This is a genomic window from Neorhizobium sp. SOG26 (assembly GCF_003491345.1).
GTDB lineage: Bacteria > Pseudomonadota > Alphaproteobacteria > Rhizobiales > Rhizobiaceae > Neorhizobium > Neorhizobium turbinariae.
On record NZ_CP025513.1, the window covers coordinates 343,882 to 401,051 of the forward strand.

Genomic DNA, 57,170 nt, shown 5'->3' on the forward strand with positions numbered 1-57,170 from the left:
CTACTAGCCTACAAAGAGCTGGCTCATTCCCCAACTTGATACTTCCGGGCGTCGGATGCTCGATTGGTCTAACGACCGTAGCGATGGCCGCTCCGAAAATGATGCCGATGAGGAACTGGGAAGTCTGACCTGGCCCAGCTGCGATCCCCGCGGCTGCAGCCAAATGTTGAATAGGATGTTAAATTGTGCACACTGCGCAGCCTCTCCACAAGCACTCAAACGTCGTGCAGCTGATCAGGTGTGAGTGATCTTCGTAAAGGCGCATGGAGTTGTCCCATCGGTCGGATGTCAGGCCGGAGCGGGAGGCTGCTCCCCTTCATCATGAGGCACATCCTCCGTGAACAGTTCAGGCGGCACTTCGTTGGTGTACCTCTTGTTATGGTCTCGGAAATCAGTCCCTAGCAGACGGGCATACTCCCGTTCAGCAAGACCATAGCTACTCCCGGCAATGTCCTGGAGCTTCTCAAGATCGCGAATGACAACGACGTTGCGCAGGGAGCGGATAGCACCTTTCTCTTCGAGAAGATGGAAGGCATCTGTCACGCTCGGACGCCTGCTGGCCACCATGTAAGCAAGCGCGTCATGCGTACAGCGGAAGCAGTCTCCGTCAATCCTGTCGAAGCCCATCAACAGCCATCGTGCAAGCCGTTCATACGTCCTGCCTCGCACATTGGAGGCTGCCGTTGAGGCCACCTGAAGCTGTTGCGCTCGGACATAGCGTAGAAGAAGGCTACGCAGTTGAGAGTTCTCTTCGACGGCTGCCTTCAGCAACGGTGCATCAAGTCTCCATGCCAAACCCGCCATCTGCGCCCGTATGGCAAAAGGGGAGCGATCATCTCCCAAGACGATAGCTTCCCCGGTCATGCCCTCTCGACCGATCAGACCCAGTTCCACATCCCTCTTCTCATCGATATGAGAGGCGACGGAAGCGAGACTTTCCTCAGGAAAATAGACATGTGCCAACGGCTCGCCCGGATGCGCCAGCATCTGCAGCTTCTTTAGTTCCACCCGTTCCAGATGCGGCTCGATACACGAGATGCAGTCCCGACCAGTCTTCAGCAGAACGTTCCGATATTCCCGCTCCACCACAGCCCTCTCAAGTTGGCGACGCTCCGTTCCCACATGAAAATACGGCTTAGCTTCAAGTTCAAGCATGTGCAAAGGACTGCCAGCTTTCAGAGCCTTGGTGATCGCCGCGTATGAAAATGAATGAGCTGGATTTCACCATGCTGAGCGATCCGACGTCTTACTAGACGGCACACGGGCGGAGACCGCTGCAAGGTCCATCGGTCCGATCTTCCTAAGGTCGGAAGTCTTACGCCCTATGACAAAAGTCCCTGGTAAGGAACGGGGAAGTTCCAGCCCTGTTGTGTCTGCATCTTCGTATCCGACAAAGCGAAGACGCAACAAGGAGGAAAAGAATGAATATGATCAAGCACGTGGCGGTCGCTGCCGCCCTTCTTGCGGGCACGACTCTTTCCGCATATGCGCAGACAAGCAGCACCGTTGGTACGGGAGGCACCTCGGCAGGCGGTGGCACATCCACCAGCACGGTCGGCACCGGCGGAAGTTCGACCGGCACCTGTCCCACCGACACCGATTGCGGCTCCGGCTCGGCTTCGACGCTCGGCACGGGTGGCACGTCGGCAGGAGGTGGTGAGTCCAGCAGTTCGGTGGGTACGGGCGGTTCAGCGGCCGGCTCGGGTAGCGGCTCTGGTTCTGCATCGACGTTGGGAACCGGTGGCACCTCCGCGGGTGGTGGCGAGTCGAGCAGTTCAGTCGGAACCGGTGGCTCGGCCGCGGATTCCGGTAGCGGTTCTGGTTCTGCCTCCACGGTCGGCACCGGGGGCACCTCTGCCGGTGGCGGCCAGTCAGCAAGCTCGGTGGGCACCGGCGGAAGCGCGGCCGGGAGCGCGGGTGACGAGAATGGCCAGGGCAAGAAGGCATGTCCTCCGGGTCAGGCGAAGAAGAATGGCGGCTCCTGCTGATCCATTGTTGAAGACGGGCGGCGGTCGAAAGGTCGGCTCCCGTCCCCTTCCCGGGAGGAACTCATTATGAAATCCCAGTCACTTGTCTCGAAAAGCGCCTTGGCGCTGCCCGTCATTCTTATCACCATGGTCGCCGTTGCAGCGCTCGCCGAACAGGTGAAGCTCGATGACGGTACGACCTGCACTATCATCGAAAGCACATCGACGCCCGGAAACGGGACATCCACCTCCGTGACCGCCGGCAGAGGAGGCGTGTCGTCGTCGACTACTGTTGGCGGGCAAACCGCCACCTCAAGCTCAGGTGGGGCCGCAGCGTCATCCTCTGCTTCGTCCGGCAGCGCGGGCGGTCAGGCATTTTCGACGGCCAGCGCCACCCGCCCGGACGGTTCAGTCATCACCCGCCGGTCTGACGGTACCTGCGATATCACCAAGCCTGCCAAGTAAGGAGAAGAAGCATGTTGAAGACAATCACCCTGGTTGGCGCCGTTGCCTTTGCCGCATATTCCTTCAGCCCTGCGGCCGCTCAGGACTGCGACGCAGCCGGCACGGTCGGTTCAGGTGGCAGTGCGGCTGCCGGCGGAACTTCTGCAAGTACGCTCGGAACCGCCGGAACATGCCGCACCGCCAATGGCACGACCTCCTCGATCGCCTCTGGTGGCAGTGCCGCTGCGGGCGATGGTAAGACCATGAGCAAGACCAATGTGGTCGAGAACCCGAACAAGCTGCAGACGCAATCGAAAGCACAGGCGATGGACAAGGGCACCTTCAGCAAGTCGAGGACCAAAACGACGGCGAAGGGCGACAGCCTGAAAAGCACCACGCGCACCATGTCGCATGTGCCTGGCCAGAAGCCGGTAAAGAGCACGACGGACAGCAGCGTCGTCCTACCGCAGCAATAGGAGACGAAGCTCGACCTTTAGGCATACCGAGGCAACCTCGGCGCATGCCCTATCGCCAGAATATAGTGACTCCGAAAGAAGGCGCGACCAAGCAGGTGTCAATCCCGCCATCCGCCGTTGTAGGAGCATGACTGACTTGGCTATCAACGGTTTGCTCCAGGCCGGGAATCCACCAGTGATGACGAAGCTATTTCGAAGTCGCAGGTGAAGCCGGCAGGTGCATAGTCTGCTTGAACGCGTCCCCTCGGTTCTACGTCGCTATCCCCAGATCAGACGCGAACCAAAGCCTTTGCCCGATGGCATGGTGACCGGAGGCCCGCCTCGCTCTTCCCACCGCAGTTCAGCGCAGGTTGCTCAGTCTGAGCGTTGTGCCCTAACTTCCACTGTATCAGCACGCGGCCACCGTCGACTGACCATGCTGCCGCAGCATGGTGGTCTTGCCATTGCTTGTTCCAGGGGGCTGGCTGCGCTTCCGGTGCCGGATGTTAACGCGATGATGGTGTTGTTCTGCCGCGACCTGGCACCCACTCAGCGGTGGCGGGATTCATCGCAGCCGAGGGTCGGCTCTCGGGCGGATCCCGGCGGAACAGTTTGGGTCCTGGATCATTCCCAAGGCAGCGATACTAGCAAGTCCATAGCATGTAGCCTTGCCCTCAGTAACTCGACATCGCCGGTCGGGGTCTGAACGGGACGAAGCTTTAACCTTGCGGACGAATAGCAATGGCGCTCCACCTCGACGATCAGGATATCCGGCAAGCAGAGCGCTTCAACCAGTTGCTGCGGTACATACCGCGCTACCGCACTGATCGCCGGTACAACGCATGGCTGGTTCAAACTCTCCTGCGCGTTTGGGAGCGACTTCCGGGGCGAGTTGCTCTCGATCATAGTTTGCGGATTGAAGAGCGTCACATCGCCGGCACCGAGCGCTCTCTCCGACTGCGGCTGATCGTACCGCGGGAGCAGCCGCGCGGTATCTACCTCACCTTCCATGGAGGAGCCTGGGTTATGGGCACTCCACGACTGGATGACTCCATCAACACCCGGATTGCCCGGGAGTGTCGGCTTGTTGTGGCAAGCGTCGACCATCACCTTGCACAAGATGACCGCGTGGACTGGGCTATTGCAGATGCTCGCCACGCCGCAGAGTGGGCAGCAGAAGCCAGTCGAGAATTTGGAGTGGAACACGTCATCGTCGGCGGCCAATCGTCAGGGGCACATCTGGCGGCTTGTGCGCTCCTGCATCTGCGTTCATTGCCAGGAATAACACTTTCAGGCGCGGTCCTGTTTTATGGTGCCTATGACATGGCGGGGTCACCTGGTCTCCGGCAGTCATCGTCGAAGACGCTCCTGATCGATGGGAAGGCCGCCTATCGCAACCTGCTGCGATCGACGTCTGGGTTAGACGATGAGGAGCGACGCGCGCCTTGGCTTTCACCCCTTTATGCCGAACTTCACGGACTCCCTCCTGCCCTTCTCATCGCGGGCGAGCTAGACCCCCTCTTCGACGACAGCGTCCGCATGGCCGAGCGGTGGAACGAAGCAAACTCCAACGCCGAACTGATCCGCGTTCCGCATGGAGTCCACGGGTTCGACCGCTTGCCGCTTTCGATGGGTGCAAAGGTTCATTCTCATGTGCGCGAGAAGCTGCGGGAATGGTTGGAGGACCGAAAGCCGCTGTGCGGCATTGTCGGCCGCCGCGCCTAAGGTCGCATCGTCGCTAGGGAGCCCGCGCGTTCATCGCTCGAGTCGCCCGACGGAGTGCTTGCCTCGAAGGGAGCAAAGCGATCGCTCCGACACGGCTCTGCTCGTCCCCGCTGCTCTTTCTGCAGACACATGAGAAGCAAGCGCGGATTTCTCTGCGTACGGCAACCGAAGCCGCGATAGATCGTTCCACGGATAACATTCTGGACGATGGTTCGTAGAGCCATGTCAGACACAGCGAAGCTATGCAAACTTTACCGGCAAGTCTAACGGGAGCTAGTCATGTTAATAACAATCGAAACTTACCGTTTTGCCGTACGGCTTCGGAAGCCGGCGTCATCATTAGAGGCTTCCAAAATTGTGAAGGCGGCGGACAGCAGCCTGAGTTCTATCAACTGGAAGTGCCATCCAAGTTCTATGCTGTGGTCAAAGACATGTTCGAATGCGGCGAATGGGAAGAGGTCGTGAGAACACTTGCCCGCGCTTTTTGTAAGGACGATGAACGCTGCGCTGCGTCACTGATCAACAACTGAAGTCGTTGGCCAAGCAGTGTGCGGATCGACAGATGGTTGCGCCATTGCGCTGTTTGCGCAGTGATCAGGAAGAGACCGCAGAAGCTTGAGCGAGCATCAATGCCGAATACCTCGGATTCTCGAAAACTAACCGATCGTATTGCTCAGGCTGTGCAGGACCTGCCGGACCTAGACGATCCGAGGTTCGCCCTCTCGTTCGACCGGTTTGCCGACCGGCGCGTCGTGATGCTGGGCGAAGCGAGCCACGGCACGGAAGAGTTCTATCGCGCGCGAGCAGCCATTACGCGGCATCTGGTGGAACATCATAGTTACACGATTGTCGCGGTGGAAGCGGATTGGCCTGATGCCGCGAAGGTTGATCGATATGTCCGGCACGCTAAGTACCCCGGCGATCGGGAGCCGCCTTTTCAGCGCTTCCCGACCTGGATGTGGCGCAATACGGAGATCCGGGCTCTGATTGAGTGGCTGCGCGCCCACAACGCTGGCATTTACACCAAGGATACGCGCGCGGGTTTCTACGGCCTCGACATATACAACATGTCTGCTTCCATTGGTGCTGTGCTTGAATATCTCGATCGCATTGATCCGGAAGCCTCTCAAGTCGCTCGTGAGCGCTACGGCTGTCTCACACCTTGGCGGGCTAGACCGGAATCCTACGGCAGAACAGCGCTCGCCCGCGGATATGCTCAATGCGAGGAGGCAGTTGTCCAGCAGTGTCAAGAGCTCCTTCGCAAACGGCTGGAGTACGAGCAAAATGATGATGACGCATTCCTGGATGCCGCACAAAACGCGCGGCTGATCGCATCGGCAGAAGGCTACTACCGCATCATGTACTACGGGGGCGCGGAGAGCTGGAACCTGCGGGATAGGCACATGTTTCAGACGCTGCAGAACCTAATGGACGCAAAGGGTCCACAGGCCAAGGCAATCGTTTGGGCACACAACAGCCATGTCGGCGATGCGCGATACACCGAGATGGGCAAGAGCCGCGACGAGGTCAATATCGGGCAATTGGCGCGACAGCAGTTCGGCGAAGACGTGGCTCTGATAGGCTTCGGCACCCACACCGGGACCGTAGCGGCCTCACATGATTGGGACGCCGATGTGGAAGTGACGGAGGTCAATCCGTCGCTTCCTGGCAGCTATGAGCGCCTGTGTCACGACACTGACAAAGAACGCTTTCTTCTTGACCTGTCGACCCTTGGTGAAGACTTCCGCAATCGTCTTAACGAGCCGAAATTGCAACGCTTCATTGGCGTTATCTATCGTCCCGATACGGAGCGATGGAGCCATTATGCGCAGGTGCAGCTTGCCAAACAGTTCGACGCATACGTGTGGCTAGACAAGACCCGAGCCGTGACGCCTCTAGGTCCCGAACATCATGAGGGCATGCCGGAGACCTACCCTTCGGTGAGTGATGATCAGCCGCGAGCGTCGGTGGTGCCGGTCCTGTCGGAAACACATTCCGGACGTCGGAGGCTCATAGAGGATTTAAAGGCTACTCCTTGCTCGGCAAAATGCTGCTCAAGACCTGACGTGCCGTTCCCTTCACCACGCCGGCCTCGTGTGGATCACCCTTCCACAGTGCCTGTGTCATCGACTTCATCTGCTTGAAGTTGACGTGAGGCGGCAACGGAGGAACCTCCGGATCCGTCTTCACTTCCAGCACTACGGGACGACCAGCCGAAATTGCAGCTTGCCATGCTTCCCCGACCTGCTTGGGATCATCGACAAAGATCCCGCCAAGGCCAATCAATTCCGCGAACCTGTGATAGGGGACATCCGGAATACGCTGGGAGGCATCAAATTTTGGATCCCCCTGCATGACACGCTGCTCCCACGTCACCTGGTTAAGATCTTCATTGTTGAAGACACAGATAACAAAGCGCGGATCGGCCCAACTCTTCCAATATTTTGCGACTGTGATCAGTTCAGCCATGTTGTTCATCTGCATGGCGCCATCGCCAACGAGGCCGATGACCGGTCGTTCCGGATGCGCGAATTTGGCTGCGATAGCATAAGGGACCGCAGCGCCCATGGACGCGAGGCCGCCGGAGAGCGATGCCATCATGCCTCGGCGCATCTTCACATCGCGTGCAAACCAGTTGGCGCAGGAGCCGGAGTCGCTGGTGATCACCACATCGTCGGGAAGACGGGACGATAGTTCCCACGCCACAAGCTGGGGGTTGACCGGGTTCGCCTCCGCCTGTGCCCGCTTCTCCAACACCTCCCACCAGTCACGCACGTTTTCTTCAATCTCGGCACGCCAGTCCGACTCCTTCTGCTGTAGCCGGGGCAGAAGCAATCTGAGGGTCTCGGCTGCATCTCCCACCAGGTTGACGTCCATCGGGTAGCGCAGCGACAGCATCTCCGGCTTGATGTCGATCTGCACCGCTCTCGCCTGCCCTTCTTCCGGAAGGAACTCCGCATAGGGGAAGCCAGAACCAACCATCAGCAATGTGTCGCATTCCTTCATCAGGTCCGACGAAGGCTGAGTGCCGAGCAGACCAATAGAGCCTGTCACCCAAGGCAGGTCATCCGGAAGAACGGCCTTCCCAAGAAGCGCCTTTGCCACCCCCGCCTGAAGCCGGTCCGCGACCGCCACCACCTCATCAGTGGCTCCAAGCGCTCCCGCTCCAACCAGAAGTGCAACCTTCTTGCCCTGATTCAGGATGTCCGCCGCGGCGTCGAGGTCGGCATCATGAGGCACCGATTTCGGCGCACGATATCCTATTCCTGAATGCAGGGTACCGTGCTCGCGAGCTGGCTCTTCATAAGGCAGTTCCTGAAGATCGTTTGGCAGGATAAGGGCCGTAACCGTCTTATTCCCCAGCGCGATACGAACCGCCCGGTCGACCAGATGCCGCACTTGGGCAGCGGTTGATGCCTGATGGACGAAATCGCCAGCAACGTCCTTGAACAGCGAGGCAAGATCGAGCTCCTGTTGATAATGTCCCCCGAGTGCTGCACGCGCCTGCTGCCCAACGATAGCAAGGACCGGCTGATGGTCGAGCCTTGCATCGTAGAGGCCGGTGACGAGATGCGCTGCACCTGGACCCGATGTCGCGATGCAGACCCCGAGCTCACCGGAAAACTTCGCATAGGCACCGGCCATGAAGGCTGCCATCTCCTCATGTCTTGCCTGGATGAACTCAATCGCGCCGTCCGCCCGGTTGAGCGCGCCGAACATCCCATTGATGCCATCACCCGGATAGCCAAACATTCGGCGAACACCCCATTGGTGGAGCCGAGACACGATGAAGTCGCTGACGGTTTGAGACATTGTGAGCACCTCTCGGAGATTGGAGGTGAACCAACCGAGCGCCCGGATGTTCCTCCGCATCCAACGATGCTTGGGATGCCGATCGAGAGATACGCGGACGTCCGTTCGGTTGCGGATTAACTGCAGGAACTTCACCTTACCCCGCAAGTTGAGAGGAGACACTGAGCTGCATCAGCCAAGGATTTTCGTCTCCTGTAGGGAAAGTTTGTGTGAACCAAGTGCCGCCTCCCTCCTCAGTTTTACCGAGAACGTTGTTTCCGACCGTCAGCGTGGCGAGCCGGTTGGATACACTGAAGGTTCTGACCCGCATTGTCCTGCCCACCTTTGGTAAAGGCGTCATCATCCGACGCCCTGCGGTGGAAGGACTGGCCGAACGCTTCAATCTGGATCTGACCGCAGTCCGTTTGATGCAGCAGCTACGTCGAAAACATGGACCTGCGCCGCTTCTGCTGAAGATCCCGTTCAGGCCGCAGTTGCTGCTTCTCGATCCCAGGGATGTTGAGCTGGTTTTGTCGCAATCGCCCGAACCTTTCAGTCCGGCCACAAAAGAGAAGCGCGCCGCGCTCAATCACCTCGAGCCAGGGAATGTGCTCATTTCTAATCCGCCACGACGGGTACAGACACGGCCTTATCACGAGGCTGCCCTGGCGACGTCGGAGCGTCACCACCCTCTCGCTTGCCGGTTTCAGACGGTTATCGATGAAGAGATTGAACGGATTATTTCAACTCACGAGCGCCAGGAGCTCAATTGGCCACTGTTTGCGACGGCTTGGTTCAAAATCGTTCGCCGCCTCGCTCTCGGCGACAGCGCAAGGGAAGACAAGGGATTGACAGACCTGCTCAATCGCCTCCGCGGTCGGTCAAACTGGGCCTTCTTCCTGAGAAAGGACGCAAAGCTACTCAAGGAGTTTCAGCGGATTATTCAGAAATATGTTGACCGCTCAGAAGCTGGCAGCTTGGTAGGTTTCGGTTCAAAGGATCATTCAGTCGATCTGCCCAGCCAGATTGCGCAGTGGCTTTTTGCTTTCGACCCCGCCGGAATGGCTACGTTCCGTACGTTGGCTCTGCTCGCCACATATCCTGAGCATCTGGCGGCGGCCCAAGCGGAGGCGTCGAGCCGTGAGATCGAGCGCCCCCTCACGCGCGCCTGCTTTCTTGAGGCGCTTCGACTTTGGCCGACGACGCCAGCAATCTTGCGGGAGACGACAACGGAAATCGCTGCGGCGAAGGTTGAAGCGGGGACCGGCCTCATCATCTTCACGCCGTTCTTCCATCGAGATGACGCCAATCTGAAGTGTGCCCATAGAATGGAGCCATCAATCTGGATTGACGGTAACGATGCTTTGCCTCTCAAGGGATTTGTTCCCTTCAGCGCCGGACCGGCGATATGTCCTGCTCACAACCTGGTACCGCTTGTTGCTACGATGGCAATCGGAGCCGTTTTGGCAAGAGCATCCATTAAGCTGACAAGCCCCAGGATGGATGCAAGCGCACTGCCCGGAACGCTCAACCATTTCACGCTGAAGTTCGACGCCCAGCGGTCACCTTCTCCCGCCGCGCGAACACCGAAAGCGCTACAACGACCTTACTGAAAACCTCGGCGCAACCTCTTCAGATTTAACAGATCGGACACATCCCATACTGGCCGTTGACCCGCGCAAATGGGTACGACGTACGATGGAGGGGCAAATCGACCGCAGGTGAAAAACATCGAATTTGCAGTGCAGTCCTTTCCCTCAACCAAATTGGGCGCGTCTTCCCGACGGATAGCCGAATTCCTGATCCTTGGAACGCGATCAAGAGAGAGACAGAGAGATGACAACGGACGCTCTTACCTATCCGCCTCTTGATCACCGCAGTCGCTTTTCGAAGACGTGTTGATGGTCAATAGCGGCCCGTTCACTATCATTGCTCCCACCATTGCTCAACGGACCTATCTTGAAGAGTGGTAAAGGCATGTGCCGCAAGCGACATGGGCTGCGCCAGGGCTGCGGCAACGTGCTCAGCTGAAAAAATCGGAAATTCGGCTTGATCATGACCTTTCGTCCCAATCACCGGCTGTGTGGGCGGACGAGATGGATCAGGTGGCAATTGTTGTTCCGTCTCAGCCGCTGCTGGCGTTCATCTACGACGTCTGAATGCTTCTGCCGCTGCTGCACCACCCGCCATGGCAGCAATTGCCAGCATGGCGAACATGAACGGGCGGCTTGCAATTCTGTTCGGCGATCGCATCCCTCCATCGATTCCGCCAGGTTCGGACGTTGGCGAGAAGACATTCCCGCTGCTCTGTGCAACACGATCTGCTCGTCTGAAATAAGAGGCCATGAAGCGCCCAAGGATCCGAGCCGACAGGTTGGGCGCCAGGAGGTGTGCAAGCCGCGCCGCATTGGTGACCGATCCCACGGTGGTCGTGGCCCTCGGTGCCCGGGTAACGCCGACAATAGCGTTTGCCACATCTCGCGGATCAACAAGCGGCGGAGGCGCGCTTATCTTTCGCCCGACATAGTTCGCGCCGTGGCTGATGCCCGGTGTATCCACCAAGGCCGGGTAAATGTCGCAGATGTGGATGTCGCGTTGATCCGCCAATTCAGCGCGCAGGGCTTCTGAAAAGCCACGTAGGCCAAACTTGCTCGCGCTGTAGGCGGCGGCAAACGGCGCAGCGGCAAATCCTCCAAGCGAAATCATGTTGACGAAGATGCCATAGCCCTGTCGGAGAAAAATGGGCAGCACCGCATGAGCGTCGTTCATATGTCCGATCAGGTTGGCGCGAATGACCTGCTCGTGCGCTTCGATCGGCGTCTCCTCGAACCTTCCAACCGCACCGACGCCGACATTGCTGACCCAGATGTCGATCCTGCCGAAGGTCATTGCCCGCTCGGCAAGTCGCTTCACAGCATTGGCATCGGTGACGTCCGTTTCCACGGCGATGGCTTCGCCTCCCAGGCGCCGGCACTGCTTGGCAACGGCGCTGAGAGCGTCAAGATCACGTGCCGCGAGGACCAGCCGGCTCCCTTGCCGACCGAATGCCAAGGCTGTCGCCTCGCCTATTCCGCTGGAGGCTCCGGTGATCACAACCACCGCATTCTTCAAATCGATCTTCATGTGATCGCCCGTTGGTGCATTGGCCTTCCTCACGTTCGGCGCTCGGTGAGACGAGTTCTTTCGATCGGTAGCTCCCGATGGACGAACACCGCTAAACGACCAAGGTTTCCGGAGGCTCATTCACCATTCGTACGCGCCCTACTGGCCACCAAACCCGAAGTACCAGGCTACAGCTGGAACCATTGCGAGTAGTGGGACGGAAATCACGGCAGCAATCCATCACGCGTAGAAGGCTTGCTGCAATACATGCAATGATCGCCGAAGCGATAGAGCCAGAGGTCGATGCGACCTCCATAAACGGCATGAACAGCGTAGAACGAGGATCCAAGCGAGCGGCACGTACATCAGTGGCGGCGTCACCAGGACGATCAGGCGTCCCTTGGGAAACCGCTCCATTGTTGCGATCGAAGACGGACATCACTTGGACGAAGATCATTAGTCTTTGGGCAAAAGGTATCATCACGCACTGAAGGCGCGCCTACGGGAACCAATGATCAATGGATAGTGGAAGAACTCGTCGCGGCGTTACCGGTTTGACCCTTGTCTACACCACCGGCAGACGCGGAAATAATTTCCGCATCTGTGCGCTCTCTGACGTCCCGATCACAACCTTTTACCGAAACGGCAGGTCTACATCGCGCGGAGATTCCCGCAACACCACCTTCGTCGCTAGGTCAGCCAGCGATCCCGCCGACCGGCACCATGCTTCCGCAGGAGGTTCTGTCGTGGCACCACGTCAACCGACTTTCCAGAACCCGTTGTGTTTCTGGCTGCAGGACGCGGAGATGAAACGGGTGAAGGCTCGCAGAGACCCTCAGAACCCGCTGCCTCCGCCGTAGGTGAGCCAGCAACCTGCAAATGAGCTTCGACCATCCGGAAACAGCTTAGCTTCATAGGAGGTTGGTACGTACGGTCAATCCCACATTCTGCACCAAGCTTCGAATTCTGCCTGCCTCGTCCAATCAGTCCGTATTCCAACACAGGTAATCATTGCTCTGATCCTCATCGATCACGGTGCGGAGTGCCGCTATCCGCTCATGGAATGCTTCAGGCTAATGCGCCGCTCTGTGCGCCAATTTTTTGGCGCGATTGCCGCAGGTGCCCATGTCGCACCAGCGCCTTGAAGCGTTCTTTGTCCGGTCGATGAACAGCCAGTGACAATCATCGGGCGGACATTGCTTTAGTCGGGAGAGTTCGTCGCCCCGAAGCAGGTCGAGCGCGGACCATGCGATGGCGCCGGTCACACGATAGATGCCTTCAAAATGCAACGTGTACGGTGTTCCGGAAAGCGACGCCTGGCAAAGGGCCAACGCGGCGATGTCGCGAATGATGTCAAAGTCTGGCCGCAACGGATCCAGGTCATTCGCTATCGCCGATCCCGCGCCACGGATCGCATTGCGAAGCGCAAGCACCTGCTCGTACAGCGTCTTTTGCTCCAGCGGCGATAAGACAAGGTCATCGCCGATCAGGCCGACTTCTCTCGACCACGCCAAGACGTCACCGAAGGTTGCCAGATGATCGATTTCCCGGCTCGTGTTGCGCCAACTGATGGTGTTGGCGAGATCCAGAGCCAAGTTGCCAGAAATCCGATGGGGCAGTGACATCATAGTGACTTTCGTTCTTCTGATCGGCGGTTGCACCAACAGGATGCAAGTTCCGCCGTGGTCGACGGTCGTCGCCGACACGCTGAGATCACCTAATCAACGAAGACTCGGATCGTGCACCAGGATGCGATGGAGCTCAATCCGTTCCGGCAATTCGATCAGGAACTCGGCGTCGCGATCGAGATGATGAACCTTGATCGGATCACCCTTCGTGAAGGCGGTCATTGCTTGGATGTGAGGCCAGTAGGAGATAGTCATAAACCAAGTTTCCTCCTCCCGGTCCTCCCGAAAGAGCTGGACGCCGAGGGCGACCTCCTGAAGCGGAGGAATGCCTTCGGCTCGCAAATAAGATTCGTAGCTATCGGCGACGGCGCGGCGCGTACGGCCGCGCCAAATGCGTGCAATGGTGGGCTTTGTCACCATGTATGTCTCCTCTTGGAGCTTTCTATTATAGGCGCGATCATCGGAGCGCCCGAGACAGGAAGTCGCGGACAAGCGGTAGCGCCTGTTCGAAATGCGTTTCCAGCAGCCAATGTCCGGCATCGCTGAGAATGTGGAACTCCGCGTCCGGGAGATCGCGCTGGTAGGCTCGCGCAGATGCCTCAGGCATGTACGCGTCCTGCGGCCCCCATACCACCAGCGTCGGGGGGTGGTGCTCGCGCAGATAGGCTTGATAGCGCGGGAACCAGTCGAGGTTCTGCTCCAGCTTTTCCATCAGGCCGACTGACACCATCTTGCGTGTCGGGGTGTCCATGAGCGGCCAATGCAACTTCCAAAGGTCCGGAGGAACCCGGCTTGCCACCTCCTCAGAGACTTCACCGACGAACTCCTCACGGAATCCGTCCTCGCTTACAGCCTCCTTGAGAGGGCGGTGCTTCTCGGGTGACTTGTCGGCCCACCAGGCTTTGATCGTCTCGTATTTAGGGCCGAGCACGTCTTCGTAGATGTCGCCGTTCTGGATGATCAGCGCGGCGATCCGCTCCGGGTGGGCGATGGCATGCCGCAGACCGATCTGCGATCCGTAGTCGTGGAGCCAGAGCGCGTAGCGCTCCAGACGGAGCGCCTCAGCGACGTCGTTGAGCACCTCGGCGTAGGCGTCGAAGTCATAGCCGAACGCCGCAGGATTAGGCGTGTCGCTGTAGCCAAAACCTGGCCAGTCGAAGGCGACGGTGCGCCACCGATCGGCAAGCGCCGGCATTAGCCTCCGGTACTGATAGGATGAACATGGGTATCCGTGCGGCAGGAGCAGGATAGGAGCGTCGGTCGGTCCCGCTTCCCGGAGGAAGAGCCTGTGTCTGCCTATGGGGGCCAAACGGTGAGCTGTTTCGCATCTTGTCATGCTTTCTCTCCTAACAGCCTCTCCGCCTTGCGGAACCACCATAATCCATTTAGCCGGTTCTTGTTCCAATTTCCACGAGCCGATGCCTGTCGGGACCTGAACCTGGCCTGGTAGCGGGATCTAATTTAAAAGCTCACCGGGTCGGCTGCTCTGTTTGCCTAAGAGAATGCTGGATTTGGCCGAAGTGACACTTGAGATAGCGCCAATGAACCATGCATCCGCGTTCGTTGGCATCCCATGGGTATGGCAGAACGCAAAATGAGTTGATCCGTAGCGGCTCAGCGGAAGCCATCATACCCAACGGGAAAAGGGAAGCTCCTTCAAACCCACTGCCGCCCCTGAGCCACCGCCAATGGTGCTTCCGCGCCATGCGGCAGTCGGGCGATAGTTTTGAAAACTTTTCTGAGTGCCGGCAAGACCACTTGCCATGGTAACCGAGGTATTGCCCATGTCGTGGATGTTTTTCGAGACTACGATTAATGATTTCGTTCTTGCAGGCCGCAGGTTCCACAGGAGATCTGGCTGGGCGGCAACCGTGTGGGCAGCGTCCCCGGTATGTCTATCGAGGAGCAAGTTCTGGTGGAAGGCAGCGAGCCCGACCGCCGCTCCCGCTTCCTGCGTCACCGGGCGGGGAAGTCCTATACCCGAAAGCTACCTGGTCCCGACGAAGACGTCCTGTTGTCAAAGAAGATTGCTGCCTGTCAGTCGTGAACGGCGGACTGAGCGATCTTGCAACTGTTCAAGCCCTCGATGGCTTATCAGGTGCGTGTCGAGCCCTGAAACGCTTTACTCGGTTATGGGTACCGCAGCTTGCATCGGAGCACCAGAGCCTGCGACCGCTCTTTGAGTGATCGAGAAACAGCCAACCACAGTTGTCGCCCTTGCACTCGCGCACGGGTCGTCGATGAGGCCGCTCGGTGATAAGCGCTGTCGCTTCGAGTGCGAACTTGGCCGGAACGTCTTCGAAGCTATCAAACGGAAGTGTCCATCCGAATACGCCATTGTCGTCCTTGAAAACCTGACGAACGCGCCCACGCCTCGCCCACCCTGCTACAATCTCGATTGCTGCCTTGGGATAAGTTCCCCCAGCATCCTCAGCCAGAAACACCTCATGTAGTGCTTCCCTGAGGGCAATGACCTCCTTTACAAGCCCTTCTGCATCCGCGGCGGACGAGATCAGCAGCCTCCTCAGCTTGCCCGCCACCTTCGGCTCAACAAGCTCCAGCCTTTCCGCCAGAACCAGCACATCGTCGAAGACCTGGATGAAGTCCGGGCCCCACCGGTCACCGCGACTGTCAACGGTGTTGACGAGGTCGAGTGCGGGATGGCCTCCGATCAGGCGCATGTCTTTTGTCGAAGATGCCATTCTTCTCTCGCTGGAACTGATAGGCCCCGCTCACGGTTGTAACGGTTATAATAAGTTTATTCCGTTACACCACAAGGACCTTCACCATGCCGCAGTCGATACACACGACGAAATTCTTGATCCTGTGCGTTGTCTGGGGCCTTACCTGGATCGCAGTCAAGTCTGGGATTGAAACCGTGCCGCCGATGATGTTCGCGGCCACCCGATTTGCGTGTGCAGGGGCGCTGCTGTTGCTCTGGACATTGCGTGGGCGGCGGATGGTGTTGATCAAATGCAAGGACCTGCTTCGTCTTCTGGTCAGCAGCCTACTGATGATTACGCTCTGCTACGGCCCGTTGTTCTGGGGCATGCAGTTCGTGTCCTCGGGGACGGCAGCTGTGTTGGAGATGTCGCTCACGCCGCTTGCCCTTCTCGCCTTTGGCATAGCCTTGCGAGAGGAAAGTTGGAGCACCGCGCGGGCTTTGGCCATGGGTCTGGGTGCACTGGGTCTCTCTGTTCTGTTCTTTCCCGCTGTCAGGTTGGACGAACTTTCGCAGTCTCGTGCACTTGTTGGCTTGGCGGCTGTGGCATGGGCGGCGGTGTCGTCTGCCTGGGGTTCTGTCCTCATGCGTCCGCTGCTGCGCCGATATGACAGCACGTTCCTGTCCGGCTCAACCACCTTGATTGGAGGGTTGATCCTTGGCATGGCTGCACTGGTCTTTGAGCCGACAGCCGCACAGAGCCTGACGGTCCTGTGGGACGGCAATGCAATCGCGGCTTGGCTCTTCCTTGTCATCTTTGGGTCCCTGATCGGCTATAGCCTTTACATGCAACTGATCAGGGACATCGGTCCTGCGAGAGCCGGTAGCTTTGCTTTTGTTTCTCCGGCCATTGCCGTTTCTGTCGGGGTCCTCGTTGGGGGCGAGGCGATCTCATTCCAGAGCATCATGGGGATGGCTATGATGTTGCTCGCCGCCTACATCTGCCTCAACGGCGACAAGGCTGTCCTCACGCCCTTGACCCGCCGCGGAGGCCGGAATGCTATTCGTGACTGCGACACCTCAGGATGACGACATCGTCATCCAACACTACCTCCCAATGTGGGAGAGCTACGCGACGTCTGCCAAACACCTGAAGCCGGACTGCCGCTTTACCGCAAACTTGGGTTCGAAGGCAGCACGGCGATGCGCTTGACCTTCAACTCTGGTTCATGAGGCACAAGCGACATTGGCGTGTTGAGCCCCATCGCTGCGAACCTTTATCCAGGTGCCGATCCGCCGCTCTGATACTAGCAGATTTGGTAGGGCTTCGTGCCAAGCCTTTCGATAGGGTCGCGCAAGTTGAACATCGATAACGTCCTCGTGCCTCTGCCACGTCTCGTGGAGCATGAAATGGTTTGCGTCTGCAGGATCGGCGTGAAGCGCGCAGTCCAGGAAGGTATCCTCGTGGCGCATGGCGTCCAGCACACCATCCAGCAGCGCAAGAAAGCGTTCGCGCTCGCGCGGCTGGACGTGAAATTCGATCAGGTAGGTCACGCTCATCAGGGAGCTCCCTTAATCTCTTGTTGAAGCAGCGCCGCGCGCGTGTCAGCATCGGCGGGATAAAAGCATTCCAGCGCAAGTTCAGATAGAGTAACGCTTGTTGCGGTGCTGAACATCGTCGTAGTGGAGATGAAACGAAGCACAACGTCGCTGTCAGGCACTCTCAACTCCAGTGGCACGGCAACGAGCGGGTGAGAACGCTCCTCCTCTATCTTCTGTGGCGGCGGTGATGGATATGAGGCAAGCTCCTTATGCAAATCCACCAAGACGCTGTCGCCGGATGACGTCATCTGCACTTGCAGCCGATCCAGGAGGTGATGTCGCCACGCCGCAAAGTTAACGATCCGGGAAGCAAGGCCCTGGGGATGCAGACTGAGCCGCAGGACATTGAGCGGCGGCGACAACATCTCGACGTTGATCCCAGTTAACAGATCCATGGTGGCCTGATTTGCGCGAACAAGGGTCCAACGACTGTCGACCGCGAGCGCCGGAAACGGCATCTGCGCTTCAAGAACGGCCTCCACTGTCGTGCGAACATGGGCCATTTCCGCTGCATCGAAATCATGATCTGCATGAATGGGCGCATATCCGGCAGATAGCATAAGGCGGTTTTGAGCCCGCAGCGGCATAGCCAATGTCTCAGCCAACCTAGTGAGAAGATCGCGGCTTGGGGAAGAGCGACCACTTTCGACAAAGCTCAGGTGGCGGGTCGAGATGCCGGCATCCAGAGCAAGGTTCATTTGGCTGAGGCGCCGCCGCTCGCGCCATTCGCGCAGGACATGTCCTACCGTTGTGTCTGATGGTCGACTGCGCTGGATGTATTGGCTCATAGTCATCTCGTCGGCGATATTGTTCAAGCGTTAGCATTGGTCTGTCAGGTGCCACCGCCGAGACACTCCCCGGAGATGGTTGGACTCGGCCCAGAACATCAGTCAAGAAACCCTATGACTTCGGCGAACTTCCCGTCCGAGTTTAGCTTTACAATATCCGTTCCGCCCGCGACCCGGATACCGTCCTCCGTTACCAGATCCCACGAGAAGCGGATCGCGCGGTGGTGGCCATCCGGCTTTCCCCTGAGGACGAAACTGTGGTTGGGGAAGTGACTGCGCGCTGCCTCGATCATCGAAGCGATCTCTTCAGGTGTCGTGCCCTGCATGAGCGGGTCGGCGTAGCTGGCGTTCACTGCCCAACCCTCTTTAAGAGCAGCAAGACGGGATACCAGATAAGGCTCGTTCCAGACGGCAAGGTAGGAATGGGCGACAGCTTCGGGACTTTGTTCTGCGGTGTTCATGGCGTGATCTCCGTGTTAGACGACATGATCATCACGTCGAAGCCGTCGCACGTCGATTACCCCCGAGGTAATGCCGCAGTTGATGCGATACGAACCTGTGACCTGCTATTGGGAATTCAGAAGCCTGTGCCTTTATTAGGTCTTCACTGACGCAGGGCTGATCGCGGCGACCTTTGGATCGAGCGTCGCCGCTGCGATGCATCGGCTGTTCAACGGGCTTCGAGCGCATGTCGGCTCTTCGCGCTATCGACCTGCTTCTTCTCCCTTCGATGACGCTCAACGATAGCGTCTACGCGTTCAATGCGTTGCTGAGGTCTTTCAATCCGATCATCAGCATCATCGGATCGGACGGAGAAGGCAGAAATCCGACAGCTTCATAGAAGGCACGCGCATCATCCGAAATGGCATGCACCAGTACGCCTCGGATACCAAGTATTTCGGCGGCATTAAGCAGGCGCAGGCCTGCATCACGGACCAACGCCCGACCTAGACCTCGACTCTGGTAAGATCGATCAATAGCCAATCGACCAAGTACTGCGACTGGGAGCGGGTCCGGCATGTTTCGCCTGAAACGGCCTGGTGCTTCTGCCGGCTTCACTGCGCCGGAGGCGAGCGCGTAGTAGGCAACAACGCGATTTCCCTCGCAGGCCACAAACGTACGAGATGCCCCACCTGCCTGATTGGCACGGGCTCGTCGACGCAACCAGTCGTCCAGTTGTTGAACGCCGGAATCAAACTCTTCCAGTTCATGATAATCGGCTAAGGGAGCAGGCGCAGTTAGTATCACGCCTCGTCCCACGGCGCTTTGGTCGACATTGTGCGCTTCAACCGCTCATTCGACTGGGCGGGCGCATCGAGGCGAGCAAGGTATTGGTTATAGACCTCGGGGCTTACTGTGAAGACGGTGCGGTCTAGCAGCACTTCCTCAGCTCGCCGTTCAGAGGCCTCCAACATGAAATCCGTGCGCGTCTTGCCTAGCAACTCAGCCGCACGATCAATAAGGTTGCGAGTCGCGGGCTTGATACGGATATTCAACGGAACGCTTGCGTTCACATTCTTGCTGGTGTGTGACGTCGGCATGGGCAACTCCTATGTCCTAACGCTATCTAGTGTAACGACACCGTCATTACAAGAGCCGCAACGATGGTGTTGCTCCGGTGTGGTTGTCGGCGCATCAAACCTGGTCATTCTCGCCTTGAACGGAACCGGACCCCCGACCCGCGCGCTCAGAATATTACCAGAGCCTACAAAGACGCCCTCTCTTTTAAATCTCTGCGCAATTTCTGGGGCCGACAACGGGGAATACCGCTCAAAATCTCAGCCATTTGCGTGAGCTGGAAAACAGGTGCATAGGGTAGGAAGAACGCCGACAGTGGAATGGATGGAAAAGGTGGACGAGCGGTTTGACATCGGCGCCCGGCTTCACGCGATGCGTATGGCTGCTGGTCTGTCACAGCGGCAGCTTGCAGAGAAGGCTGGCGTCCCACATGCACAGATCTCAAACGTCGAGACGAACAAGATCAGCCCGTCCGTTTCTACGTTGCGGAAAATTCTGAGCGGCCTTGGTGTCGGCATGGGAGATTTCTTCGAACCGGAACGCAGCCCGCCCAAAGGCCCTTTCTTTTCAGCAGATGAGCTCCTCGACCTTACCTCTCGGATATCCGCGCAGCTGCCTGGTGGGTCAGATGGCACTCTTGTCCTTCGTCAGGTGGGCGACGCCCGGTCACACAACCTGCAAATCCTGCATGAAGTCTACGAACCCAGCGCTGACACCGGGGAGACATTCCTGCAACATACCTCTTCGGAAGGAGGTTATGTCGTCGAAGGCGAACTGGAAATTACAATCGGCAATGACGTGCGTATATTAAAGGCGGGCGAGGCATATCTTTTTGACAGTCGTCTGCCGCACCGCTTCCGCAATATCTCGGGCGAACGGGCCATAGTGATCTCTGCATGTTCCCCTCCCTACCTCTAACCCGCAACATAAGCTCTTGCTCAAAATAATGAGCAGCGCTATAGCTCATGCATCGGTAAAAGGGGACTTCGATGGCTACTTCTAGTAATCTGCATTCTCGCCAGAAGGCTGCCGTCGCTGGCGGCGTGGGAACGCGCGGCATCTTCGCTGACAAGGCGCTTAACGCTGAACTCTGGGACGTCGAGGGCAGACGTTTCATCGACTTTGCGGCAGGTATCGCTGTCAACAATACCGGTCACCGTAATCCGACCGTTATGAAAGCAGTAGCGGAACAGGCGGACCGCTTCACCCACACCTGCTTTCATGTTGCGCCCTATGAAGGATATATCCGGCTTGCTGAACGCTTGAACGAGATTGCACCTACTGGCGCTAAAAACCAAACAGTGTTGGTGACCACGGGCGCCGAAGCGGTAGAGAACGCCGTGAAAATAGCCCGCGCCTATACAGGTCGTGCAGGCATTATCGCCTTCTCAGGTGCTTTCCACGGTCGCACCATGCTCGGCATGGCACTCACCGGCAAGGTCATGCCGTACAAGAAAAACTTCGGCCCATTCCCAGCCGACATCTATCATGCACCATTTCCGAACCCGTTCCTCGATTACTCAAGCGAACAGGCGATTGCGGAACTGGAGCGGCTTTTCGCCTCGGATGTGGATCCGGCACGGATCGCAGCCTTCATCGTGGAGCCCGTCCAGGGTGAAGGCGGCTTCAACGTTGCGCCAAAAGAATTCTTGGTCAGGCTCCGGGAGATCGCGGATAGCCATGGCATCGTCCTCATAGCGGACGAAGTTCAGGCGGGCATGGCGCGTACCGGCAAGATGTTTGGTTTCGAGCATGCGGGCGTAAAGCCGGATCTGGTTACCATGGCAAAGGGCCTTGCAGGCGGCTTCCCCCTCTCGGCTGTGACCGGCAAGGCGGAGATCATGAACGCGGCTCATCCGGGCGGCCTCGGCGGCACTTATGCCGGCAATCCGCTTGCAGTCGCCGCGGCCAACGCCGTTCTGGATGTCATCGAGAAGGAGAAGCTTTGCGATCGTGCGGCGGAAATCGGTCGTCGGATTTCCGAGCGCCTGAACTCAATCGCATCGCGTCAAGGGATGGAGCGGATCGGCGAGGTCCGCGGGCTTGGTGCGATGGTGGCATTTGAGTTGGTTGAGGATCGCCAATCCAAGGCTGCCGCTCCTGATATCACCACCCGTATTGTTGCAGAGGCCGAAGCGCGGGGCCTCATCCTCCTTTCTTGCGGAACGCGCCTGAATGTGATCCGGTTGCTGCCGCCGCTGACAATCGAGTGGGATGTGCTTGAGGAAGGACTCGCCATTCTTGAGGCGTCCATCGAAGCGGCATTCTCGGATGCAGTAACAGCGACTGCAGCTTAGTCACCAATATTCAATTTGGAAGGAATGCGCATGAACGGCGCCGATATGCTCTGTGATGTCCTGCTGGTGAATGGCGTCGACGTCTGCTTCGCCAATCCTGGTACGTCGGAGATGCACTTCGTCGCCGCGCTCGACCGCAAGCCGGAAATGCGATGCGTACTTGGCCTTTCTGAAGGTGTGGTGACCGGCATGGCGGACGGTTACGCGCGCATGACCGACAAACCGGCTGCGACGCTGCTGCATCTAGGCCCGGGTCTGGCGAACGGTCTCGCCAATTTGCACAACGCCCGCCGCGCCAGAACGCCGATCTTGAACGTCGTCGGGGACCATGCATCGTACCACCTGCAGTATGACGCGCCGCTGACCAGCGATATCGAGAGTCTCGCGCGCCCGATGTCACACTGGGTTGGGCGCGCGGCAGGACCGCAGGATATCCGTCGCTGCACAGAAGAGGGTTTTGCTGCGGCGATATCCAGGCGTGGTGTTTCCACAATGATCCTGCCCGCGGACGCGGCGTGGGGGGAGGTATCGGCCGAAGCGCTATCGCCGGCCTCCGTTCCTGCTCCTCCCGCGCTGGACGATGCCGCGTTGAAGGCGGCAGTTGCAGCCTTGAAGAGAGGCAAACGTACGGTCATCATCCTCGGCGGCCGCGCACTGCGCGATAGGCCGCTTGCAACGGCAGGACGGATTGCTGCTGCAACCGGTGCTTCCCTTTTCTCGGTGCAGTCAGACCGCGGCGCGCGCGGCGCGGGCCGTGCGTTCGTCAGGCCAATCCCCTACAATATCGACCTGGCCGTCGAGACACTGAAGCCCTTCGAAGTTGCGATCTGTATCGGCCCGCAACGGCCCGTGACATTTTTCGCCTATCCGGGCAAGCCGAGCACCACGTTGCCACCGAACTGCGAGGTGCTCCAACTTGCGGAACATGAGCATGATCTGGCAGCCTCGCTAGAGGCTCTGGCCGATGGTCTGGGTGTTGCACCGAATGCTCCGTTTAGTTCGAACGTCTTCCGCCAAGGCGACATCCGCGTTCCTGACGGGGCTTTGACCTCTGATGCGATCAGCTTGGCCATCGCACGGTATCTACCGGAGAATGCCGTCGTCATCGATGAAGCCCTCACCTCGATCGGTCAATATCCCGCACTTTCTCCCGGCCTCCCTCCGCATGACCATCTCCCTATTACAGGGGGTTCGATTGGAATAGGTATTCCGCTTGCGGCAGGCGCGGCAATCGGTGCCCCTGATCGCAAAGTGGTCGCCATGCAGGCAGATGGCAGCGGAATGTACACAGTTCAGGGGCTCTGGACGCAGGCGCGCGAAAACCTCGACGTGGTCACCATCATCTATGCGAATAATGCTTATCGCATCCTGCAAGGCGAGATGACGAACGTCGGCGTGAAGTCCTACGGGGTGAATGCGCGCAAGATGCTCGACCTCGACCAGCCCCAGCTCGACTGGTGCTCTCTGGCCAAAGGTCTTGGTGTTGAATCCGGCCGAGCGACGAACACGGCTGAGTTCGTAAAGCTCTATACCGCAGCCCTTTCCCGAAAGGGCCCGTTCGTTATCGAAGCCGCCGTGGTCTGATCACGCCGCCTTCGTGGCGGCGATCATGATCATCTCGACCTTGAGGTCCGGGCTGGCGAGCTTTGCCTCGAAGCAGGCACGCGCAGGCGGAGCGATGCCGGCTACCCACTCGTCCCATACTTCGTTCACCGCAGCGTAATCCTGCATGTCCGCGAGGATGAGTGCACAGAAAATCAAACCCTCCCTGGCGCTGCCGATCTCGGCCAAACGGCCCTCGGCCTTCGCGAGTAGCTGGCGCGTCTGCTCTGCCGCGGTAAGCGAACCATCATAGGGAGCCTGGGGCGTACAGGCGAAATAGCCTGTGCCGCCGTGGACAACAGCAAGGCTCCCGCGTTTGCCAACACCAAAGCGCTCGATGATCGATGAAAAGTCTGAGGTCATGGAATAGGCCTGTCTTCTTACTTGGTGATGACGAAAACGGAGTCAGGCGTCCAGCTGATGCAGCATTCTTCACCTTCCTTGATGATGACCACGTCTGCGCCCAACACCCTCACCCGCATCGGGATGTCTCCGGCTCTGCCGATCACAAGCGCGTTGTCGCCGTAGTTGACGATCGTATCGACAATCATGCGAACGTTCTTTCGGTTTTCGACCTGATTACGAGACAGCTTGATGTGTTCAGGACGGATCAGCAGCGTCACGGCCTGACCATCTGTCAGTCGGTTATCAGCACCTGCGTATTCGAAGGATCCAAGCAGAGGGTTATCGGCTTCACGGCTTGCGGCATTCGTGACCGTTGCCGGGATCAGGTTACTTTCACCTATGAATGCAGCGACAAAAGACGTCTGTGGACGGTGATAGATATCAAGGGGTGCAGCACATTGTTCGATCCGACCCTTCTCGAACACGACGATGCGGTCAGACATCGACATGGCTTCTGACTGATCGTGGGTGACGAAAATCGTGGTGACCCCAAGACTGCGCTGAATGCGCTTGATCTCGATCTGCATCTGTTCACGCAGGTTTTTGTCAAGCGCGCCGAGCGGCTCGTCGAGCAGCAACAAGGAGGGTTCGAACACAAGAGCCCGCGCAAGGGCAACGCGCTGCTGTTGCCCGCCCGAAAGCTCTTTTGGATGCCTGTGGCCGAACCCCTTCAATCCGACAAGCGAAAGCATCTCTTCGGCCTGACGTAGGCCCTTTCCACGGCTTACGCCCCGCATCTGTAGCGGGAAGTACACGTTTTCCGCCGCTGTTTTGTGCGGAAATAGAGCGTAGTTCTGGAAGACAATGCCGATGTTGCGGTCGTGTGGCGCGAGCTCGGAGATCGATCGTCCGCCGACCTGGACGCTGCCGCCACTTGCCTTTTCGAAACCGGCTACGATCATCAACGTCGTCGTTTTGCCGGAGCCGCTAGGCCCAAGGAATGTTACAAACTCTCCCTTCTCGACGGACAGGCTCACGTTGTCCAACGCAGTGAAGTTCCCGTAGGACTTGGTGATACTGGAAAGTTCAAGATAGCTCGTCATCGGAAGGTCCTTGGAAACTCAGTGTGCGCCGGCAGGTGATCGGCTTGGCTTGGGGACGCGGCTGCGAAGGGCGCTGATAAAGTAGGGAGCTGCAATGCCAACCAGTACGAGGAAGAACAGCAACGTTGAGATAACCGCAATTACGGGATCAGCTTCCTGCCGGATGCTATCGAACATCTTTCTCGGCAGGGTTTCGGCGTTCCGCCCGGAGATGAAGATTGCGACAACCGTCTCGTCGAACGATTGAACAAAGGCGAATAGCGCGCTGATGATCAGGCCCGGTCGCAGGATCGGCAAGGTAACGTGAATGAACGTCTTGGTTGGACTTGCCCCGAGGCTCAGCGCCGCTCGTTCAAGATTTCTGTCGAAGCCTTTCAGGTTGGCGGAAAGCACCAGGAACGCGATAGGAACCGAAAGGCATGTGTGAGCCAGAATGACTCCCATGTGACTGTGGACGAGCCCGAGATCGCCCAGGTACGAGTAGTATCCAACAGCCATGACGATGTGAGGCACGGCTAGGGGCATCAGCATCATCAGGTCGGCGACGCTTTTTCCGCGGAACTTGTGGCGCACAAGGGCAAACGTGGCGGGCACCACAAGCAGCATTGTCAGCAAGGTCGTCGCCGAGGCGATGACGACGCTATTCCACGTCGGAATCAACCAGTCGAGATCGGTGAAGTAAGCGCGGTAATAGCCAAACCAATAGCCCGGTGGCGGAAACTGCAGCGAGCTTGCACTCGAGAACGACATGGGCACAACGATCACCAGTGGTGCTGCAATGAAGATAGTGACCAGGATGCCGGCCCAGCGCATGAACGTGTTCATGAGTCATCACCCCCAGAGTTTGTCGAGGCCGAAGCGGCGGTGATAGATGGTGAGGATCACGAAGGTGATGAACAGGAGGACCATGGCCATCGCCGAGCCCATTCCGAAGGCCAAGAATTCGTCGATCTGGTGACCGATGAGACCCGCGATCATCTGCTCGCGCGGGCTACCAAGCAGAACTGGCGTCACATAGAAGCCGAGGCAGATGACGAAGACCAGAACGGAACCATTGGCAATGCCTGGGGCGGTCAGAGGCAAATAAACGTGCCTGAAGAGGGACCAGCCGCGGGCACCGAGACTCTCTGCTGACCGGATCAAAGCCGGATCGATCTTTTTCATGACCGAGAAGATATTCATGATCATGTAGGGCGCGAGGATGTGCACCATCGCGAGCGTCGAAGAGAAACGCGTGAAGAGGAGCTGAGGCGTGTCATCTATTCCGATCATCTGCAGAAGAGCGATCAGAGGCCCATTGTTACCGAGCAGGACCATCCAAGAGTAGGTTCGCACCAGAAAGCTGGTCCAGAAGCTCATGGTCACGAGCAAAAGGATGAACATAGCCGTGCGCGGCTTGGAATGCGCCATGAGGTAGGCGAGTGGGTAACCGACCGCCAGGCAGCAAACTGTCACGAAAGCGGCGGTAAGGAAGGTGTTGAGAAACACGCGCTGGTAAAGCGCTCCTGTCAGAACCCTCTCGTAGTTCACAAGAGAAAGACGAGGATCAGTCACGCTCATGATCGCAACATCGACGAGCGGAACGACGAAGAAGATCAGCATGTATATGCCGAGCGGCGCCAGTAGAAGCCACGGCCAGACATTGGTCTTTTCCGTCAATCTTGAGAGGCTTGAGCCCATTGGCTTCCCTTCTTATGGCTCGCTAGGTCGAAGCGGCATCGCCGGGGGCGATGCCGTTTTGGTTGAGATGGATTGGTTGAGCGAGTTTTAGCTCGCCGCCCACTCCTCGAACCGCTCTGCAAGTTCTGCCGGATCGATTCCGAAGTTCGCCATGTCCTGTTCGAAGGTGAGCTTGTAGTTATCAGGCGAAGTCGGCATGCGCTTGGCATCCTCGGGGCTGACGAACTCATTCGACGCCGGATTCAACGGGCCGTAGTCTGCAGCCTTGGAGAAGCCTGCAAGCGGCTCAGCGCTCGTTGCGAACTCTACAAACTTCCTGGCATTGTCGAGGTTTGGGGTATTCTTGGCGACCACCCAGTAGGCGCGCTCGATTTCGCCCTGGTTCCAGGTCATCGCGACCGGCGCACCCGCACTTTCAGCCTCGAAGTAGCGGCCATGCCAGATACCGATCATGTCCACCTCTCCATCACGCAGGATCTGCGTCGATTGAGCACCGGCTGTCCACCACACCCGCACATGCGGCTTGATCTTGTCCAGTGACTTGAACGCACGATCGACGTCTAGCGGATAGAGATCCTTCGGGGCCACGCCGTCGGCCAGCAGAGCGAGCGGGATCACGCGCGAGGGGTAGCGCTGGAGAGAGCGGCCGCCGGGGAACTTCTCTACGTCCCAGAAATCGGCCCAGGTCTTCGGCGCCTCCTTATATTTGTCGGTACGCCAAGCGATAACCGTCGCGAATGCATGGGAAGCAGCACCATTCTCGAACAGGCCGCCCTCGTAGGGAGCCTGCAGTTCTTCAATGATCCCAGCCTGATTGGCACGTACAAGTTCACCGGCGCCAAGCGTAGTGACGTCGAACTCGTAGGTGCCGGTTTTCACCTGTTGGGCAAGCTTGGCAAAGGAGACGGGCGAAACGGTCTTGACCTGGATGCCGGTCTCCTTCGTGAAGGGCTCGATTAGATGTGTCTTGGCTGCCGTTTCCCAGGGCCCACCCCAGGTATTGACATAAAGAACCTTGTCCTGTGCTCGCACGACATACGGGGCGGCAAGCGAAGCCGTGATCGCCGCTCCGGCCGTCTGCAGGAACCGGCGACGGTTTGGCGTCATGATTGTTGTCATGTCTGTTCTCCTCTCTTATGATTTTCTGAATGTGGCTTCGTAAAGCCTTAGCCAGTTGCCGTGGGTGATCTGCGCCACCTCGGCTTCAGAGAAGCCGACGGCACGTAGCCCGTCCGGAATGACGCGGATGTCCTCTATCTTCGTGAACCACTCCGGCGGCGCAGCCTTGAGCGGTTTGCCGGCAGAACTCGCGCCGTAGTCCTCACCCCGAGTCCAGCGGCCCTTGCGCATCCACGCGTAGTCGGGCGCGGTGAAGTTGTGGCTCTTGTCGGTACCGATTGCGACCGAGTCGATGCCGGCGATATCCACGGTGCGGGCGACCATCGTGCACCACGCCTCGATGGAGGCGCAGTACTCGTCCCCGGTGATGTTCCGATAAGCTGCACAGCCGATGACGCCGCCCGTGTCTTTCAATGCACGAATGACGTCATCCGACTTGTTACGCTTGTGCATGAAAAGCGACTGCGCGTTGGCATGCGTCACAGCGATCGGTTTTTCAGACACTTTGATTGCGTCCAAGGTGGTTCGGTCGCCGACATGGCTGCAATCGACAAGGATTCCGGCTGAATTCATCTCGCGGACCACTTCCTTACCAAAGCGGGCCAGACCGGAATCCTCCGCTTCGTAGCAGGAGCCACCGAGCTCGTTCTGATTGTTGTACGTCAGTTGCACGACGCGTACACCGAGTTCGGCGAACATCTCCACGAAACGGATGCGACCTTCAAAGAGGTTGGCGTTCTGGAAACCCATGATGATCGCGAGCTTGCCCGATTGCGATATGCGGGTGATATCACGCGCCGTAAGAGCGATCTCAGCGATGTCGGCGTTGTCTCGAACGAGGTCGCGCCAACGACCTATTGAATCCATGGATTCAACGGCACCCTCCCAAAAGCCGCAGGTATTGACGACGCCGCCCACATCTCCTGCGAGGAGAGCTTGGAAAGCGGCACGATCGAAATGACCGCATTGCAACCCGTCGATGATCATGATGCGGCTCCTTCCTTGATCCGTTCAGAGAGGTTCGAAGCCAGGAAGGAGACGTCTGTCTCGTCGTCGTTGTCTTTGCGACCGATAACGGTGCCGTCTTCGTTGACAATCATTGGCCCAGCATGTCGTCGTGAAACGGCGCTGTCCGTAGCAAGCGCTTGCTTCGCCAGATGGTAGATGCGCCACCAGAGATCAGCTTCGATCTCGACACCTTCGTTGAGGAGAGCCCATAGCAACGGATCGTCTTCTTGAACGTCGCCTTTAACAGGAGCAGGTCTCGCTCTCAACACGTTGTCCCGGACGGTGATCGCCAGCCCCGATCTTCCACCGAAAGCGGCCGCGAGTTCCAGTTCGTCAGCGTCTGCCGCATTCTGCACTGTCAGTTCTGCGGAGCCATGGCGTGCGACGATCTCCCCAAGAAGATCGATAGCACTGGGCAGCGCAAACCACGCGTGCTCCCCATGGGCATCCAACGCGATCAAATTGTCGGTCTCGCTGACTACGCTGATACGCACGGGATCGGCAGACTTGAAGTCGCCGAAGCGCCTTTCGAGCATGTCGAAGCCGCCCAGGCCACGCTTTTGCGAATACATCGGGAAGTCGCAGATCGCGAGGAAAAATCCCTTTGGAAGACTGCAAAGGGAGAAGATGCGCTCGGACATCAGGCGCATCTCGCGAGGCATCACCCTCATCGTGGTGCTGGACAAGACATTCATAGAACTGGCTCCGCCGGGTAGTACCAAGTGCCAGTGTAACCGGCACGCAGATCATCAGGCGTCGGGGCGCCGTGATAAAGGACACCGCGCAGGTTGCGGCTCAGGAAATCCCGGCTCTTGTCGATGCCGTGGATGCCGACATTCATCAGCCTCACAAGGTCAATTGGAACGAACGCTTCGGAGTTAATATTGGCGCGCGGCGTGTGATATTCGTGCCCTTTGAGGCTCTGAACCCGTGACACCATGTAGCGGTGCTGCGGGTGTTTCAAGAGAAAGCGAGCGACGGAAAGCGTGCGGTCTTCGGCATTGAGATCAGCGAGCAGGGCCTGGATGTTACCGCACACATCCAGACCAAGGTCCAAGGCGTCCGGCACTTCTTCACGAGCACCTCGTCGGGGCTCCTCTGCCGTCTCGGACTTGTACCACACGTATTTGTAGGCGTCCGGACCCGACATATCCACGTCAAGAGCCCACTGGTAATCCTGGCGTACCAGCGCGATCAGATCTTCAACTCTATCGGCAGGAGAGACGACCAACTCATCGGGCGCCTTGACTGCCTGCAACAAGGCATCGGCCTCATCCGGTACGAGTTCCAGATAGAGCGACAAGAGCGTCTCATATGCCTCAGGAACGACTTTGCCATCGAGATGGTCCGCCAATACGTCCAACGGCTGAACCGTTTCGCCCCCAAAGACAACACCGCTGGCCCGGAACTGGTGTAGCTGCCCCAAGATCATCTCGAGATCGTCGGCAACCTGAGCACTGGATGCGAACGTCTCGTAGACCATCCTGTCCTGCTGGCGAAAGAGGATCGCTCGCCGAAGAAGGTTTGCAAGCTGTTCGATACGACGATCCGCTTTGTCTAATATGAGCGCCCGCGCAAGCGCGATGGCCTGTTCTCGTGCCGAAAGGAGCCTGTTTATCAACCGTGGGTGCTTGTGCACGAAGAAGATGAGCCCAAGAGCTGATCCGTTGCCTACACCGATATAGCGGCGCAGCTCTGGCGCTAGCTTGATTGCCCGCGAGGACGTCTTGGCGGCAAGATGCTCAACCAGGTCGCAGGAAAACTCGCGCATCAGGTAAGCTGTCAGCAACTGGGCTTCGAGCACGCCCCCGAGGGCATGGCTTGCGCCAAGCGATGGAAAGGAGCGCGTTCCGAAAGTCCCGTTTCCGTCAAGGCCGGTATTGCGCATCAGGTAGCACACCCGAGCGATGTCCTCCACCTGAGGCTGGCGGCCTTCGGCCAGCGCTGCCATGGTCTGGTCGAAGACACGCATCGATCTGTTTGACCGGCACCATATGAGGGCGCTGGACGTCGCCCTACCTGTATAGAGCTTCGGGATCTCCCGGCGCGCGCTCTCTATCTCCTCTTCCGTGGCGGGACCTTCGATGAGTGCACCCATCATGTCCCAGGCTTGGCCAATGATGCGACCTGTTCGCGCGGTGCGGCTTGGCGGACGCGAAAAGCCAATGAAGGAGAATTCCTGATTTGGCGCCTTGATCGAGTAGACAACGGTGCCATCTGCATTGCTGTCCACATCGAACCGAACAATGCTGATGTCCCATCTTTCGCGGATCATCTTGTTCATGAAAGCACGAGTCCCGCTGAGCCGGCTCGGCTGAATGGCTGCCAGCCTGGAGGTCTTCATCACCTCGTAGCCTGGCCTCGGCAGCGGCTTTGCTGCCTTTGTGGATGTTGCGGTCATGCCCCTCAACGCGCTCCCTGCTGCATCTTGGTTATGGCGCGAGCCGCTTCGAGAAGCGGTTCGCGGAAGGTTTCGAGATCGAAGCGCGTTTCCGGCATCACCAGCGAGACCGTGGAAAGGCACTTGTCGTGAATGTCGAAAATCGGCGCGGCGATCGCGACTACTCCGCTATGGGTGTAACCGCTCGAGACGGCGTAACCCTTCTGACGGGCCTCATCGAGAAGCGCATCGGCTGCGAGCGGGTCGCCGTTCTGCTTGAGCCGCTCAAGCGTTGCTGGATCCGCGAACGCTGTAAGTACTCGCCCTGACGCTGATCCTTCCAGCGACATGGTGGTGCCGATCTTTTGCTCGGCCCTCAAAACGCTCTGGGATTCGACACGCGAAACGATGCACGGCACGCCACGGTCAAGAACGGCGAGCGACGCGGTTTCCTTCACCCGGGCGACGAGCATTTCAAGGATTGGCTGGACCCGCGTACCCAGATCGGCTTGCTCCAATGCGGCCGCTGCCAACCGGCAGGAATGCATCGAAAGTCGGTAGCGCAACTCGTGATCCTGCTCGACCAGACCTGCCTCAACTAACGTCAACAGGCGCTGATAGGCCGTTGGGCGCGACAATTCCATGGCCATCGCAATCTCGGGCAGTCGCATCCCACGACTGCTTTGCGCCAACACATCGAGCACAGCCATAGTTTTGATGACCGTCGACAGAGGACGTACGCCCGAATTTTCCTCTTGTATTCTATATGAATATGTTGTATCCATAGAGAATATATTGAACGGTCGGTTGATCTATGTCAACCGCCACATAAGCTCGCGGCTACTCATTGCGCTTTAAGTCTCAGCCGCCGCACACCGGAACATGCGGTGATAAGTCTGCTACAGAAAGCGGTTCGTACGACGGGCCCTCGATTTCGGTCGGGTGCAGAGATTGGACGGCAAACTCGAACCGACTGCGTTCGGAGGACCAACGGTCACCGCAGGCCACTACTTATAGGCGGCTTTCTGCTGGGGGAGACGGAGCTGCTTGCACGGCACGGTGAGCCGCCCTTAGCTACGAAGAGGAACTCTCCATTCTCGCCGGGCACAGGAGCGCAAGGTAAGACTGAAATTGAGCAACCCAAGAGCGAACGAGGCGCATCCTCCAGCGCCGCTCAAACGGCTCTGCCTGCCTCCGTTCTAGTAGACTTGTCGGAGCGTTGGCTGCGCTTTCGGTAGCCGGTCTATAGGGCGATCATAGGTCGCTCTGCCCGACGACCGAATTTTCGCTCTTTGACCTGAGCCCCTGAACTTCCTCCAGAATTTGGTAGAGTCCGTCACAGCTAGGAGACGGACGGATGAAGCGTTCACGGTTCACGGAAGAACAGATCATCGGGATATTGAAGGAGCAGGAGGCGGGCGCGAAGACAGTTGATGTCTGCCGCAAGCACGGCATCTCGGATGCGACCTTCTACAAATACAAGGCGAAGTACGGCGGCATGGACGTGTCGGATGCGCGCAAGCTGAAAGCGCTTGAGGACGAGAATGCCAAACTGAAGAAGCTGCTCGCCGAGGCCATGCTGGACAATGCGATCCTTAAGGATGTCGCTGCAAAAAAATGGTGACGCCCGATGTGAAGCGGGATGCGGTGGCTCATGTCTGTGTGCAGCACGGGGTGAGCCAGCGTCGGGCGTGCGAGGTTCTGTCGGTTGATCGTTCGAGCATGCGGTATCGCAGCGTGCGGCCTGACGATGCGGTCATTCGTGAGGCGATGAAGAAGGTGGCATCTGAGCGACGCCGCTTCGGTTATCGCCGTATCCACGTCATGCTGGGCCGGCAGGGGATCGTCATGAACCTGAAGAAGCTTCGGCGTCTCTACCGGGAGGAGAAGCTGACGGTGCGCAAGCGTGGCGGCCGAAAACGGGCCTTGGGGACAAGGCGGCCTCTGGCTCTGCCCTTACGCCCCAATGAGCGCTGGAGCCTGGACTTTGTCAGCGATGCCTTCACCGACGGTCGCCGGTTTCGGGTGCTGGCGGTCGTCGACGACTTCAGCCGTGAATGCCTGTGCCTGGTGGCAGACACATCGCTGTCTGGCGCAAGGCTGGCTCGGGAACTGGATAGTCTCATCGCCAGACGCGGAAGACCGAGGACGATCGTCTCGGACAACGGCACGGAGATGACCAGCATGGCCATCCTCAAATGGTGCCAGGAGACCAAGGTCGACTGGCACTACATCGCCCCCGGCAAGCCGATGCAGAACGGCTTCGTCGAAAGCTTCAACGGCAGCTTCCGTGACGAGTGCCTGAATGAGACGCTGTTCTCGTCGCTCACCCAGGCCCGCGCCGCCATCACTGCATGGAAGGAGGATTACAACAGGAACAGACCGCACTCGTCGCTGGGCAATATCACCCCCAGCGAATTCGCAATGAAAATGGCTATGGAAAAACAGGCCGCATGAGGCCAGATTGAAAACCCAGACTCTCTCGAAAACTGGAGGGAAGTTGGGTCTCAGGCCATCTTGAAGGGATCAAGGACCTTTGACCCCTTCATCTAAGGCTGTCGCATCCGAACCGGACACAAATTATGCTCTTTTGCACTATTAGCGCACAGACGCGCGTTACGGATAGGCTGTAGCGCCATCCGGCTTGCGAGTTACCTTTCGCTCCCAGTGGACATAGTCATCTGTCAACAGCGCTTTCTCATCGATCTCGATGCCCCAGCCCGGCCGATCCGGGCGTAGGTTCATGTGACCGTCCACCGGCATATAAGGGTCGAGCGCCCAAGGAGCGTGGACGTGCGGCTTGAACTCGAGAACCTTGAAGTTGGGTTGTGCTGCAGCGAAATGAACGTTGACGGCAGTCGCGAGCGGGCCCATCGGGTTATGGGGAGCCATGGTGACATAGTGCGCTTCCGCAATAGCGCCGATACGGCGCATCTCGGTTACACCACCAACAACGCAGATATCAGGCTGGATAATATCGGCGCCACGCGCCGAAAGCAGCGAGAGAAACTCAAAGCGATTGTAAAGTGACTCACCCGTTGCCAAGGGAACGTTGACCTTCGACTTCAGCTCGGCCCATGCCGGGATATGCTCCATACGAATGGGTTCTTCGTAGAAGTATGGATCATAAGGAGCGATTGCGGCAGCAAGCTGGATGGCCTGATACGGCTCGAAGATCTTCGCATGCGCGTCGAAGGCAAATTCGAAATGCGACGGCGTGATCTCGCGGATCCGACCAAACCAGTCACCGGTTTCCTTCACCAGTTCCCCCCACCGGCCAGAATGCAAGTCGCGACGGTAGGGGCTGAGCTTGAAGGCAGTATAGCCGTATTTCTCGTTCAGCTTCAGTGTCTGTTCCTTGGCATGCTCGGCATCGGGCGCGGTATAGACACCGCAGTAGACCTTGACCCGGTCACGGACGTTACCGCCTAGCAGCATGTAGACCGGCAGACCTGCGGCCTTGCCAGCGATGTCCCATAACGCGTGATCGATTGCAGAAATCGCGGCAAGACCTAAGGCTCCGGGAGGAAACCGGCACTGTTGGTTCAGCTTTAGAATCAGAAATTCGACGCGGCGTGGGTCTTCACCCTCGATCTGATGGAAAAGATAATCCAGAAGCGGCGGCAGCGCCCAGTCGGGCCCATGATTGTAGCACTCACCCCAGCCGGAAATTCCTTCGCTCGTTTCGATCTTAAGTAGCAAGCGAGGACGTTCATCGACGCGCTGCATGTAAGTCTTGATGCCAGTAATACGCACTTGGTGTATCTCCGTCAGGCGGCCAGAGCTTCGGTGTTCACGCGCTCGACGATGCCGCGCAGGATGCGTCGCTCATCATCATTGAGGGCAACGACGCCCGGTACACGAACTGGGCCGACATCCGTGCCGAGCATGCCGAGCGCTTCCTTCACAACCGTTACGTTGGCGCCGTTGTTGTATTTGGTGCGCAGCATCTCGAAGCCCGCAATGCCATCGATCAGGCCGCGCGCCGTCCCGTAGTCGCCAGCTTCCAGCGCTTGGTGGATGGCATGCGAGCGTTCGGGGAAAACATTGACGAGGCCGGAGGTAAAGCCTTTCGCGCCCATCGCGTAGAATGCCGGTGCCCAACCTTCCGCCAGACCACAGACCCAGATGGCCGGCGCGTCGTGGGTGGCGCGGATGACTTCGGCAAGCAGCATAAGGTTCGGCGAAGCGAACTTGATGCCGGCGATGTTCGGATGCAGGGCGAGCTTACGGAAATCTTCCACAGAGAAGCTGTCACTGCGTACATAGGCGATCACCGGAACGGTCGAAAATTCGGCCAACTCCAGGAAGTAGCCCGCTTGATAGGATGGTCCAGCAAATGGATCCATGGGATGGTGCCCCATGATCGCATCGGCGCCTTCAGAGATGGCATCCTTTGCAAGCGTCTTGGCCTCGGCAAGTGAACGCCCTACGGCTGCACTGACCAGCGCCTTGCCGTCGGCCGCCTTGACCGTCGTGGCGTGCACGAGCCGCACTTCGTCCATCGTCAGCGTAAAAAATTCGCCCGTGTTGCCGGCAGCCATCAGGTTATGCACCTTGGCTGCGGCCATGCGTTGGATCAGGGAGGAAAGCGTTTCGGCGTCGACAGTCCCGTCTTGCCGGTAGGGCGTCACCGGAACTCCAGAGATGCCGGTCAGCGCCTTCCTTACAGTCTGAAGCCTGTCATTCACGTCAGATATCCTTTTTGTTTCCGAAAACGATGTTCAAGTATGTTTCGCCTGAGCGCACCACGTGGTTGCGCATCTGCCGCTCGGCGAGATCAGCATCGCCTGAGACAATCGCCTCGGCGATGGCGGTGTGCTCTTCAAGAGCTTTCTCGCGCTCAGTGGGATCCATATGAATCACACGCCGAATGCTGGCGTCATAGAATTGCTGGCGCTCTATCAGCTTGGCCAGATAGCCGCATCGCGAACTGCGATGAATGTGCTCATGGAACTTCTCGTTGAGGGTGATCAGACTGTCGGCATCAGCCGACCCTGTCGCTTTCGCCATCATTTCGGCGATCGCCGTAAGCTCTTCATCAGCCGGCTTCTCAATGCGCTTTGCAGCCAAATGAGCAATCATCGACTCCAGCGCTGCCCGAGCGAGGATCATCTCCTCCGCCCAACTGCTGCTGAAACGGATGACGACACCGCGCCGCGGTAAAGCTTCGACCAGCCCCTCGGTTTCGAGTTGCCGAAGAGCCTCCTTCACCGGAGTGGTGCTGACGCCGAACTGCTCAGCAAGACCGCGTTCGTTGATCTTATCGCCCGTGGCAAAGCGCCCACCAATGATCGCATTGCGGATCGTACGGTGCACGTGGTCGCGAACCGTTGTCTGGAAGCTGGGATCGATTTTCTCGAAACCTTCCGGACGCCGCTCCTCTTGGCCCATCCCCTCAATCATTTTTCCAAGGTCCGTTGACGAGAAAAACATTATGTGAGATCTGGTATATCAGATTTCAGAACGATGTCGACATCGAAATTGATCAACACGAAAGAGGTTGAGGAGCCTCGGAGGAGCGAGAACAATGTTCAGACGCAGTTTCATCATGCTATCGGGCGTAGCGGCGCTCGCCTCGACACCCCCCCTTGCCGCTCTCGCCGCGACGCCGAAGGATCAGCTGGTCGTGGCAATCACCATGTCTTCCATGCGCGGTCTTGATCCGCATGAGATAAACCAGCTTGAGTCGGCAGAAGTTGTTGCCAATCTCTACGAGCGCCTGATCGTGCTCCCAGCTGACAAGATCGCCGAGCCACAGCCTGGCCTCGCTGAGAGCTGGACAATTTCACCAGACGGCAAGACGTTCACGTTCAAGATCCGTCAGGGTGTGAAGTTTCATTCGGGCAACGCGCTTACCGCCAAGGATGTGGAATGGTCGCTGCGCCGTCTCGTCAAGCTTGGCCTCGCTCCATCGACCGACCTTCGCCAATGGGGTTTCTCCGCCGACAACGTCGAGAAGTTGATCCGCGCAACAGATGACAACACGCTGGTTCTCGAAACACCAGAAGTATGGAACGCGAACCTCATCCTATTCTCACTTGCAAGCTTCTCCACTTCGGTTCTCGACAGCAAGTTCCTTGCCGATAAGGACAAGGGCGGCGACATGGGTCGTGAGTTTCTCCAGACAGCCGATGCCGGTTCTGGTCCTTACGCCCTGCGCTCCTGGCGCGCGAACGAGTTGCTCATCGCTGAAGCCTTCAAGGGCTATTGGCAAGGCGAGCCGAAGATGCGTCGCGTCCTGCTGCGTCACATCCCCGAGTCGGCTGCGCAGCGCTTGCAGATCGATAACGGCGACGTCGATGTTGCAGCCCGACTCTCCTCCACCGACCTCGGTGCGCTAGAAGCAGGCGGCAAGGTCGACATCCAGAAGACCCCTGGCTTCGGATACTACTACCTGGCGCTGAACCAGAAGGACGAGATCCTTTCCAAGCCCAAGGTCCGAGAAGCATTCCGTTATCTCATCGACTATGATGGCCTGTCTGCCACCGTGATGAAGTATTATGGCATCAAGCAGCAGACCATCATCCCGCCGGGCCTGCCGGGCGCGATCGACAAGAACCCCTACAAGCTCGACATCGAGAAGGCCAAGCAGTTGCTCGCTGAAGCCGGTTATCCGAACGGTTTCACCAAGGTCTACTACGCAACACCCGTCACGCCGGAATATGAAGTCGCCCAGTCACTCCAGGCCAACGCAGCCAAAGCCGGCATCAAGCTCGACCTGCAGGGCGGCGACCATATCGGCAAGTTCCGTAACCGCGATTTCGAGCTCTTCTCGGCACGATCCGGTGAACGCCTGCCTGATCCACACGCGATCCTGCAGTCCTACGCGACAAACGCTAATAACACCGACGAAGCCAAGCTCACTGGTTTGAACGCTTGGCGCACAGCCTGGGATGTCCCCAAGGAGATACAGGACATGGTGACGGCAGCAGCTCATGAGACGGACCAAAGCAAACGCGCCGAACTCTATGCCAAGATCAACGAAGCCTATCTCGCCGCCTCGCCTGCCCTCGTAACCTCGTTCCAGCGCACGGACGCCAAGGCGGTCCGTAAGGAAGTCAACGGATATCTCGGACACTCGACCTGGCTGACCCGCTGGGACACGGTCACCAAAGCCCAATAAAGAAGGTTGAGCTACCCGACCGGGGACAAGATCGCCGCTTTCAAGGACAGCGAAATTGAGCATCGCGCAAACAACAGAGCATCCATATCAGGGCAGCAGGAAACTGCTGTCCGGTCTCCGCAAGATCGCAACATCGTTCGCGGTCATTTTGACGACGCTCTTCGGCCTGCTCGTCATCACCTTCATCGTAGGACGGATGGTCCCGGCAGATCCGGTCATTGCGGTCATCGGAGACCAGGCGGACCAGGCAACTTACGACCGCGTCTTCACGGAGATGGGCCTCGATCGGCCGCTCTACGTTCAGTTTGGCCACTATCTCACTGACATTGCCAAGCTCGATTTCGGGCAATCGCATGTCACGAAGAACCCAGTGGCAAGTGATCTTGCGCGTGTTTTCCCGGCAACGCTGGAGCTCGCCACGCTCGCAACACTGATCGGCGCCTGCTTCGGGGTACCGCTTGGCGTTTTAGCGGCGGTCAGAAAGGGGACATGGGTAGACCATGTCGCCCGTGTCGTCGGTCTCCTCGGTTATTCGACACCGATTTTCTGGCTCGGCACCATAGTGATCCTGGTCTTCTACGCCAAGTTTGGCCTCATCCCTGCTGGCGGCAGGATCGACATCTACAACGAAGGCCTTGTCGAAGGCCCGACCAATTCGTTGCTGATCGACTCTCTTCTCGCGAGGGAATGGGACGTCTTCTGGAGCGCCATGCACCACGTCATCACGCCGGCCCTCATCCTGGGTTATGCTGCAATGGCCTATTTGAGCCGTATGAGCCGCAGCTTCATGCTGGAGCAGCTCCGCCAGGAATACATCCTGACCGCCCGCGCCAAAGGACTCGGCAAGTGGCCGATCATCTGGCGACACGCATTCCGCAACATCCGCGTCCAGCTCCTGACCGTGGTGGCACTTGCCTATTGCGGCCTGCTCGATGGAACGGTGCTGATCGAAACTGTTTTCGCGTGGCCCGGCCTCGGTCAATATCTGACATCCGCGCTTTTCTTCGCCGACATGAATGCGGTTCTTGGCAGCGTGCTTCTGATCGGCATCATCTCGATCGCGATCAACCTGCTGTCGGATATCGTCTACCGCTTCATAGACCCTCGCACACGCTGAACAGAACCCGGTAAAAGATCATGACACGATCCGGATACTTCAACGACCTGCATAACTGGCTGATCAGCGAGGACTTCACCTCGACGCGTCAAGCACGGCTGCACAAGGCTTACGTCGCCTGGCTGAGCCTTCTCGCCAACCCACTCGCCTTCGCGGGCTTTGCTGTCGTGGTCCTCCTGATCCTCATCGCCACGCTTGCGCCCATCATCACGCTTCACGATCCGGTTTCTCAGGACCTGACGATGGCGCTCAAGGCACCGTCGGCAGCGCATTGGTTCGGCACTGACGAGTTCGGTCGTGACGTCTACGCCCGCCTCGTCTATGGCGCGCGCACGACACTCTACATCAGCATTCTGGTGACCGTCATCGTCGCTCCGATCGGCTTTGTGATCGGCGCCATGTCCGGGTATCTCAGCGGCTGGATCGATGTTGTTCTGATGCGCATCACCGATATCTTCCTCTCCTTCCCAAGCCTTGTTCTCGCGCTGGCCTTCTCGGCAGCCCTTGGTCCCGGGATCGAGAACGCTGTAATTGCCATTGCATTGACCGTTTGGCCGCCAATTGCCCGTCTTGCTCGGGCTGAGACGTTAACTTTCCGAAACGCAGATTTCGTTGTCGCCGCGGAGCTTCAAGGTGCAGGCATGTGGCGTATCCTGTTGCGTCATATCGTGCCGCTTTGCGCACCATCGATCGTCGTTCGTCTGACGCTCAATATGTCGAGCATTATCCTGACGGCTGCCGGTCTCGGCTTCCTCGGTCTAGGTGCGCAACCCCCGATGCCCGAGTGGGGTGCGATGGCTGCATCAGGCCGTCAATACCTTCTCGACGCCTGGTGGCTGACGACAATCCCAGGGATCGCGATCCTGACGGTGAGCCTGGCATTCAATCTGCTCGGCGACGGCCTGCGTGACATTATGGACCCCCGCAATGCGTGATCACAACGACACCATCTTGGCCGTCGAAAACATGTCGGTGGAATTCCCAACGCTCTCTGGCGTCGTCACTGCGGTCCGCGACGTCTCCTTCAGCGTTGGACGTGAAAAGGTTGGCATCATCGGGGAATCCGGTTCAGGAAAAAGCACGACCGGCCGTGCCATTATGCGTCTTCAACCTCCCAAGGCCGTCGTCAAGGCTGACCGCATGCAGTTCGAGAACATCGACCTCATGAAGGCGAGCGAAGAGCAGATGCTGTCCGTACGCGGCAAGCAGATCGCGATGATCCTGCAGGACCCGAAATACTCGCTCAATCCTGTCATGACCGTGGGCGAGCAGATCTCGGAAACCGTCATCCTACACGAGCGGGTCAGCCGGAAGCAGGCTCGTGAACGCACGCTCGCCATGCTGGAGCGGGTCAACATACGCGATCCGCGGCGTGTCTTTGATCTTTACCCACATGAAGTCTCTGGTGGCATGGGACAGCGCATCATGATCTCGATGATGCTGATTGCCTCGCCTTCGCTGATCATAGCGGACGAACCGACTTCGGCGCTTGATGTGACCGTGCGCCAGCAGGTGCTGTCGATTCTGGATGACTTAGTGACGGAGCGGAATATCGGGCTGATCTTCATATCGCACGATCTTAATCTCGTGCGCAGCTTCTGTGATCGCGTCATCATCATGTACGCGGGCCAGATCGTAGAGACGGTTGCGGCGGCGGATCTGGATAATGCAAAGCATCCCTACACCCGCGGCCTGTTAAATGCTTTGCCGAGCCTGGATCACCCTCGCGACCGCTTGGAAGTCCTGCGCCGTGATCCGGCTTGGCTGGAGAATTAAGATGAGCATGATCAACGTCGATCACCTTGCCGTATCCTACGGACGTGGGGAAACCATGACGCGCGTCGTCAAAGATGTTTCCTTCGATGTCGCTGAAGGGGAGAGCTTTGGCCTTGTCGGGGAAAGCGGCTGCGGCAAATCCACCGTACTGGGAGCCTTGGGCGGCCGAAACAGGCAATGGACCGGCACCATCACAATCGATGGCGAAACGATCAACCAGAAGCGCTCGATATCGCAACTTGCGAAACAGCAGATGGTGTTCCAGGACCCCTTCGGCTCCATTCATCCGCGCCACACGATCGGCAGGGCGCTGCTTGAGCCACTGGAGATCCACGGCAAGAACAACCGGCAAGAGCGCGTGGAAAAGGCGCTGAAGGATGTCGGCCTGCCGTTGAACTTCCGCTACCGGTTCCCGCACCAGCTTTCTGGCGGACAGCGCCAGCGCGTGGCTATCGCCCGTGCGCTCATCCTCGAGCCGCGCATCCTCCTGCTCGACGAGCCAACATCCGCGCTCGACGTGTCTATTCAGGCGGAGATCCTCAACTTGCTCAAGGATTTGAGGGAGCGTGAGAAGCTGACCTACATCCTCGTCAGCCATGACCTCGCTGTCGTCGCACACCTCTGCGACCGGATTGCCGTGATGCAGAACGGAACCTTCGTGGAAGTCGCGTCAAAAAAGCAGCTGCAAAATGGATCAGTCACGCATCCTTACACACGTACCTTGATTGATGGCAGCCGGGGCTATGTCGTAAAGCAGGTTTGAATCCAGCAGCGTGAAATTACGTCCGCTGGCGTGGCCGAAGATAATTACCGGTTCGGATTATTGATCTACAGATTTGAACGCTCTTGAGGGGAGCAGAACCAATGACCCTGCTATCAGACCTCGATCTGCCATAGGTTTCTCATAGCCGTCCAACCGGATTGGCCGGTAGAGGAAATCCGTCCCAGAATAGCGTCTAGATTGCCCCGTACTATTCCGTTAAGGTTTGAACCGACGACTGATCGGCGATCATTAGCCGTCGGCTGCGTCCGCCCGCTTGAATGCGATCGTAACTGCCATCCCCTTGCCGCGGTCGGATTGTACGTCGATCTCGGCTTTCGCATTGTGCCTGACCGATTGCACGATCATAGCGCTTAGCTTGCCTCGCCGGGGCCAGTCGGCCTTATCTGCAAGCCCGACACCATCGTCTGCAACGAGGACCTTGCATCCCGCGTCGTTGACCGTGCAACGTACTTTAATCTGACCGCCGTCCCGGCCTACAAAGGCGTGTTTCAAGGCATTGGTCATCAACTCGTTGATAACAAGGCCGACGGGCATGGCGACGTTAACCGAGACAGGCCAACTGTCAACTTTCATGTCCAGTCGAATGCCCTCGCTCGCATGAGCGGCCATAACGGACGAGGCAATTTGGCTGACATAGGTGCCGAGATCAACGGTCTCGGTCTCGCTCCCGGCGTAGAGCGAACGGTAAAGGATAGAAAGAGCCTCAATGCGGCCGGCGAGCCGATCGAAGCGTTCCCTTTCTTCCAGTCGCTGTGCGTTACGCGCCTCCATACGGATCAAGGCGGTGATCATCTGCAGATTGTTCTTGACCCGATGCTGAAGCTCTTTCAGCAGTGTGTCCTTTTCCGCTAGTGTCTCGTTTAATGCGGCAACATCATCTGCGCCGCTTCGAACGGACATTGCCAACAGCCGAAAGGTGGGTTGACCGGCGTCATCTACGATCGTGTTCGACCAGGCGTCCACGACACGGTCATTGGCATCGACAGTTAGATTGAAAGCGCCAAGATATTCCTCGCCTTGCAGCAATGCATCCGCAAGGTTCGGCCCGTCTGCTATGGGAAGGGCCGTCGGCAGCACGGACCAGGTTCTTCCCTGCAGAACCTCGCCGCCAAGACCGGTCAGCCGCTCAAACTCAATGTTGCCGTAGACTAAATGCTCTGCCTCGCCAAGTTCAGCGACCGCGACTGCAAAGGGTACATGATCCAGGAACTGACGAAACCGGTCGTCCTCTAGCGCTGCTGCTAGGTGCGGAAGATCGGATACCGTCGCCGGTTCCAAATTGGTGTCTTCAGGATTGGTCATTGGTATCCACGCTATGGGCAGGCGCAGTCCTTACCATAGCAGTTGAAGCATTCGCCAGAAATTTCCGTCGGTTGATGGCGTTGTCAGCCGCGTCAGAGCCTCAACGATCGGTCTGTGCGCGTAGGGGCTTTGGGAAAAACAAAGGACGCTCGGGCATGTCTGCTACATTCACCCTCCGGTGTCCCGACGTGATGATGATCTCGATCGGTGGCCAGCGGTCTCGGACGATCCAGGCAAGCATCAATCCATCGAGCTCTCCCGGCATATCAATGTCAGTGAAAATCGAACCGATCGACGCGTGGCTTTCAAGAAGGGCCAATGCTTCGTCGGCATTGCTTGCTTCGAGGACGTGGAAGCCGGCATCTTGCAGATTGTCAGTCACCGACATGCGGAGCAATGGCTCATCTTCTATGACGAGTATGGTGGTATGCGGCATTGCGGCACCATGCTAATATGTTGATTTGCGCTGAGAGTTGACCCGGGGGGGCGGGTGCGGACGAAAACTTGGACCACCAAGGAGGTAGTTCATGTATTCCTACGCCGACAGACTTCGAGCGAGTGAGCTCTATATCCGGCTGGGCGAGCGACTTAACTCGACCATTCGCCAGCTGGGATATCCCACCGAGAATGCGTTGAGGGGCTGGTATCGCGAGTACGTACAGCATCTCGACCTGCGTACTCAGCCGATAGCGCGAGCGCCAAAATATTCAGAGGCTCAGAGGCAGGCGGCACTTGAGCACTTTCGCACCCATGATCGTTGCATCTCTGCGACGATGAGGGCGCTCGGCTATCCCGGTCGAGGAACTCTTACCGCATGGGTCCGTGAGGCGTTTCCGGAGGCGCGGACATCGATTGTCAGTCAATCGTGGCACCCTGGCTATTCCGAGGAGGTCCGGCAAGCGGGGGTCACCGGATTATGCAGTGGAGATGAAAGCGCTCAACAGGTAGCTGACCGACTGGGCGTCTCAAGGCCGACATTGTACAGCTGGAAAGATCAGCTACTCGGTCACGAGGCTCCCATGAAACGCCGCAAAGCCAACCCCAAGGTGCCTGAACGTGAAGAGCTCGAGCGCCAGCTTGAAGCCCTCCAGCGTGATGTCCGCCAGTTACAACTCGAGCATGATCTCCTGAAGAAGGCCAACGAACTCCTAAAAAAAGACCTGGGCGTCGATCTGCAGATCCTGAGTAATCGGGAGAAGACCCAGCTGATTGACGCCCTTAAGGAAGTCTATCGCTTGCCAGAGCTGCTTGCCCAGCTTCGGATTGCCCGCAGCTCCTACTTCTACCATCGCGCCCGCATGTGCCTGGCAGACAAGTATGCCGGTGTCTGGAACCGAAGCAGGTGGGCTTGGACAACGCTTCTAGGATGACTTTGCTCTCTCCGTGCATGGGAGCATCAACGGTGGAGGATTGGAAAGCCACCTGCGATGCCATATCTCACTCGGTGCTAGCCAATTCGAGAGCGCCAACGCGGTGGAGACGCCCGATGCTTCTTACTCAGCGGCCGGAGACGGAGACTGACGCTTCTACCCGTTCTTGTGCAGGAAACGGTAGGACACCAATTGCCACCTGGTTGCGCCCGCCCTTCTTTGCTTTGTAGAGCGCCGCATCTGCAGCGGTGAAGAGGCTTTGTGCATTCAACGCTGCCGATGCAGCCGAGGCTGTCGCAACTCCTATGCTCACGGTGACGCAAGCAGGCGCGTTGGCGGAGTGCGGGATCGCGAGAATCCTGATCATGCGACGGATTTTCTCGGCGACGGATAGCGCGCCGGGTTCGTCCATGTTCGCCAGCAAGACAGCGATCTCCTCACCCCCGTAGCGACATGCGACGTCGGTGGGCCGCGTTACGCACTTTCGGATCACGTCCGCGATCTGTCGGAGACATTCATCTCCCGCAGCGTGACCATAGGTATCGTTAAAGAGCTTGAAGCGGTCGGCATCGACCATAAGCAATGACAGAGAGGAACGGTTGGTTTTCGCCTCCTCAACCATCGTCTCAAATCTGGCATTGAATGTCCGTCGGTTGGCAAGACCGGTCAGCTCATCGGTCCCCGCGAGGCAACTCAGCTCTTCCTCAACCGTCTTCTGGCGCGTGATGTCGCGGCTGATTGCCACCGCCCTTGAGCCTTCCCCCCAGCGCGACGGCAGCTTACTGAGCGCGGTCTCCAGCCAGATCACTTCTCCCGTCGGTTTAACATGCTTCAGCACGAACTTCTCGTGCTGTGAACCAGCCTGTATCTTCGCCGTCACATCACGAACAATGGCTGCCGCCTGATCGTCAAGCCCGGCAAAAACACTTTTGCCGACGAGGTTTTCGGGAGCGATCCCGAGAATGTCAGCCGCAGACGGTGAGACGTATTCGCGTACCCCGCCCTCATCAAACGTCGCGATGACGTCGCTAGAGGACTCAGCAAGCAGCCTGAACTCAGCTTCACGGGTAGCTAGGAGTGCTTCGCTTTGCTCCCGTTTCTTGGCGACGTGACGCCACACTGCCAGCGCGGCGAACGCTGCAAACATCAGCAGCGCCGTGTACAGCCAGCGGATGCGGGCGCTCTCCAGCCACTTGGCGAAGACTTCTTCACGCGAAGCAGCCGCAAGCGCGACAAGTCCCGTTGCCGAACTCTGCGAGTAGGCTCCGATGCGAGCCGTACCGTCCAAGGGCGAGATGTAGTTGTAAGACCCAACCGGAGCGGCCTTTAGGTAATGCGAAAACAGCTCGTGCGCAGAAATGTTCGTCCCCAGGAGCTTTTCCTCGATGGGACCCCGAGCGAGAACGACACCGTCGCCGCGGATAAGCAAGAAAGAGCCTTCGGTGCCGACCTTGAAGCGCCTAAAGAAGTCAACGAAGTGGCCAACCCGGATGGTAGAGATCACGACGCCGCCGAATTCGCCTCCGTTGAAAGTAACCTTTTGAGTGACTGGAACCACCCAATCGTTGGAAAACCTGCTCTTGATCGGCTTGCCGACGATGGGCAGCGGGAATGAACTGTTCTTGTGACGATTGAAGTAGTCTCTGTCTGCAAAGTCGGTGTTGGGAGGCGATGTGTTCGAGGTCGCGACCAGCTTCCCCTGTGCGTCGACATAAGACAGCGTGTTGAGCGCCGGAGCTGACTTCATCTGCTGGCGCATGAGGATTCCGATCTTGGACGGCATAGCAGGATGGCTCTGCTCGTCCCTGATCTCGGTAATCAGTGCGCCCAAAGGAAGTCGCGACATCTGCACTACGTCGTCGGCGTGCTGCACGATCGACTCAGCCGTCTGACGTAGTGAGGTTTCCACTCGCGCGATTTCCGTCTTCCAGTTGGAAAACTCCGACCACCCGAGAAGCCCCGCAAAGGCAAGGCATCCCGCACCGACGGCCGCGGTCATAGCTGCAGATCGTGATACCACGTCACACCCTCCTGAAGGTGCGGGAACTTTGGCACGGACAGTTTAGAAAAAAATGAATCACCGAGATGTAGGGCTGTTCGCGAGGTTCGCTGAGCGCAGTCCAGCGGTGTCTGGCTCTTTATAGGTGGCAACGATCAACTCGACCGTAAGCGGTTAGCCGATAGCGTCAGGCCTGAAGTTCCAGGGCATGAGCGCGTCCAGCTCGGATACTGGCCAGCCTTTCGCGATGCGGGTCAAGGTCTGGGAAAGCCAGTCGAGCGGATCGACGTTGTTCATTTTGGCCGTCTGGAGAAGCGTGGCCAGCGTCGCCCACGTCCGTCCACCGCCCTCGCTGCCGGCAAATAGACTGTTCTTTCTCGTAATTGTTTGAGGCCTGATCGCGCGCTCGACGATATTGGAGTCGATTTCGATCCGGCCGTCCGTCAGGAAACGCTCCAGTGCTTCGCGCCGGGTGAGCGCGTAACGGATTGCTTCGGCGGTCTTGGACTTGCCAGAGACCTTGCCCAGCTCCTTCTCCCAAAGATCAAAGAGTTCGGAGACGATGGTTGCAGATCTTTCCTGACGCAGCACCGAACGGCTGTCGGCATCCCGACCGCGGACCTCATCCTCGATGCGCCACAGCTCGGTCATCGCGATGATCGTGTCCGTTGCAGCCTTTGAGACACCACTGATGTGAAGGTCGTAAAACTTGCGGCGAAGATGCGCCCAGCATCCTGCGAGCCGGATCGTTTCATTGCTGCCGTCTTTGGCACGCGTCTTGGCGAGACTGGTATAGGCCGAGTAGCCGTCAACTTGCAGGATGCCGCTGAATCCGGCGAGATGACGGACCACGCAGTCAGCGCCCCTACTGTCCTCAAACCGATAGGCCACCATCGGCGGGCTGGTTCCACCATAGGGTCGATCATCGCGAGCGTAAGCCCATAGCCAGGCCTTCGTCGTTTTTCCCGAACCGGGCGCAAGAGTGGGTAAGGTCGTTTCGTCGGCGAAGATCCTTTCGCCCTCCTTGACGCGCTCAAGGATGTAATCGGCGCAAATCTGAAGTTCGAAGCCCAGATGCCCCATCCACTGGGCCATCAACGATCGGCTGATCTCGACACCGTCGCGTAGATAGATTGCCTCCTGCCGGTAAAGCGGAAGGCCGTCGGCGTATTTGGAGACGGCGATATAGGCGAGCAGCCGCTCCGTCGGCAGGCCGCTTTCGATGATGTGCGCCGGTGCCAAAGCCTGGAGCACGCCATCGTGGCCGCGGAAGGTGTATTTGGGGCGACGCGTCACGATGACCCGGAACTTCGGCGGCACGACATCCAGCCGTTCGGAGCGATCCTCACCAATCAGGACCTTTTCCAAGCCCACGTATTCAGCAGGGATCTCCGGCTCGATCACTTCCTCGATGCGTTCGAGATGAGCGGCAAAGCCCTTGCGCGGACGTGCTGCCCGTTTCGGCTTGTCCTTGGCCGCTTGATCAAGCTCGCTCTGGATTGCCGAAAGGCCGGTCTCGACTTCCTCGAAGGCAAAGGACACCTGCTCGTCATTGACACCAAGGCGCAGTCGCTCGGAACGGGTGCCATGTTGGGTACGCTGCAGAACCTTCAGGATCGATGTGAGGTTGGCAATCCGCTCGTTGGCGCTCTTCTCCACCGCCTCCAACCGGGCGATCTCAGCTTCAGCGGCCTTCAGTCGGGCTTGTTTCGCAGCCTGCTCGCGCGCCATCGCGAGGACCATCGCTTTCAGCGCGTCAACGTCGTCCGGCAGGTCGTGAGGGGGCAAATCCATGGCAATGAGTAGAGCACAAAAACAGCCGTTTTCCCAACCATTACAGCGGCATGATTCATCTTGCCGCAGGCGCTGTCAGCCCATCAACAAGGGTCGCCTGACCTTGGCCGGGCGGATCTTCTTCCAATCCATTCCGGCCAGCAACGCCATCAGCTGAGAATGGTCCAGACGGATCCGTGCCGCCGATATGCCCGGCCAGCAGAAGCCCTGATCTTCCAGGGTTTTCGAATAGAGGCAGACCCCACTGCCATCCCACCAGACAATGCGAATACGATCGGCCCGTTTCGAGCGGAAGACGTAAAGCGCGCCATTGAAGGGATCAAGACCGCCATCCCGCACCAGCGCCATCAACGAGGCGGCTCCCTTGCGAAAGTCGACCGGCTGGCACGACACATAGACCACCACACCTGAAGCGATCATGCCTTGCGAACCGCCCGTAGAACCCTCACCAGGTGATCGGGATCAAAATCGCCGCCGACGCGCACGACCATATCCGCAATGACAATATCGACCGAGCCGTTGTATACCGTTTCAACGCGCGCGAACTTTTGCGTTCCCGTTCCCTCTGTCAGGGGTGCTACAACTGGTGCTACAACGCCCGATGCCAGTGCCTTGCGACGCCACCCATAAAGCTGCGAGGGATCCAAGCCTTCAGACCGGGCAACCGCCGAGACATTGGCCCCAGGCTGCAGCGTCGCGGCGACGATCCGCGCCTTTTCGTCATCCGACCAGTCCCGCGGCTTGCGTCGTCTTCTCACGGGCTCCGCGGTCAAAATCTCAAAGGTTCGAGCCTGATTCACACTATCACTCATAGGACTCTCCGCATGACTCATGCAGAAAATCGCCGATCAGCATTCCGAAAGATACGTGGGGTCGCCTACGCGCTTACACTCGACCAGCAGACGCCGCTCATGAAGGCGGCTAAGCATCCTGCCGATCCTGCTTCGGAGACGTGCAGGACCTCAACGCCCGGATCGCCGGAGGCCATAGCTTGCGGACGCGTGATGATTCGTTGTGGTGGCAATGAAAAGAGTTCCTTCTCATTAAGGAGGCCTCGGAACCACTTACTTACGTTCTTCTGCGATAGTCTTGTCAGGATCGTACGGAAATGAATCTATGCTTCGCCACTTTATCAGAGACAGGTCGGGAAACTTCGGGATCGTGAGCGCGCTGCTGATGATGCCGCTCGTAGGTGTCGCAGGGTTAGCCATCGACGTCGCCGACGCCCTGACACTGAAGACCGAGCTGCAGGATGCAGCGGACTCAGCTGCCCTCGGTTGTGTTTCGGCGTGCAAAATTTCCCCGCCGATTGACGCCGTTGATTGGTATTGTCGCACCTGTCGCCATCCTGGACAATAAAATCACGCCTGATTTTGCGCTTGGATTACTGCTTGTGTTGGCAGGTATGCTCCTGGCGGCGAAAACAAACGGTGGCTCGTCCTCAGTCTGAGATGTACAGCGACCTCACCGACACGACCACGCTTGGTGCGCGTCGGTCAAAGCCCGCAAGTTTCTCTGTCGCCTCACGGCCGTCGCGCCCTTGCGATAATCCAGCTCTTGAACGGAACCCGTGACTCGCTATTAGTTCGAATACGACCCGGCAGATAACCGCAGTAGATCGAATACCTCGTCCACTTTGGCATGTCCGGAATGGGGCCCCTTGCAGCCGTTCCGCCAACAGTTCGCCGCGACATTCAGTGCAGCAGGAGGAAGCCGATTTCAAGGCTCTCCCACCAGCCTGCAGTACCAGGCTGGCGGGTTCAAATGAAGCCCGCAAGCCTGTTGACGCCGATGTCGCTGACTGCCAACTCCCAAGCGTACTCCGTCCGTCGGACCAACCACGCCTCGGAAGGTAGGTGTGGGCATCAAGGTCATTCGAATGTCATGACAGAACCCGACGCACGACATGACCTATGCTGGCAACGCTTGCAAGCTCAAGCCGGAGAACGACGTGCAGCGTGATCATGTCTGGGCGTTCGCCGACCCGGATAGCGTAGTCAAACCTGTCTTCAGCCAGCGGGGACAGTTGATCATGCGGTGGTAGGCAACCTCCGGTCCTACCGTGCTTCACGCCGGTGGCCAGTCCGCAGTCCAACGGAATGTCCTTGCGTCGGGAAAACAGTCCACTGGACTGTTTTCAAATCCTCCTCACCTTCGTCAAGACCCTGAAGCGGGACTATATCGGCATATCAGCACTACCGGACGCCGAAACAGCGCTCCGGTTCATCGACGGATGGATCGAGGACTACAACGAAATCCATCCGCTCAAGATGGCTTCCCCTCGGCAGTTCATCAGGGCTAAATCAAATTAGCCGAAATGTCCGGTGAAACGGGGTGCACTCCACCATTCAAGTTGCGGCTGCATCGCACTTATCTCAAGTGGGACGTACCAGCGCCACAAGCCTGTGCTTCAGCCTTTTTGCCTATTCCGGCTGTCCGGTCAAAATGAAAACAGTTTGGTGTCAGGCGCGATACGCAATGAGCATTGCCCCTCCAGCAATCATGGCAACTCCGAGCCAGTTGGGCAGTGACAGCCGTTCCCCAAGGAACAGCACGGCGAACACCGAGACGAACACGACCGACAGCTTGTCTATCGGCGCGACGCGGGCGGCATCACCAAGCTTCAAGGCTCGGAAATAACATATCCAGGACGCGCCCGTGGCAAGGCCGGAAAGCACGAGGAAAAGCCAGCTTTTGGGTGAGACGGTTGATGGTTCTTGCCAGTTACCGGTGACGTACAGCATCAGTCCAGCCGCCATCAGGATAATGATGGTGCGGAAGAAGGTGGCAAAGTCTGCGTTTACGTTCTCAATACCAACCTTAGCAAAGATCGCGGTCAAGGCAGCAAATCCCGCCGAAAGAAACGCCCATAGCGGCCAGCTCAGAAGCAGATTTTTCACGCTCAGTTCCTCAGGAGAACATCTGAAGAGATTTCGTCGATCGTCCGTGCGCCGGTTAGCGCCATGGCGGCCTCGAACTCGGGCGCCTCGTTTGGTGGCGAGGTAGGCGCGTAGTAGGTATCGACTTGTGCCGCCAAGGATGGGCGATCGCTAGAGCGAATAAAGGACACCACTCACAGAACACGCGACGAATATCTCCAAAATATCATAACAAATCCTGACTAAGCCCCCTCTCCAAAGGGCGAAGTTGTCACCGTCCACACAAACTACAAGATACAGCGCGGGGCTCACATGGATCGTGCACCCGCAATGATTAGATTCAGTCGTCACTGGATTAAGAACGTCGGCAGCGGCCAGCCGGGGATGCTCGGGGTACCATTATCCCGCCGCTCAGCTACTTGGAAACCTCGTTGCTCTCGAATCCTCGGCATTCTCATGAGGTGGATGGTGGTGGCGGATGCCCCTTAACACGAACACGCCCAGCCAAAGGGGCTTGCTCGACGGTCAAGGGCATGCCTGCCTCCAAGCAAGCGCTAATGAAAGCTTCACGCGCAAGCTCAACAGGAGCAAGATTGTTCAAGGCCGCGCGGCAATGATGAAGCGCTTGTTCATAACGCTCACCACGCCTCGATGGCCATTCATATTCGAGAAAATCGAGAGCATCGTAGACGCTGAGGAAACTATGGTCGAGCCCGTTTAGAAGTCTTGCCCGAACAGGAACGCGAAATGGTATCTCCGGAATGTTCATGATCTCCTCCTTCAGAACGTAACCGGCATTCTCCCTAATATACCATCTTGTCGCTGCGAATCTACTTCCTGGAGAGCCATCGACAGGCTCAGTCATCGCCCCATATAAGTGCGTGGAATGGAGTTGAAGATGACTGTCACCGCTTACGCACCAGATTAAAAAAATGTCGGTACATGCCGCGGGTTCGCCCCATCGGTGGAGGAGGAACTGCAAGAAATCGCCTGCGTGCGACGAGAGATCGGGGCTGAAGATGATGGCCCTGTCGTTCCAACTGCTGTCTAGGCATTCAATGTTGCGAACCCGGAGCTTGAGCAGCTCTATTCGGTGCTCAACGGAGAGGTTGACTTGTGCGATCTCATCCTTTCTGACCTGCTCCCCTTTTTGTCCGCGTTTATAAGTTAGCTCTGTTCATGTTTTGGTCCTCTCTGGACCGGGTTGCAAACTCGTAAGGGGTTAAGCCGTCGAGGCTGGTATGCGGGCGGTTCAGGTTATAGTCGTTTCTCCAGTCTTCGATAATCTCCCTCGCGTGGCGGTAGCTGGTGAAGAGGTGCTTTCCATCCTGAGCGATCATGAAACGACCGCCTTGCAGAGGGAATGCGCGCTCACGCGCATTCAAAGGGGGAAGCACTCCATACGTTATATAGATCAAAACGCCGCCGAACAGGAAGCAAGCGTGGTCCACCGAGTATGCGGCACAGATGATCTGTGGGAATTTCTCCAAGGACGCCCAACATGTTTCCTTACCGACCACAGCACAGAGGCTGCGAACAGCATCACGACTGCATAACGGGCAAATGTCCTGCCATATCCCCGACCAGCAAAACAAGCGTTACAAAGACAGTCGCATCGGCCACGATCAACAGCCACGCTGCCTCGGTGAATTCATCAAGAGTGAACACTCTCCACGCATAGGCAAGCGGGAGGCCGATACAGACGAGTAGCATCAAGAGCGTCATGAGAAGCATGTCACGTCTCCCTCACTCTCCCATCATCGTTCCCTTTGGCCGCCGGTGGGTCGCCCAAGGCATCACATCACGAGCTTCTCCAAGGGGATGTTCAGCTCAAGACGGAGACCGCTGCTTCGCCAGTCCCTTCTGATCGAGCCTCCGAGCCCACGTAGGGCAGCTTGTTCCAATTTTGTGCCAAACCCTTCACGCTCGGGCGCTCCGCCCAACGTCGGCACTCCACGCTCGTCCCAGCTTAGGCTCAGTTGCTCATCCGCAGCCGATACCTCAATCGCCAGATGTCCGGCCGGATTGGACAAGGCGCCATATTTAGCAGCATTCGTCGTCAGTTCATGAAGCAGTAGGGCAAGCGACGTAAGCGCCGTTCCTTTTAACGGTGCATCAGAACCGTTGATAGTAACATGAGGGCCATCGGAATGTTCGTGCGGTGCTACGATCGCCTTGAGCAGGGCTGATAACGTCGTCGCAGAGCTTCCCGAGTCACCCGCTCCATTGAAATCAGGAAGAGTGAGCTCGTGAGCCCGCGCCAAGGCTCCCATACGCGATTTTAGATCCAACTCAAGTTCTGCCACGCTGGTCGCGGGACGCGCGCTGAGCGAGATTAGCCCGGCCGTCAGGCTGAAGAGGTTCTTGATACGATGGTTGATTTCACGAAGAAGGATATCCTTGTGGGTCGCCGCCTCTTTCAGAGCTTCCGCCTGCGCCGCTAGCTCGTCACGCTGCGCCGCCAGTCGCTGTCTCTGTCGATAAAGCTCGAAGAACACTTCCACCTTGCTGCGCAGAACATCCGGCTCGATCGGCTTCTGGATGAAGTCCACCGCGCCGGCCTCATAGCCGCGGAAGCGTCGTCCATCTGCAGTTCCGGCTGTCACGAATATGATTGGGATACGTCGGGTCCGCTCGTTGCCCCGCATAAGTTCCGCGAGTTCAAATCCATTAAGGCCCGGCATCTGCACATCGACGAGTGCTAGCGCCACATCATGCTTAAGCAGCAACTCAAGCGCCTGATCGCCGGAGCGAGCTTTCAGCAGAAGATGGTCATCACGCTTAAGGAGTGCCTCCAGCGAAACGAGGTTTTCCTCGAGATCATCGACCAAGAGAAATGGAACAGGCCCCATATCAGACATCCCCCAAAAAACCCGCGATGGCCTCGAGCGAAAGCACGCGCGCCGCAGGGCATGCCCGGATGGCGGCTTCCGGCATCGCAGACGCGAATGCGGTTTCCGGCACCTGGACCAGCCCCACTCCCCCGGCCTCCAATACTGCCTGCGTTCCTTTTGCACCATCATGATTGGCACCGGTGAGCACAATCGCGATCAACTCGGCTCCATAGACATCAGCAGCGGTTTCAAACAAGACATCGATCGAGGGACGAGAAAACAGCACTGGCTCATCATTGGAGAGCGACAATGTCATAGAGGCTTCAACAAGCACGTGATAGTCTGGAGGGGCAAAATAAATAGTACCAGCTACTAGAGGTTCCTTATCTTCCGCTTCCTTCACCGCAAGCTGACACTTGGCACTGAAGAGGTCGGCGATCACACTCCGCCTGTCAGGTGGGATATGAACGACGACTATCACGGGCAGCTTGAACGTGGGTGGCAAGGCAGGCAGTATGACTGACAAGGCCTCGACAGCTCCCGCCGATGCACCGACGACCACGGCTTGGTACCTGCTTGACGTCATTCACCTTGCCTCTGATAGATCTTCTCTTCCCTAACGAAATCCGAGAAGGCACCGGCATGCCGAGAAAAGCGAAGGCTCTCTTTCGCACCGATTCCCAGGAACCCTTTTCGCGCAAGTGATGCTTTGAACAGCCCCAGCGCCCGGTCCTGCAGATCGCGATCAAAATAGATCATGACGTTGCGACAGGAAATCAGATGCATCTCGCCGAAGACTGCATCGGTTACGAGGCTGTGGTCCGAGAACACCACGTTGCGCCGCAGGCTTTTATCGAAAGACGCCCTGCCATAAGCGGCCTGGTAGTAGTCGGACAGACTGGATTTCCCGCCAGCCTTGCGGTGATTTTCCGTGAAGAGCTGGATTCGCTCAAGCGGATAGACGCCGGCTTCAGCCGACTGCAAGGCTTCCTGATTGATGTCTGTGGCATAGAAGATGGTCCGATCCTCCAAGCCTTCCTCTCGAAACAGGATGACGAGCGAGTAAAGCTCCTCACCGCCGCTGCAGCCGGCGACCCAGACTTTCAGCGAGGGGTAGGTACGCAGATGCGGCACTACCTTCTCACGAACGGCTTTGAAGTAGCTCGGATCGCGGAACATTTCGCTCACCTGAACAGTCAGATAGCGCAGAAGCCGTGGCAACATCGACGGTTCGCGCAGCAGACTTTCCTGGAGCGCTGAGAAGGTTGCAAAGCCCATCTGCTCACGGGCCTGGCGGAGCCGCCGCTTGATCGACGCCATCGCATAGTTGCGAAAGTCATAGTGATATTTGAGGAACATGGCCTCCAGCAGGAGCCGTATTTCAATATCTTCAACCTTTTCGGACGCCGGCATTTCTGTCATTTGGGCATCCAGACGCGCACTAACGACAGCAGCTTGTCAACGTCGAGGGGCTTAGCCATGTAATCATTGGCGCCAGCATCGATGCAACGCTGCTGGTCGTCCGGCATCGCCTTGGCCGTCAGGGTGATGATGGGCAGCTTCTTCCATGCTGCGTTTCTGCGGATCTCGCGCGTCGCCGTTAAGCCATCCATGATCGGCATCATTACGTCCATCAGGACGAGGTCGATGGGCGCACCACCATCCGCCGACGTTTTCTCCAGAACATCCAGCGCCTCACGGCCATTGCGGGCGATGTCGACGATTGCTCCTCGTGGCTCAAGGATATTGGTCAAGGCATAGACGTTGCGGACGTCGTCTTCGACAACCAGGATCCGTCGTCCTTCTAAGATGGCATCCCGGTTACGGGCTTTGCGGATCATCTTCTGCTGTTCGTCCGGCAGCTCCGAGATCACCTGGTGCAGGAAGAGGCTGACCTCGTCGAGCAGGCGCTCGGGTGATTTCGCACCCTTGATGATGATGGATTTGGAGTACCGCCGCAGCCGCTGTTCGTCATCGGCGGTCAGTTCACGGCCAGTATAGACAATCACCGGCGGGAAGGCATAGGCATCCTCCTGGCTGAGGGTTTCCAGCAGCGAGTAGCCCGAGGCATCCGGCAATGTGAGATCGAGAACCATGCAATCGAAGGTTCCCTGTTTCAGAAGGTCAAGGCATTCGGCCACCGTGCTTGCCGTGATTGTCTCGACGTCCTGGGTGCCGAGAAGTTTCGCTACCGCGTCGCGCTGTACCGGATCGTCCTCAACGATCAGCACGCGGTGCACGCGTTGCGACAGACGCGTCTCCAGCTTTCGCAAGACTTCTACCAGTTGGTCGCGGTTAACTGGCTTGATGACGTAGCCTACCGCACCGAGTGAGTAGGCGGTTTCGGTATGGTCGCTGCCGGAAACCACATGAACCGGAATGTGACGCGTCTGGACATCATTCTTGAGCCGGTCAAGCACAGCTAGGCCCGACTGGTCCGGCAAGCCTACATCGAGCACAACAGCGCTCGGCATGAACTCCTTGGCAAGTCTTAGGGCCTCCTCCGCGGTTCCGGCGACTACAGATTGGAAACCGAGTTCGCGCGATAGATCGCGCAGGATGGCGGCGAATGTCTCATCGTCCTCGATCACCAGGAGGATGCGCTTTCCATCGGTCAGCGCCTCGCGGTCATCGTCGATCTTGCGCGGCAGCTCCCGTGGAGGCTGAGCCGCGCTCGGCTGCGGAAGGGTCGGATTGGCCGGACTGGTGGGCATCAGGTCGCGCGGCGTGACCTTGGCGGGATCGTACCGTTCGGGGACTGTAACCGTGAATGTGCTGCCATCTCCAGGACGGCTTTCGAGGTCGATCGCTCCGCCTAAGAGACGTACAAGCTGGCGAGAGATGGACAGCCCGAGCCCTGTGCCACCGAACTTGCGGCTGATGGTGCCGTCGGCCTGATGGAAGGCGTCAAAAACGCTTTGCTGATGTTCGGGGGCGATACCGATCCCTGTATCGGAAACAGCAAAAACGAC

Annotated in this window: 54 protein-coding genes and 3 pseudogenes (1 of these 57 running past the window's edge); 19 read left to right on the top strand and 38 right to left on the bottom strand. The window is 58.0% G+C overall.

Annotation, left to right across the window (positions count from 1 at the left end):
• Positions 1-288 precede the first annotated feature (288 nt).
• The gene (locus CYG48_RS18170; RefSeq protein ID WP_118851978.1) at positions 289-1,155 is read right to left on the bottom strand and encodes a Crp/Fnr family transcriptional regulator; all 867 of its coding nucleotides are present in this window, start codon (positions 1,153-1,155) and stop codon (positions 289-291) included.
• 266 nt (positions 1,156-1,421) lie between these two features.
• Here CYG48_RS18170 and CYG48_RS18175 point away from each other — a divergent pair, with 266 nt between their 5' ends.
• The 5 genes from CYG48_RS18175 (at position 1,422) to CYG48_RS18195 (ending at position 6,735) form a co-directional block, all read left to right on the top strand.
• Positions 1,422-1,988, top strand: a complete 567-nt coding sequence (locus tag CYG48_RS18175; RefSeq protein ID WP_118851979.1) for a hypothetical protein — start codon at positions 1,422-1,424, stop codon at positions 1,986-1,988.
• 66 nt (positions 1,989-2,054) lie between these two features.
• Positions 2,055-2,432 carry a hypothetical protein gene (locus CYG48_RS18180; RefSeq protein WP_118851980.1) on the top strand — a complete coding sequence of 126 codons (378 nt, stop codon included), beginning with the start codon at positions 2,055-2,057 and terminating at the stop codon, positions 2,430-2,432.
• Positions 2,433-2,443: 11 nt separating this feature from the next.
• The gene (locus CYG48_RS18185; protein ID WP_118851981.1) at positions 2,444-2,887 is read left to right on the top strand and encodes a hypothetical protein; all 444 of its coding nucleotides are present in this window, start codon (positions 2,444-2,446) and stop codon (positions 2,885-2,887) included.
• A gap of 720 nt (positions 2,888-3,607) precedes the next feature.
• Positions 3,608-4,591, top strand: a complete 984-nt coding sequence (locus CYG48_RS18190) for an alpha/beta hydrolase (protein ID WP_118851982.1) — start codon at positions 3,608-3,610, stop codon at positions 4,589-4,591.
• Between the two features lie 629 nt (positions 4,592-5,220).
• The gene (locus CYG48_RS18195; protein WP_118851983.1) at positions 5,221-6,735 is read left to right on the top strand and encodes an erythromycin esterase family protein; all 1,515 of its coding nucleotides are present in this window, start codon (positions 5,221-5,223) and stop codon (positions 6,733-6,735) included.
• On the opposite strand, the gene CYG48_RS18200 is transcribed toward CYG48_RS18195, so the two are convergent.
• Complete coding sequence (locus CYG48_RS18200) at positions 6,620-8,404, bottom strand: thiamine pyrophosphate-requiring protein (RefSeq protein ID WP_118851984.1); 1,785 nt, start codon at positions 8,402-8,404, stop codon at positions 6,620-6,622. The genes CYG48_RS18195 and CYG48_RS18200 overlap by 116 nt on opposite strands.
• 281 nt (positions 8,405-8,685) lie before the next feature.
• On the opposite strand from CYG48_RS18200, the gene CYG48_RS18205 reads away from it, so the two are divergent.
• Positions 8,686-9,996 (top strand): cytochrome P450, encoded by a 1,311-nt coding sequence (locus CYG48_RS18205; protein ID WP_245450596.1) that lies wholly within the window; start codon positions 8,686-8,688, stop codon positions 9,994-9,996.
• A gap of 529 nt (positions 9,997-10,525) precedes the next feature.
• Here the strand turns inward: CYG48_RS18205 and CYG48_RS18210 are convergent.
• From CYG48_RS18210 to CYG48_RS18230, 5 genes are all read right to left on the bottom strand, one after another.
• Positions 10,526-11,506 carry an SDR family oxidoreductase gene (locus CYG48_RS18210; protein ID WP_118851986.1) on the bottom strand — a complete coding sequence of 327 codons (981 nt, stop codon included), beginning with the start codon at positions 11,504-11,506 and terminating at the stop codon, positions 10,526-10,528.
• 1,052 nt (positions 11,507-12,558) lie between these two features.
• Positions 12,559-13,191, bottom strand: coding sequence for a CGNR zinc finger domain-containing protein (locus CYG48_RS18215; RefSeq protein ID WP_245450597.1), 633 nt, complete (start codon positions 13,189-13,191; stop codon positions 12,559-12,561).
• A 15-nt stretch (positions 13,192-13,206) separates the two neighbouring features.
• Complete coding sequence (locus CYG48_RS18220) at positions 13,207-13,533, bottom strand: hypothetical protein (protein ID WP_118851988.1); 327 nt, start codon at positions 13,531-13,533, stop codon at positions 13,207-13,209.
• Between the two features lie 37 nt (positions 13,534-13,570).
• Positions 13,571-14,449 carry an alpha/beta fold hydrolase gene (locus CYG48_RS18225; protein WP_118851989.1) on the bottom strand — a complete coding sequence of 293 codons (879 nt, stop codon included), beginning with the start codon at positions 14,447-14,449 and terminating at the stop codon, positions 13,571-13,573.
• A 739-nt stretch (positions 14,450-15,188) separates the two neighbouring features.
• Complete coding sequence (locus CYG48_RS18230) at positions 15,189-15,794, bottom strand: CGNR zinc finger domain-containing protein (RefSeq protein WP_245450598.1); 606 nt, start codon at positions 15,792-15,794, stop codon at positions 15,189-15,191.
• Between the two features lie 107 nt (positions 15,795-15,901).
• Between CYG48_RS18230 and CYG48_RS18235 the strand changes: the two genes are divergently transcribed.
• Complete coding sequence (locus CYG48_RS18235; protein WP_118851991.1) at positions 15,902-16,864, top strand: DMT family transporter; 963 nt, start codon at positions 15,902-15,904, stop codon at positions 16,862-16,864.
• Positions 16,865-17,002: 138 nt separating this feature from the next.
• Here the strand turns inward: CYG48_RS18235 and CYG48_RS18240 are convergent, their stop codons facing one another.
• The 5 genes from CYG48_RS18240 to CYG48_RS18260 all read right to left on the bottom strand — a co-directional run bounded on the left by CYG48_RS18240 (position 17,003) and on the right by CYG48_RS18260 (position 19,706).
• On the bottom strand, positions 17,003-17,335 hold the full coding sequence (locus tag CYG48_RS18240; protein ID WP_118851992.1) for a putative quinol monooxygenase: 333 nt from the start codon (positions 17,333-17,335) through the stop codon (positions 17,003-17,005).
• The gene (locus CYG48_RS18245) at positions 17,335-18,165 is read right to left on the bottom strand and encodes a helix-turn-helix domain-containing protein (RefSeq protein WP_118852840.1); all 831 of its coding nucleotides are present in this window, start codon (positions 18,163-18,165) and stop codon (positions 17,335-17,337) included. The genes CYG48_RS18240 and CYG48_RS18245 overlap by 1 nt, the downstream gene beginning before the upstream one ends.
• A gap of 98 nt (positions 18,166-18,263) precedes the next feature.
• Complete coding sequence (locus tag CYG48_RS18250; RefSeq protein ID WP_118851993.1) at positions 18,264-18,626, bottom strand: nuclear transport factor 2 family protein; 363 nt, start codon at positions 18,624-18,626, stop codon at positions 18,264-18,266.
• A gap of 289 nt (positions 18,627-18,915) precedes the next feature.
• The gene (locus CYG48_RS18255; RefSeq protein ID WP_118851994.1) at positions 18,916-19,413 is read right to left on the bottom strand and encodes a GNAT family N-acetyltransferase; all 498 of its coding nucleotides are present in this window, start codon (positions 19,411-19,413) and stop codon (positions 18,916-18,918) included.
• Positions 19,410-19,706 carry a type II toxin-antitoxin system TacA family antitoxin gene (locus tag CYG48_RS18260; protein WP_118851995.1) on the bottom strand — a complete coding sequence of 99 codons (297 nt, stop codon included), beginning with the start codon at positions 19,704-19,706 and terminating at the stop codon, positions 19,410-19,412. The genes CYG48_RS18255 and CYG48_RS18260 overlap by 4 nt, the downstream gene beginning before the upstream one ends.
• Before the next feature lie 301 nt (positions 19,707-20,007).
• Between CYG48_RS18260 and CYG48_RS18265 the strand changes: the two genes are divergently transcribed.
• The 3 genes from CYG48_RS18265 (at position 20,008) to CYG48_RS18275 (ending at position 23,564) form a co-directional block, all read left to right on the top strand.
• Complete coding sequence (locus tag CYG48_RS18265) at positions 20,008-20,601, top strand: cupin domain-containing protein (protein WP_118851996.1); 594 nt, start codon at positions 20,008-20,010, stop codon at positions 20,599-20,601.
• Positions 20,602-20,672: 71 nt separating this feature from the next.
• Positions 20,673-21,980 (top strand): 4-aminobutyrate--2-oxoglutarate transaminase, encoded by a 1,308-nt coding sequence (gene gabT, locus CYG48_RS18270; protein ID WP_118851997.1) that lies wholly within the window; start codon positions 20,673-20,675, stop codon positions 21,978-21,980.
• A gap of 30 nt (positions 21,981-22,010) precedes the next feature.
• A complete protein-coding gene (locus tag CYG48_RS18275) occupies positions 22,011-23,564 on the top strand; it encodes an acetolactate synthase large subunit (protein WP_118851998.1) in 1,554 nt (517 codons plus the stop codon).
• On the opposite strand, the gene CYG48_RS18280 is transcribed toward CYG48_RS18275, so the two are convergent.
• The 9 genes from CYG48_RS18280 to CYG48_RS18320 all read right to left on the bottom strand — a co-directional run bounded on the left by CYG48_RS18280 (position 23,565) and on the right by CYG48_RS18320 (position 32,002).
• Entirely contained in the window at positions 23,565-23,945 is a 381-nt protein-coding gene (locus CYG48_RS18280; RefSeq protein ID WP_118851999.1) for a RidA family protein, read from the bottom strand.
• Positions 23,946-23,962: 17 nt separating this feature from the next.
• On the bottom strand, positions 23,963-25,030 hold the full coding sequence (locus CYG48_RS18285; RefSeq protein ID WP_118852000.1) for an ABC transporter ATP-binding protein: 1,068 nt from the start codon (positions 25,028-25,030) through the stop codon (positions 23,963-23,965).
• A gap of 18 nt (positions 25,031-25,048) precedes the next feature.
• Complete coding sequence (locus CYG48_RS18290) at positions 25,049-25,855, bottom strand: ABC transporter permease (protein WP_118852001.1); 807 nt, start codon at positions 25,853-25,855, stop codon at positions 25,049-25,051.
• Between the two features lie 6 nt (positions 25,856-25,861).
• Positions 25,862-26,710, bottom strand: a complete 849-nt coding sequence (locus CYG48_RS18295) for an ABC transporter permease (protein ID WP_118852002.1) — start codon at positions 26,708-26,710, stop codon at positions 25,862-25,864.
• An 87-nt stretch (positions 26,711-26,797) separates the two neighbouring features.
• Positions 26,798-27,829: an ABC transporter substrate-binding protein gene (locus CYG48_RS18300; protein WP_118852003.1), complete on the bottom strand. Its 1,032-nt coding sequence runs from the start codon at positions 27,827-27,829 to the stop codon at positions 26,798-26,800.
• 15 nt (positions 27,830-27,844) lie between these two features.
• Positions 27,845-28,816, bottom strand: coding sequence for a dipeptidase (locus CYG48_RS18305; protein WP_118852004.1), 972 nt, complete (start codon positions 28,814-28,816; stop codon positions 27,845-27,847).
• Positions 28,813-29,532, bottom strand: a complete 720-nt coding sequence (locus CYG48_RS18310) for a hypothetical protein (protein ID WP_118852005.1) — start codon at positions 29,530-29,532, stop codon at positions 28,813-28,815. The genes CYG48_RS18305 and CYG48_RS18310 overlap by 4 nt, the downstream gene beginning before the upstream one ends.
• The gene (locus tag CYG48_RS18315) at positions 29,529-31,121 is read right to left on the bottom strand and encodes a hypothetical protein (RefSeq protein WP_245450599.1); all 1,593 of its coding nucleotides are present in this window, start codon (positions 31,119-31,121) and stop codon (positions 29,529-29,531) included. Before CYG48_RS18315 ends, CYG48_RS18310 begins: the two co-directional genes overlap by 4 nt.
• A 122-nt stretch (positions 31,122-31,243) precedes the next feature.
• Complete coding sequence (locus CYG48_RS18320; RefSeq protein ID WP_118852006.1) at positions 31,244-32,002, bottom strand: IclR family transcriptional regulator; 759 nt, start codon at positions 32,000-32,002, stop codon at positions 31,244-31,246.
• Between the two features lie 572 nt (positions 32,003-32,574).
• Here CYG48_RS18320 and CYG48_RS18325 point away from each other — a divergent pair.
• Positions 32,575-33,674 (top strand): IS3 family transposase gene (locus tag CYG48_RS18325; protein ID WP_118849447.1). Its coding sequence is split into 2 segments (ribosomal slippage): positions 32,575-32,827 and positions 32,827-33,674, totalling 1,101 coding nucleotides; the frame shifts between segments, so codons are not numbered across the junction.
• A gap of 159 nt (positions 33,675-33,833) precedes the next feature.
• Here CYG48_RS18325 and CYG48_RS18330 read toward each other — a convergent pair.
• From CYG48_RS18330 to CYG48_RS18340, 3 genes are read right to left on the bottom strand one after another with little or no spacing between them, the layout of a single operon-like run.
• Complete coding sequence (locus CYG48_RS18330; protein ID WP_118852007.1) at positions 33,834-34,973, bottom strand: mandelate racemase/muconate lactonizing enzyme family protein; 1,140 nt, start codon at positions 34,971-34,973, stop codon at positions 33,834-33,836.
• Between the two features lie 14 nt (positions 34,974-34,987).
• Positions 34,988-35,908 (bottom strand): dihydrodipicolinate synthase family protein, encoded by a 921-nt coding sequence (locus tag CYG48_RS18335; RefSeq protein ID WP_118852008.1) that lies wholly within the window; start codon positions 35,906-35,908, stop codon positions 34,988-34,990.
• Between the two features lies 1 nt (position 35,909).
• Positions 35,910-36,623, bottom strand: a complete 714-nt coding sequence (locus CYG48_RS18340) for a GntR family transcriptional regulator (RefSeq protein WP_245450601.1) — start codon at positions 36,621-36,623, stop codon at positions 35,910-35,912.
• A gap of 124 nt (positions 36,624-36,747) precedes the next feature.
• On the opposite strand from CYG48_RS18340, the gene CYG48_RS18345 reads away from it, so the two are divergent.
• The 5 genes from CYG48_RS18345 to CYG48_RS18365 are packed head-to-tail and all read left to right on the top strand — an operon-like array spanning position 36,748 to position 41,999.
• On the top strand, positions 36,748-38,343 hold the full coding sequence (locus tag CYG48_RS18345; protein WP_118852010.1) for an ABC transporter substrate-binding protein: 1,596 nt from the start codon (positions 36,748-36,750) through the stop codon (positions 38,341-38,343).
• A 55-nt stretch (positions 38,344-38,398) separates the two neighbouring features.
• Positions 38,399-39,460 (top strand): ABC transporter permease, encoded by a 1,062-nt coding sequence (locus CYG48_RS18350; protein ID WP_118852011.1) that lies wholly within the window; start codon positions 38,399-38,401, stop codon positions 39,458-39,460.
• A gap of 20 nt (positions 39,461-39,480) precedes the next feature.
• Complete coding sequence (locus CYG48_RS18355) at positions 39,481-40,395, top strand: ABC transporter permease (RefSeq protein WP_199925346.1); 915 nt, start codon at positions 39,481-39,483, stop codon at positions 40,393-40,395.
• The gene (locus tag CYG48_RS18360) at positions 40,388-41,236 is read left to right on the top strand and encodes an ABC transporter ATP-binding protein (protein ID WP_118852013.1); all 849 of its coding nucleotides are present in this window, start codon (positions 40,388-40,390) and stop codon (positions 41,234-41,236) included. Before CYG48_RS18355 ends, CYG48_RS18360 begins: the two co-directional genes overlap by 8 nt.
• Before the next feature lies 1 nt (position 41,237).
• The gene (locus CYG48_RS18365) at positions 41,238-41,999 is read left to right on the top strand and encodes an ABC transporter ATP-binding protein (RefSeq protein WP_118852014.1); all 762 of its coding nucleotides are present in this window, start codon (positions 41,238-41,240) and stop codon (positions 41,997-41,999) included.
• A gap of 249 nt (positions 42,000-42,248) precedes the next feature.
• Here the strand turns inward: CYG48_RS18365 and CYG48_RS18370 are convergent, their stop codons facing one another.
• Both CYG48_RS18370 and CYG48_RS18375 read right to left on the bottom strand, forming a co-directional pair.
• The gene (locus tag CYG48_RS18370; protein ID WP_118852015.1) at positions 42,249-43,322 is read right to left on the bottom strand and encodes a sensor histidine kinase; all 1,074 of its coding nucleotides are present in this window, start codon (positions 43,320-43,322) and stop codon (positions 42,249-42,251) included.
• A gap of 100 nt (positions 43,323-43,422) precedes the next feature.
• Complete coding sequence (locus CYG48_RS18375; RefSeq protein ID WP_118852016.1) at positions 43,423-43,758, bottom strand: response regulator; 336 nt, start codon at positions 43,756-43,758, stop codon at positions 43,423-43,425.
• Positions 43,759-43,849: 91 nt separating this feature from the next.
• Between CYG48_RS18375 and CYG48_RS18380 the strand changes: the two are divergent.
• Positions 43,850-44,650: pseudogene (locus CYG48_RS18380) on the top strand (transposase); the annotation flags it as partial.
• A gap of 169 nt (positions 44,651-44,819) precedes the next feature.
• Here CYG48_RS18380 and CYG48_RS18385 read toward each other — a convergent pair.
• The 4 genes from CYG48_RS18385 to CYG48_RS18400 all read right to left on the bottom strand — a co-directional run bounded on the left by CYG48_RS18385 (position 44,820) and on the right by CYG48_RS18400 (position 49,243).
• Positions 44,820-46,691 (bottom strand): sensor domain-containing diguanylate cyclase, encoded by a 1,872-nt coding sequence (locus CYG48_RS18385; RefSeq protein WP_118852017.1) that lies wholly within the window; start codon positions 46,689-46,691, stop codon positions 44,820-44,822.
• A 174-nt stretch (positions 46,692-46,865) separates the two neighbouring features.
• A complete protein-coding gene (gene tnpC, locus CYG48_RS18390) occupies positions 46,866-48,485 on the bottom strand; it encodes an IS66 family transposase (RefSeq protein ID WP_118850827.1) in 1,620 nt (539 codons plus the stop codon).
• Positions 48,486-48,560: 75 nt separating this feature from the next.
• On the bottom strand, positions 48,561-48,905 hold the full coding sequence (gene tnpB / locus CYG48_RS18395) for an IS66 family insertion sequence element accessory protein TnpB (protein ID WP_118850826.1): 345 nt from the start codon (positions 48,903-48,905) through the stop codon (positions 48,561-48,563).
• Positions 48,902-49,243 carry a transposase gene (locus CYG48_RS18400; RefSeq protein ID WP_245450344.1) on the bottom strand — a complete coding sequence of 114 codons (342 nt, stop codon included), beginning with the start codon at positions 49,241-49,243 and terminating at the stop codon, positions 48,902-48,904. The genes tnpB and CYG48_RS18400 overlap by 4 nt, the downstream gene beginning before the upstream one ends.
• A 358-nt stretch (positions 49,244-49,601) precedes the next feature.
• Here CYG48_RS18400 and CYG48_RS18405 point away from each other — a divergent pair, with 358 nt between their 5' ends.
• The gene (locus CYG48_RS18405; RefSeq protein ID WP_118852018.1) at positions 49,602-49,844 is read left to right on the top strand and encodes a TadE/TadG family type IV pilus assembly protein; all 243 of its coding nucleotides are present in this window, start codon (positions 49,602-49,604) and stop codon (positions 49,842-49,844) included.
• A gap of 698 nt (positions 49,845-50,542) precedes the next feature.
• Positions 50,543-50,797 (top strand): annotated as a pseudogene (locus CYG48_RS18410) (hypothetical protein); the annotation flags it as partial.
• Positions 50,798-50,947: 150 nt separating this feature from the next.
• On the opposite strand, the gene CYG48_RS18415 reads toward CYG48_RS18410, so the two are convergent.
• The 8 genes and pseudogenes from CYG48_RS18415 to CYG48_RS18450 all read right to left on the bottom strand — a co-directional run.
• On the bottom strand, positions 50,948-51,385 hold the full coding sequence (locus CYG48_RS18415; protein ID WP_118852019.1) for an EamA family transporter: 438 nt from the start codon (positions 51,383-51,385) through the stop codon (positions 50,948-50,950).
• A 433-nt stretch (positions 51,386-51,818) separates the two neighbouring features.
• Positions 51,819-52,133, bottom strand: coding sequence for a DUF982 domain-containing protein (locus CYG48_RS18420; protein ID WP_118852020.1), 315 nt, complete (start codon positions 52,131-52,133; stop codon positions 51,819-51,821).
• Positions 52,134-52,524: 391 nt separating this feature from the next.
• Positions 52,525-52,686 (bottom strand): annotated as a pseudogene (locus CYG48_RS22315) (integrase core domain-containing protein); the annotation flags it as partial.
• Between the two features lie 220 nt (positions 52,687-52,906).
• Positions 52,907-53,098 (bottom strand): hypothetical protein, encoded by a 192-nt coding sequence (locus tag CYG48_RS18430; protein WP_118852022.1) that lies wholly within the window; start codon positions 53,096-53,098, stop codon positions 52,907-52,909.
• 62 nt (positions 53,099-53,160) lie between these two features.
• Complete coding sequence (locus tag CYG48_RS18435) at positions 53,161-54,225, bottom strand: response regulator (protein ID WP_245450602.1); 1,065 nt, start codon at positions 54,223-54,225, stop codon at positions 53,161-53,163.
• Positions 54,218-54,784, bottom strand: coding sequence for a chemotaxis protein CheB (locus tag CYG48_RS18440; protein ID WP_118852024.1), 567 nt, complete (start codon positions 54,782-54,784; stop codon positions 54,218-54,220). The genes CYG48_RS18435 and CYG48_RS18440 overlap by 8 nt, the downstream gene beginning before the upstream one ends.
• Positions 54,781-55,620, bottom strand: a complete 840-nt coding sequence (locus tag CYG48_RS18445; protein WP_118852025.1) for a CheR family methyltransferase — start codon at positions 55,618-55,620, stop codon at positions 54,781-54,783. The genes CYG48_RS18440 and CYG48_RS18445 overlap by 4 nt, the downstream gene beginning before the upstream one ends.
• A protein-coding gene (locus CYG48_RS18450) for a response regulator (RefSeq protein ID WP_118852026.1) crosses the window boundary here: on the bottom strand, positions 55,617-57,170 show its end. 1,875 nt of this gene lie beyond the right edge of the window; only the last 1,554 of its 3,429 coding nucleotides appear in the window; its start codon lies off the right edge, out of view; the stop codon is at positions 55,617-55,619. The genes CYG48_RS18445 and CYG48_RS18450 overlap by 4 nt, the downstream gene beginning before the upstream one ends.

Coding starts and splice junctions, on each gene's coding strand:
- CYG48_RS18310 (WP_118852005.1), bottom strand. CDS start 29,532: ATGAATGTCTTGTCCAGCACCACGATGAGGGTGATGCCTCGCGAGATG.
- CYG48_RS18445 (WP_118852025.1), bottom strand. CDS start 55,620: ATGACAGAAATGCCGGCGTCCGAAAAGGTTGAAGATATTGAAATACGG.
- CYG48_RS18280 (WP_118851999.1), bottom strand. CDS start 23,945: ATGACCTCAGACTTTTCATCGATCATCGAGCGCTTTGGTGTTGGCAAA.
- CYG48_RS18275 (WP_118851998.1), top strand. CDS start 22,011: ATGAACGGCGCCGATATGCTCTGTGATGTCCTGCTGGTGAATGGCGTC.
- CYG48_RS18170 (WP_118851978.1), bottom strand. CDS start 1,155: ATGCTTGAACTTGAAGCTAAGCCGTATTTTCATGTGGGAACGGAGCGT.
- CYG48_RS18220 (WP_118851988.1), bottom strand. CDS start 13,533: ATGGTGACAAAGCCCACCATTGCACGCATTTGGCGCGGCCGTACGCGC.
- CYG48_RS18200 (WP_118851984.1), bottom strand. CDS start 8,404: ATGTCTCAAACCGTCAGCGACTTCATCGTGTCTCGGCTCCACCAATGG.
- CYG48_RS18440 (WP_118852024.1), bottom strand. CDS start 54,784: ATGACGTCAAGCAGGTACCAAGCCGTGGTCGTCGGTGCATCGGCGGGA.
- CYG48_RS18250 (WP_118851993.1), bottom strand. CDS start 18,626: ATGAACACCGCAGAACAAAGTCCCGAAGCTGTCGCCCATTCCTACCTT.
- CYG48_RS18435 (WP_245450602.1), bottom strand. CDS start 54,225: ATGTCTGATATGGGGCCTGTTCCATTTCTCTTGGTCGATGATCTCGAG.
- CYG48_RS18420 (WP_118852020.1), bottom strand. CDS start 52,133: ATGAACATTCCGGAGATACCATTTCGCGTTCCTGTTCGGGCAAGACTT.
- CYG48_RS18305 (WP_118852004.1), bottom strand. CDS start 28,816: ATGATCATCGACGGGTTGCAATGCGGTCATTTCGATCGTGCCGCTTTC.
- CYG48_RS18295 (WP_118852002.1), bottom strand. CDS start 26,710: ATGGGCTCAAGCCTCTCAAGATTGACGGAAAAGACCAATGTCTGGCCG.
- CYG48_RS18360 (WP_118852013.1), top strand. CDS start 40,388: ATGCGTGATCACAACGACACCATCTTGGCCGTCGAAAACATGTCGGTG.
- CYG48_RS18195 (WP_118851983.1), top strand. CDS start 5,221: ATGCCGAATACCTCGGATTCTCGAAAACTAACCGATCGTATTGCTCAG.
- CYG48_RS18370 (WP_118852015.1), bottom strand. CDS start 43,322: ATGACCAATCCTGAAGACACCAATTTGGAACCGGCGACGGTATCCGAT.
- CYG48_RS18345 (WP_118852010.1), top strand. CDS start 36,748: ATGTTCAGACGCAGTTTCATCATGCTATCGGGCGTAGCGGCGCTCGCC.
- CYG48_RS18240 (WP_118851992.1), bottom strand. CDS start 17,335: ATGAGCGTGACCTACCTGATCGAATTTCACGTCCAGCCGCGCGAGCGC.
- CYG48_RS18235 (WP_118851991.1), top strand. CDS start 15,902: ATGCCGCAGTCGATACACACGACGAAATTCTTGATCCTGTGCGTTGTC.
- CYG48_RS18265 (WP_118851996.1), top strand. CDS start 20,008: ATGGAAAAGGTGGACGAGCGGTTTGACATCGGCGCCCGGCTTCACGCG.
- CYG48_RS18385 (WP_118852017.1), bottom strand. CDS start 46,691: ATGACCGCGGCCGTCGGTGCGGGATGCCTTGCCTTTGCGGGGCTTCTC.
- gabT (WP_118851997.1), top strand. CDS start 20,673: ATGGCTACTTCTAGTAATCTGCATTCTCGCCAGAAGGCTGCCGTCGCT.
- CYG48_RS18320 (WP_118852006.1), bottom strand. CDS start 32,002: ATGGATACAACATATTCATATAGAATACAAGAGGAAAATTCGGGCGTA.
- CYG48_RS18365 (WP_118852014.1), top strand. CDS start 41,238: ATGAGCATGATCAACGTCGATCACCTTGCCGTATCCTACGGACGTGGG.
- CYG48_RS18355 (WP_199925346.1), top strand. CDS start 39,481: ATGACACGATCCGGATACTTCAACGACCTGCATAACTGGCTGATCAGC.
- CYG48_RS18260 (WP_118851995.1), bottom strand. CDS start 19,706: ATGCCGACGTCACACACCAGCAAGAATGTGAACGCAAGCGTTCCGTTG.
- CYG48_RS18225 (WP_118851989.1), bottom strand. CDS start 14,449: ATGACAAGATGCGAAACAGCTCACCGTTTGGCCCCCATAGGCAGACAC.
- CYG48_RS18375 (WP_118852016.1), bottom strand. CDS start 43,758: ATGCCGCATACCACCATACTCGTCATAGAAGATGAGCCATTGCTCCGC.
- CYG48_RS18180 (WP_118851980.1), top strand. CDS start 2,055: ATGAAATCCCAGTCACTTGTCTCGAAAAGCGCCTTGGCGCTGCCCGTC.
- tnpB (WP_118850826.1), bottom strand. CDS start 48,905: ATGATCGCTTCAGGTGTGGTGGTCTATGTGTCGTGCCAGCCGGTCGAC.
- CYG48_RS18285 (WP_118852000.1), bottom strand. CDS start 25,030: ATGACGAGCTATCTTGAACTTTCCAGTATCACCAAGTCCTACGGGAAC.
- CYG48_RS18175 (WP_118851979.1), top strand. CDS start 1,422: ATGAATATGATCAAGCACGTGGCGGTCGCTGCCGCCCTTCTTGCGGGC.
- CYG48_RS18245 (WP_118852840.1), bottom strand. CDS start 18,165: ATGAGCCAATACATCCAGCGCAGTCGACCATCAGACACAACGGTAGGA.
- CYG48_RS18210 (WP_118851986.1), bottom strand. CDS start 11,506: ATGAAGATCGATTTGAAGAATGCGGTGGTTGTGATCACCGGAGCCTCC.
- CYG48_RS18340 (WP_245450601.1), bottom strand. CDS start 36,623: ATGATTGAGGGGATGGGCCAAGAGGAGCGGCGTCCGGAAGGTTTCGAG.
- CYG48_RS18315 (WP_245450599.1), bottom strand. CDS start 31,121: ATGAACAAGATGATCCGCGAAAGATGGGACATCAGCATTGTTCGGTTC.
- CYG48_RS18185 (WP_118851981.1), top strand. CDS start 2,444: ATGTTGAAGACAATCACCCTGGTTGGCGCCGTTGCCTTTGCCGCATAT.
- CYG48_RS18230 (WP_245450598.1), bottom strand. CDS start 15,794: ATGCGCCTGATCGGAGGCCATCCCGCACTCGACCTCGTCAACACCGTT.
- CYG48_RS18405 (WP_118852018.1), top strand. CDS start 49,602: ATGCTTCGCCACTTTATCAGAGACAGGTCGGGAAACTTCGGGATCGTG.
- CYG48_RS18190 (WP_118851982.1), top strand. CDS start 3,608: ATGGCGCTCCACCTCGACGATCAGGATATCCGGCAAGCAGAGCGCTTC.
- CYG48_RS18430 (WP_118852022.1), bottom strand. CDS start 53,098: ATGCTTCTCATGACGCTCTTGATGCTACTCGTCTGTATCGGCCTCCCG.
- CYG48_RS18290 (WP_118852001.1), bottom strand. CDS start 25,855: ATGAACACGTTCATGCGCTGGGCCGGCATCCTGGTCACTATCTTCATT.
- tnpC (WP_118850827.1), bottom strand. CDS start 48,485: ATGGATTTGCCCCCTCACGACCTGCCGGACGACGTTGACGCGCTGAAA.
- CYG48_RS18300 (WP_118852003.1), bottom strand. CDS start 27,829: ATGACAACAATCATGACGCCAAACCGTCGCCGGTTCCTGCAGACGGCC.